This window comes from Klenkia sp. AC732, assembly GCF_979256525.1.
On sequence record NZ_CEEDOS010000018.1, the window covers coordinates 1 to 56,678 of the forward strand.

Sequence of the window (56,678 nt, forward strand, 5' to 3'; positions counted from 1 at the left end):
GGCCCCCGACACCGACGCCGTCACCCTGCTGCCCGGACGGGCCGCCCTGCTCGACGTCCTCGCACTCCGCCGACCCGACCGACCCCACGGAGCGACCTCATGACCAGCGCGACCCCCACCGCCCACCCGCTGGACCCGCTGTCCGCCGAGGAGTTCCGCGCGGCCGCCGCCGTGCTGCGCCGCGACAAGGGCGTCGCCGAGGGCTGGCGCTTCGCGAACATCGAGCTCCGCGAGCCCGCCAAGGACGTCGTCCGCAGCTGGCAGCCCGGTGACCCGAACCCGCGGGAGGCGCTGGTCACCTGCTTCGACCGGGCCGCGAACGCCGCCTACAAGGCGGTCGTGTCGCTCACCGACGACGCCGTCCTGGAGTGGACGCCGGTGCCCGGCGAGCAGCCCAACATGACCGTCGACGAGTGGCACGAGGCGCACGTCGCGCTGATCGCCGAGCCCCGCGTCGTCGAGTCGCTGGCCGCCCGCGGCATCACCGACCTGGACCTGGTGCTCATCGACACCTGGGCCTACGGGCACTCGCTGATCCCGCAGCAGTTCGCCGACCGCCGGGTCGGCTGGACCGACGTCTGGGTGCGCGCCACGAAGAACGGCAACCCCTACGCCCACCCGGTCAACGGCCTGCACCACGTGGTGGACCTCAACACCATGGAGCTCCTCGACGTCGAGGACACCTTCTCGGTGGCCGCCCCGACCGGAGCGATGGGCGAGTACGTGCCCGCCCTCGTCCCCGGCCTGGTGCAGCGTCAGGACGTCAAGGCCTTCGAGGTCACCCAGCCCGAGGGCGTCTCCTTCACCCTGGAGGGCAACGAGCTGACCTGGCTGGGCTGGTCGATGCGGATCGGGTTCAACCACCGCGAGGGCCTCGTGCTGCACCGCGTGGGCATCGACGGGCGCTCGGTCGCGCACCGGATGAGCTTCGCCGAGATGGTCGTGCCCTACCGCGACCCCGGTGAGGACCACTACCGCCGCACCGCCTTCGACATCGGCGAGTGGGGCCTGGGCTTCATGACGACGAGCCTGGAGCTGGGCTGCGACTGCCTGGGCGAGATCACCTACGTCGACGCCGTGCTGCACGACAGCCACGCCGAGCCGTACACGATCAAGAACGCGATCTGCATCCACGAGGAGGACGACGGCGTCCTGTGGAAGCACGTCGACGAGAACGCCGGCGCCGAGGTCCGCCGCTCCCGCCGGCTGGTGGTCAGCTTCCACGCGACCGTCGCCAACTACGAGTACCTCGTCTACTGGCGCTTCTACCAGGACGGCCAGATCGAGTGCGAGGTCCGGGCGACCGGGATCATGGTGACCTCGGCGTTCGAGGACGGCCCGCCGCCGCACGGCACCGTCGTCGACGACCACACCTACGCCCCGATCCACCAGCACTTCATCGTGGCGCGGCTGGACATGGAGGTCGACGGGCCGGCCAACACCGTCGTCCAGACGCACACCGAGGCGCTGCCGGTCGGCGAGCGGAACCCCTACGGCCTGGCGCTGACCCAGAAGTCGACGCCGATCACCACCGAGGGCGGCTTCGACCCCGACTGGGCCTCGCAGCGGGCCTGGAAGGTGACCAGTGCGGAGAAGACCAACGCCTGGGGCACGCCGACGGCCTACAAGCTGTCCCCCGGAGCGGCGATCCCCGCACTGGCGGGCCCGGAGTCACCGCTGGTGCAGCGCGCCGGCCTCGTCGAGCACACCGTCTGGGTGACGCCCTACGACCGCGAGGAGCGCTGGCCGGCCGGGGAGTTCTGCAACCAGAGCTCGCGGGACGCCGGACTGCCGGAGTGGACGAAGTCGCAGCGGTCCACCGAGGCCACCGACGTCGTCCTGTGGCACGTGTTCGGCATCCACCACGTGCCGCGGGTGGAGGACTGGCCGGTGATGCCGGTGGACATCGTCCGGTTCGAGCTCAAGCCCAGCGGCTTCTTCGACCGCAACCCCACCCTGGACGTGCCGCCGTCGAAGGGCTCGCACTGCCACTGAGCCGGCGGCTCAGGGGTAGCGGACGGCCCGTCCGGGGGCGCCGACGCGGGCGATGGCCAGGCCGAGCGCGGCCAGCCGGAGCACCTCGACGGCGTCCCGGCCGGGGACGACGGGGCTGACCCCGGCGGCCGCCGGGACCTCGAGGGCGCCCAGCAGCCGGGTGGCGGCGTCCTCGGGGACGTCGTCGGTGACGACGGCGAACTCGGCCGGCCCGCAGCGGGCCAGCCACTCGCCCTCGAGCAGGACGCCGGCGAGCGCGTCGGAGACGGCGACCAGGGTGCCGGCGCCCAGCGGTGCCGTGTCGCGGACCAGCCCGAGGACCACCAGCCCGGAGACGGCGGACCCGGCGACGGGTCGGCGGAGTGCGAGGACGTCGAGCAGGGCGGCCCGTCCGGGCAGCAGGGTGACGGCGTCGGTGTCGGGGGCCCCGGGCGGGGTCGACGTGCGCGGTCCGTCGAGCAGCGTGGTCACGCGCTCACTGTCGGACCGGTCGGTCCGGACCTGGAGTCGGCGCGCCGGGACCCACCCGCAGGGGTGACGGGTGGGGCGGGATCAGCTGCCGGCGGACCCCGCGGCGCCGGCGACCGGCCGGAAGGCGCCGGTCGAGGGGCCGGGCCAGAGCGCCTCGAGGGCCTCCAGGGTCTCGTCGCGCCCGCTGCCCGCGGCGCCGACGGTGCGGTGCCGGGCCGGCAGCACGGGCCCGGCGACCACGTCGGCGACCACGACGGTGACGTTGTCCGAGGCGGGGGCGGCCAGTGCCGCGCCCAGCAGGGTGGCGGCAGCCTGGTCGGGGTTCTCGGCCAGCGCGAGGTGCTCGGCGATGGTCTGCGGGGAGAGCGCGCCGGACAGGCCGTCGGAGCACACCAGCAGCCGGTCGCCGGGGACGACGTCCACCCAGTGCACCTCGAGGCCCTCGGTGTCGTCGGTGCCGCCGTGCAGGGCGGCGTAGACGGCGGAGCGCTGGGGGTGGACCAGCGCCTCCTCCTCGGTGATGCTGCCGGCGTCGATGAGCGCCTGGACCAGCGTGTGGTCGCGGGTGAGCTGCACCAGCTCGGGGGCGCGGTAGCGGTAGGCCCGGGAGTCGCCGATGTGGGCGAGCACGCCGTGGTCGCCCACGACGCCGATGGCCGACATGGTGGTGGCCATGCCCTCCAGGCGGGGGCGCTGGCCGACGGCGGCGCGGATGCGCTCGTTGGCCCCGGACACGACCTGGGCCAGGCCGCCGTCGGGCTCGTCGTCCAGGGTGCCGCGGCCCAGGGGGGCCAACCAGGACACCACCAGGGACGACGCGACGGCGCCGCCGACGTTGCCGCCGACCCCGTCGGCCACCGCGATCAGGGACGGCGCGGCGAGCCCGGAGTCCTGGTTGTCGGGGCGGGGACCGGTGTGCGAGCGCGCAGCGGCCACGAACGACAGCGCCACACCCACCTCGACCTCGTCATCTCCCTCGGGGAACCCGTGATCAGTAGAACAGCCCGGCCGCTCGTGTGCCCGCCCGAGACGCCGTGACGTGACCCGGGCGGGTGGGTGACGCCCACCTCCTGGACGAGGAGCAGCCGGCAGCCACCCGTGGGCACAGGTGTGCGGTGCAACCACCTCACCTGCACGGACGCGGTGCTCGGACCGTCACCGACTCGTGACCCACCGCGGCGATGCGCTGGTTAGATTCGTCGGGGCGATCCGAGACCGGTGGTCGCCAGAAACGATCACGGGGTGAGTGGCGGCGTGAGCGGTACGTCCTGGGTGGCGTGGGAGGTCGACTGCGTGCAGCGGTCGGGCCGGTGGTCGGCGACGGTCCGGGGGACGGGTCTGCCGGCGTCCACGGGGCACGCGGACCCGGCGGCACTGGTCTTCGCCGCCGTCGACCTGATGACCGCCCGGGCCGGTGTCCACCCGCACCGGATGCGCCTGCACCCGCCGGCCGGGACGACGTTCGGGGCCTGGTTCCCGCCCGGGCGCAGCGACCACCGCACCCGCACCGTCGACGGCCAGGACTGGTCGGACACCTGGACGGCGACGCCGGACCCCGACGCCCCGGCCGCGGTGCTGGTCAGCACCCGCAGCGCCGCGGTGCCCGTTCGCGCCGTCCCCACCCCGCGCCGTCCCGAGCAGGCGCGCAGCACCGACCCGACCCCCTGACCCCCGGCGGCGCTCGTCAGCCGAGCCAGTCGAGGGAGCCGCCGTGCGGGGCGGTCCAGGCGACCGGCGTCCCGTCGACGGCGAGCAGGAAGCGCTCGTCGGTGGCGGGGTGCGGCGGCACGGCGAGCTCGGTGAACACCTCGGGCCCCTCCTGGGACACCCAGTGCACCGGCAGCGACCGCACCAGCTCGACGAACGCCGACCGGCCGGCCGCGGGCAGGTAGGTCAGCACCGCGGTGTGGAAGACCACCGGCGTCACCCCGGCGGGCAGCGAGGCGACGGCGTCGGGCAGCACCTCGAGCAGGTCCCCAGTGACCATCCGGGCCGGCTCCCGACCGGCGACCGCCGCGGCGGCGGACAGCCGGGCGACCCGCTCGTCGTGGCCGGGACCCGGCCAGACCAGCGCGCGCAGCCAGGCGCCGTCCGCGACCGGGTCCAGCGGGTTCAGGTCGATCCCCACCCGGACGGCGACCTCGGGCAGCCGGGCGGGCAACGGCGGTGCCCCGGTCACCTCGCACCCGATGACCAGCTCGGACTCCCCCAGCCGGCCACCGGGGCGGTAGTCGTAGGCGTACCGGTCCGGGTACAGGCACAGCCCGGCGGAGGCGCCGACCTCGATCAGCGCGAGCGGTCCGGGCAGCCCCGCCAGCGCGGGCAGCAGGGCCGCGCAGCGGGCGGGCTCGTTGGTCTGGGTGGCGCGGGCGAGCACCTCGGTGCGCACCCGGTCGACGTCGTCCAGCACCCAGGCGCGGAGCTCGGCGTCGTCCGCCGGTGGCCGGTCGTGCAGCAGGGTCAGGACGCCGAGCAGCAGGTTGGGCTGGCGCTTGAGCGGAGGCAGGGCGGCCAGGAAGGCAAGCAGGTCCGGGTCGGCAGCGACCCCGGTGGCCAGGGCCGCGTAGTGCGGGGAGCGGACCGGGGCCTCGTGGTCGGCGAAGGCGCGCCAGCGCCGGGCGACGGCAGCAGGGTCACCCACGTCAGAGCCCGATCCCGCCGACCAGCGCCCCGATCGCGAAGGTCACCGCCATCGCCAGCGCCCCACCGGCGACCAGCCGGACGACGGCCGGCCGCACCGGGGCACCGCCCAGCCGGGCGCTGAGCACCCCGGTCAGCGCCAGCGCGAGCAGCACGACCACGAAGGTCACCGGCACCCGGGCGCCGGCCGGGGGCAGCAGGATCGCGGCCAGCGGCAGCAGGGAGCCGACGGTGAAGGCCACCGCGGAGGCGCCCGCGGCGTGCCAGGGGTTGGTCAGCTCGTCGGGGTCGATGCCCAGCTCGGCCTCGACGTGCGCGGCGAAGGCGTCCTCGGCGGTCAGCTCCTCGGCGACCGTGCGGGCGGTCTGCGGGGACAGGCCCTTGGACTCGTAGATGGCGGCCAGCTCGGCGAGCTCCTGCTCGGGCATCTCGGCGAGCTCGACCCGCTCCTTGTCCAGCAGCGCCTGCTCGCTGTCGCGCTGACTGCTCACCGACACGTACTCACCCAGCGCCATGGAGACCGCCCCGGCGACCAGGCCGGCGACCCCGGCGGTGAGCACCGGCGCGTGGGCAGTGGTCGCCCCCGCGACGCCGACGACCAGCCCGGCGGTCGACACGATCCCGTCGTTGGCGCCCAGGACGCCGGCGCGCAGCCAGTTCAGCCGGGTGCCCAGCGCCCCGGCGTGCGGTTCGGCGGGGTGGGTGCCGACCGGTGCGGCGGGTTCGTCGAGGCTCACGGGGGCGAATGTAGGTCGATCCCCGGGCCCCGACCAGCATGGTCAGGCTGCGCTCAGTCGCCGTCTGCCGTCCCGCCGGAGGACACGTCGGACCAGGTGGCCTCGGCCCCCGAGTGCCCGATCCGGACCACCTGCTGGGTGACACCGACGACCGCGATGACGGCCAGCACCGCGGCGACCAGACCAACGACCCGGCGCGCTCCGGCGGGACGGCGACCGAGCAGGTGGACGACCACGGCCATGACGAACAGCGCCACCATCCAGGGCAGCAGGCCGTCGGCGAGCTCGGAGTGCGCCTCGATGAGCGAACTGCGCCCGACCATCCGCTCCAGGTCCTCCCCGCTCGCCGTCGACAACGGGGTGAGCACCAGGCCGACGAGTGCGACGAGCGGGGTCACGATCCCCAGCCGGCGCCGGGCGGCAGGCCAGAGGGCGTGCAGCAGGACGAGCAGCGCGCCGAGCGGGACGAGCACGACCGTCGCGTGCACGATCAGCGGGTGGGCGGGCAGGCCGAACAGGGTCTCGGGCACGTCGTGTCTCCTCCGGTGAGGAGGTCAGTACGTCACGCCTGCGTGTGCCGGGACTGTGCGCCGCACACCGTCCTCACAGGACGGGCGGGTCCCCACCGTCGGCCCGCCGGGTGCCCCAGGCGTAGGTCTGCTTCCGCAGGCCCAGGTACAGGAAGGTCTCGGTGGACTCGACGCCGTCGACGGCGCGGATCCGGCTGACGGTGTCCAGCAGCTGCTCGTCGTCGGCGCAGACCACCTCGACCAGCAGGTCCAGCGAGCCGGCGGAGATGACCACGTAGTCGACCTCGTCGAAGGCGGCGAGCGCGTCGGCGACGACCCGGGTGTCGCCGTGGGTGCGGATGCCGACCATGGCTTGGCGGGGGAAGCCGACCTGCCGGGGGTCGGTGACGGCGACGATCTGCATGACCCCGGCGTCCAGGAGCCGCTGCACCCGCTGCCGGACGGCGGCCTCGCTCAGCCCCACGGCCTCGGCGATCCGCGCGTAGGGACGGCGACCGTCCTGCTGGAGCTGCTCGATGATGGCCCGCGAGGTGTCGTCCAGCGCCAGCGCAGGGCGTTCCCGAGACGTCATGCGGTCCTCCCCCACGGACACCGTCGCCGGACGGCTGCCGGACGACGAGAAGCGTAGTGCGACGGCGGCCCGCCGGGAACGCTCACTCGCTGAGGGCAGCCCGGCGGCGCACCCGCCGCTCGAACCGGTCCAGCCGCCCGCCCAGCGGTCGGCCCAGGTAGCGGCCGAGCACGACCCCGGCGGCCAGGGCGAGGCCGACGGCGGCGGCACCCACGAGTCCGGAGGCGCCGCCGGCCACGTCGCCGTCCACGACGACGGCGAACAGCCCGCGGTAGATGGCCAGGCCGGGCAGCAGGGGCACGATGCCGCAGACCGCGACCAGCAGGGCCGGGACGCGGAGCCGGTCGCCGAGGGCCTCTCCGCAGAAGCCGACGACCACGGCCGCGGCGGCGCTGGTCACGGCCGCCCCGCCACCGAGCCCGGCGGCGACCGACGACGTCGTCCAGGCCAGCGCACCGGAGAGCACGGCGACGGCGATGGCCCGCGGCCGGGCGTAGGAGGCCAGCGCCCAGGCGCCACCCATGACGGCCGCGGCGACCAGCGTGATCCCGAAGGGCACGGTCACCGTGGCGGGGTCGACCACCCGCAGCGGCACCTCCCAGCGCTGGGCCAGGTCCAGCACACCCGCGATGCCGACGACGATGCCGGTGGTCAGCGTGACCACCTCGAAGGCCCGGGCGGCCGCGGTGACCGGGAACCCGCTGATCGCGTCCTCCGCGGCGCCGACCAGCGACAGCCCGGCCAGCAGCACGACGATGCCGGCGGCGACCACCAGCGACGCCCGGACGTCGACCCCGGCGACCACGAGCAGCACCGCCGTCCCGGTGGCGATCGCGGCGCCCGCGGCCTGCTGGAAGAACACCGGCAGCCCGCGGCGGTTCAGCGCGCGGATGGTGCGCTCGACGACGGCGGTGGTGACCGCGGCGACCAGGGCGACCAGCCAGTCCCCGCCGAGCAGGAACGCGACGCAGCCGGCGACCCCAGACCAGCCGAGGGCGTGGATCTGCCGCCGGTAGGGGTGCGGGGCGGCCAGCACGTCGTCCAGGCTGCGGTGGGCCTCCTCGAGGTCCAGCCGGTCGCCCGTGACCCGGGCGGCGAGGTCGGTGATGCCCTGCAGCCGGGTGTAGTCGACGCCGCGCGGGCGGACGATGCGCATCAGCACGACCGGGGGCAGCCCGTCGGGGTCGTGCCCGATGGTCAGCGAGGTGAACGTCATGTCCACCTGGCAGTCGGTGAGCCCGTAGGCGGCGGCGACCCGCAGCACGGTGGCCGTGACGTCGGCGGCCGAGGCGCCGACGGCCATCATCGACTCCCCGATCCGCAACGCCAGCCCCAGCGCGGAGCGCGCGGTCTCGGCGTCGACACCGCTGGGCCGGGCCCGCAGCGCGAGCGGCTCGGTGGGCGGTCCGGTGCCGGAGACGGCGCGCCGGGCCTTCTCGGGCAGTCGCCCCCAGCCGTGCCGGGGGACGGCGGGCCGATCGGTCACTGACGCAGGCTACGGACCGCGGCGCCCAGGCCCTCGCTGCCCGTCGGCGCGGCGCCCTAGCCTGCGCGCGTGTCCGAGACCACCGTGGCCGGCCCCTCGCAGGTCGGTGCCGCGCCGGTGGCTGCCGTCGTGACGCTCGTGCTGGCTGGTGCGGCGGCGGCCGTGTTCGGTGGCCTGGCGGTCGCCCCGGAGTCGCTGGGAGCCCTGGTGTGGCTGCTGGGCTGGGTGCTGCTGACCTGGGCGGTGCTCGTGGGCAGCGTCTGCGCGGTCCAGCTGGGCCGCGGGTTGCTCGGCGGTCGCCCGGCCGCCTGGCCCACCTGGGTGCTGCTCGGCGTGGGCCTCGCGGTGGTCGCCGTGCTCGTCACGGAGCACCCGCTGTGGGGCAGCGGCTCGGGCGTCGGCTGACCGGTCAGGTCGCCAGCGCGAGGGCGCTGCGGGCCTGCCGGGCGACGGCCTCGTCCAGCAGCCTCCCGTCGGCGCCGACGGCCACCCCCGGGGACGCCGCGAGCCGGGCGAGCACGTCGCGGGCGGCGGCGACCTCGTCGGCGCTGGGCCGGCAGACCCGCTCGACGACGGCGACCTGCGCCGGGTGGATGCAGGCCCGGCCGCGGAACCCGAGCGCCAGCAGTGCCCTGGTCTGCGCCTCGAAGGCGTCGAGGTCGCGGAACTCGGTGGACACCGCGCCCGGTGGCGGCGCGATGCCGGCGGCGGCCGAGGCGAGGACGACGGTGCTGCGGGCCAGCAGCAGCTCGGTGCCGTCCCGGCCGGGGGTGACGCCGAGGTCGGCGGCCAGGTCGACCTCGCCCAGCTGCAGGCAGCGCACCCGTGGGCCGGCGGCCAGCGCGGGCGCGGCGAGCACGCCGGCGGCGCTCTCCACCAGCGGGCTGACGCCCAGGCTGCACGGGGCGCGGCCGGTGGCGGCCTCGGCGGCGGACAGCTGGTCGTGCACCCGGTCCAGCAGCGCCGGGGACCCGGCCTTGGGCAGCACCACGCCGGTCAGGCGCGGGGTCCGGGCGACGGCGTCGACGTCGTCCCGGCCGCGGCCGCCGGTGTTGACCCGCACCCAGACCTCGCCGTCCCCGGCCTCGCCGTGCAGCCACTCGACGACGGCGTCGCGGGCGGCGTCCTTGCCGGCGGGCGGGACGGCGTCCTCCAGGTCCAGGACGACGGCGGCCCCGGTGCGCACGGCCTTGTCGAACCGGTCGGGCCGGTCGCCGGGCACGTAGAGCCAGCTGCGGACGCTCACCCGACGACGGTGGTGCCGGCGACCAGGGACTTGGCGATGACGGTGCGCAGCACGTCGTTTGTGCCCTCGCCGATGGCCATCAGCGGGGCGTCGCGGTAGAGCCGCTCGACGACGAACTCGGTGGAGTAGCCGTAGCCGCCGTGGATCCGCATGGCCTCCAGCGAGAGCGCCAGGGCGGTCTCCGAGGCGAACACCTTGGCCATGCCGGACTCGGCGTCGACGCGCTGGCCGGCGTCGGCCTTGGAGGCGGCCCAGTAGGTGAGCAGCCGGGCGGCCTGCAGCTGGGTGGCCATCTCGGCGAGCTTGAGCGCGATGGCCTGGAACTCCGCGATCGGGTGGCCGAACGCCTCGCGCTCGCCCGCGTACTTCAGTGCCGCGTCGTAGGCGGCCTGGGCGACGCCGACGCTGCGGCCGGCGATGTTGAGCCGGCCGATCTCCAGGCCGGACAGGGCCTGCTTCATGCCCAGGCCCTCGACGCCGCCGAGCAGGTCGGTGGCCGGCACCCGGACGTCGACCAGCGAGATCTCGCAGGACTCGGTGCCCTTGTAGCCGAGCTTGCCCAGGTCCCGGCTGACCTCGAACCCTGGCGACGACGTGTCCACCAGCAGCAGGGACATGCCGCGGTGCCGGGGCTCGGCCGCCGGGTCGGTCTTCACCAGGACGGGCAGCACGTCCGCGTGCCGGGCGTTGGTGATCCAGGTCTTGGTGCCGTTGACGACGTAGTGGTCGCCGTCCAGGACCGCCGTCGTCGCGATGCCCTGCAGGTCGGTGCCGGCCCCGGGCTCGGTGAGGCCGACGCCGGTGCGCCACTCGCCGGTGGCCAGCTTGGGCAGGAAGCGCTGCTTCTGCTCGTCGGTGCCGTGCTCGGCGATCATCCAGGCCGACAACCCGTGGCTGCCGAGGATGCCGGCGATGCCCATCCAGCCGCGGCTGATCTCCTCGTAGACGAGGGTGAAGCTGACCATGTCCAGCGCCAGGCCACCGAACTCCTCGGGCGTGGTCAGGCCGAACAGGCCCATCGCCTTGAGGTGGTCGACGATCTCGGTCGGGTAGCGGCCGGTGCGCTCCCACTCCGAGGCCACCGGCACGATCTCGCGGTCGACGAAGCGGCGCAGCGCCTGCTGGAAGTCGCGCTGCTCCTCGTTGAGGGTGAAGTCCACGTCAGCTCCTGGTCTCGCCGAAGGCGCCCGCTGCTTCGAGCGCAGCCACCTTCTCGGGTGGGTAGCCGAGCAGGTCGGCGGTGATCTCGTGCTGGTGCTCGTTGCGGTGCGGGGCGCGGCGGTGCTCGGTGTGCTGCTCGCCGAAGCGGACCGGGCTGCCGACCTGCCGGACGGTGCCCCAGTGCGGGTGCTCGGTCTCCAGCAGCAGCCCGCGGGCGGCGGCCTGCGGGTCGGCCAGGGCCTGGTGGACGTCGTTGACCGGCGACGACGGCACCCCGGCGGCGGCCAGCAGCGCCAGCCAGTGGGCCACCGGGTGCTTCGCGATCTCCCCGCGCAGCTCGGGGAGCAGCTCGGCTCGGTGCACGTCGCGGGCGGTGAAGCTGGCGAACCTCTCGTCGTCCCCCAGGTCGGGGCGGCCGAGGACGGCGACCAGCCGCTGCCAGAACTTCTCCTTGGCACACCCCACGACCAGCCAGCCGTCGCTGGCCGCGAAGGCCTGGAACGGGACGAGCGAGGGGTGCGCGGAGTCGACGGTGCGGACCGGTTCGTACCCGGCGTTGAGCGCCCAGGTGGCCGGGTAGGTCAGCAGCGACATGGCGGTGTCGTAGAGGGAGACGTCGCAGTCGCCACCGACGCCGTCCCGCCTGGCGGCGTGCAGGCCGGCCATCAGCGAGAGCGCGGCGACGAAGCCGCTGGAGAAGTCGACGAGGCTCAGCCCGGTCTTGGTGGGCGGGCCGCCGGGGTCACCGGTGAGGCTCATCCAGCCGGCGATGCCCTGCAGCACGTAGTCGTAGCCGGGTTCGGCGGCGCGCGGGCCGGTCATCCCGAAGCCGGTGAGGCTGCAGCACACGACTGCGGGGTTGAGGTGGGCGAGGTCGGCGTACCGGATGCCGATCTTGGCCGGGACGTCGCCGCGCAGGTTGGACCAGACGGCGTCGCTGCTGCGGACCAGGTCCTCGAACACCTCGCGGCCGGCCGGGGTGGAGATGTCCAGGCTGAGACTCTGCTTGTTGCGGTTGAAGGTCTCGAAGAACAGCGACTCCTCGCCGGCCGCGTAGGGCGGGACGTAGCGGCCGATGTCGCCGCCGGTGCGCGGGTCCTCGATCTTGATGACCTGGGCGCCGAGGTCGGCCAGGTGCACGCTGCCGAACGGGCCGGCGCCGTACTGCTCCAGGGCGACGATCCGGACGTCCTCCAGCGGCCTCATCCCTGCTGCGCCGATGCTGCCGGGTCCTGCAGGGGCCCGGTCTTGGCCTGCGGGAAGTGCCCCTGCCCGATCCCGGACTCCCGCGTGGCCACCATGACCGACCGCTTGAACGAGATGCACTCGTCGCCCTCGGAGGTCAGCCCGCGGGTCACCATCGACACGATGCCCGCGTACGGCCGGGACCTGCTGGCCCGCAGCCCGGTGCACAGGCTCTCCGCGTAGAGGGTGTCGCCGACGTAGACCGGGTGGGTCAGCCGGACGTCGGTCATCTCCAGGTTCGCCACCGCGTTCTGGCTCATGTCCAGCACGCTCAGGCCCAGCGTCAGGGCGATCGTCAGCCCCGAGTTCACGATGACACGGCCGCCGGTAATGGGGTTCTGGGCGGCGAGGTGCGCGTTGACGTGCTGCTGGTTGGTGTTCATCGTCAGCATCGTCAGCCAGGTGTTGTCGGCCTCGGAGATCGTGCGGCCGAGCGGGTGCTGGTAGACGTCGCCCACGACGTAGTCCTCGAAGTACCGACCCAGGACGGCTGGGTGTGTGGCCATTGGAGACCTCCCTCGACAGCCGGACGGTAAACGTCTGATGATTAGCCGCGCAAGCCCCCGAACCCGCGGAGGACCCATGGACGACGCCGGAACCAACTCCGTGATCCGCCGGGTCGAGCGCCCCCCGGTCCCGGGCGGCGTCTTCTCCGGGATCCGGCTCGGGGTGAAGGACAACATCGACGTCGCCGGCGGGCCGACGACCTGCGGTTCCGCCTTCTTCGCCGACCGGGTGCCGGCTTCGGACGCCGAGGTCGTGCAGCGGCTGACCGCTGCCGGCGCCCAGCTGGTGGCGACGCTGAACCTCAGCGAGTTCGCCGTCGGGGTGACCAACCAGAACTCCGCCGCCGGCCCGTGCCGGAACCCGTGGGACCTCGACCGGGTGCCGGGTGGTTCGTCGGGCGGCTCGGGCGCCGCGGTCGCCGCCGGGGTGGTGGACCTGGCGCTGGGCACGGACACCGGCGGGTCGATCCGGCTGCCGGCGTCGGCGTGCGGCGTGGTCGGCCTCCGACCGACCATCGGCTCGATCCCGACGGACGGCGTCTTCCCGGTCTGCGACGACGTCGACACCGTGGGCCCGCTGGCCCGGGACGTCGCGCTGGTGGCCCGGGCGCAGCGGGTGCTCACCGGCTCCACGGCGGCGCTGCCCGCGTCCGCCGCCCCCCGCCGGATCGGGCTGCCGGTGCAGCTGCTGACCGACGTCGACCCCGGCGTCCGGGCGGTGGTGGACGCGGCGGTGGCGGTGTTCGGGGCCGAGGTCGTGCCGTTCGAGGTCGAGGGCCTGCTCGAGGCGCAGGACATCGTCTACACGCTGGTCTACGCCGACCTGGCCCGGATCCACGCCGACCGGCTGGCCACGGCACCGGAGCGGTTCCACCCCGACACGCTGGTCCGGGTCGGGCTGGGACGGTCGATCACCGCCGACGAGCGGGCGTCCGCCGTCCGCGCCCGGCAGGCGCTGCAGGACCGGATCTCCGCGGCGCTGGACGGCGTCGCCCTGCTGCTCACGCCCACGCTGCCGGTGGACGTGCCGCGGGCCGACCCGGACGACGTGCTGCGGGTGTCCCGGCGGCTGGGCCAGCTGACCTACCCGTGGTCGCTGCACGCCGGGCCGACGCTGGCGCTGCCGGTGGGCCGGCACCCGGACTCCGGGATGCCGGTGGGCGTGCAGCTGACCGCGCCGGTGGACGGCGAGGACGTGCTGCTGGCGGCCGGGCTGTGGTTCCAGGAGCAGACCTCCTGGCACACCGCCCGACCGCCGGTGGTCAGCCGCTGAGGCCGAGCACCAGGTCGCACACCTCGGCCGGTCGGGAGAGGAACGGGTGGTGCCCGGCGTCCATCTCCACGACCCGGCCAGCCCGCCGGGCGAACTCGCGCTGCCGCTCGGCCGGTGTCCCCCGGTCGTCGGCGCAGACCAGGTAGGTCGAGGGGACGTCGTGCCACGCGGCCGCCCCGACGGTCTGGCCGAGGACCTGCACGCCCTGCCGGGCCAGGTGCTCGGCGGCCTGCTGCTGCACCTAGCCGTCGCAGTCCTGCAGGAAGGTGTCCACCAGCAGCTCGGGCCGGACGGCGAAGGTCCCGGCGTCCGGGTCGACGACCAGGAAGGGGGCCGGACCGCCGTCCCCGCCGAAGTCGGCCAGGCACTGCCCGACCTCCGGCAGGTAGCTGGAGACGAGCAGCAGATGCCGCACGGTGTCCACCCCGGCGGCGGCCTCGGCGGTGACGATCCCGCCGTAGCTGTGCGCCACCACCACGGTCGGCTCGTCGCTGCTGGTCAGCACGGCGCGGACGGCGGCGGCGTCCTCGGGCAACCCGGGTCCGCCGGCGCCGGCGGTCTGGCCGGTCTCCCCGCAGCTGGGCAGGGCCGGCGCGACGCTGTCGACTCCCTGCTGGGCCAGCAGCTCCGCGGTGCGGTGCCACCACCAGGCGCCGTCCCGGACGCACGCCCCGTGCACGAACACGACCCTCATCGCTGCTCCCCGCCCTCGTCCACTCCGTCGCCGAGAACGCTAGACGTAGCGATCGTTACGCGAAAAGCTGTGGCCGTGGGACGACGACCGCAGCCGGAGATCCGGGAGCAGCTGCTCGATGCCTGCGCCGACCACGCGCTCGCCCACGGCCTGCCCGACCGGATCGGCCCGTTCGTCGCGGCCACCGGCACGTCGGCACGGATGCTGCTGTACCACTTCGGCACCCGCAACCTGCTGCTGCGGTCCGTCCTGGAGCGCGCCCGGCAGCGTCAGATCGCCGCGTACGAGGGGCTGCTGCGGGCCCGCGCCGACGAGCCGTACACCGACACCCTGGCCCGCGCCTGGGCCGGCATCTCGGGCCCGGACGGGGCGCCGTTCCTGCGGGTGTTCTCGCCCTTGCGCGAGGACGCCGACCAGCAGCTGTGGCCGGAGTTCCGGCGGCTGGCCACCACCGACTGGCTCAGCCCGCTCGAAGCGGGGCTGGCCACCCTCGGGCGCCCGGAGCTGGCCACGCTGGTGCTGGCCGTCATCCGCGGGCTGCTGATCGACCGGCAGACCACCGGCGACGCGGAGCGCACCGACGCCGCCTCCGCGGAGTTCCTGACCTCGCTCAGCCCGAGGTGACGACGAGTTCGTTGCCCTCGGGGTCGGCGACCCGGCCGTCGTCGAGCAGCCGGCCGCCCGCCGCTAGAGCGGTGTCGATCCGGTCCCCGACGGCGTCCTCGGGCACGGTCAGCACGAGGTGCAGGCGGTTGCGCTGGCGGCGGCGGTCCTCCTCGGTCGGGTCGAGGGGCTGGAAGACCATCACCGGTCCGAGCCGGCGCGGGTCGTGGATCTCGGTGAGCCCGGGCCGCTCGTCGGGGACGTAGCCGAGCACCGCCGTCCAGAACGCCTGCACGGCGGCGACGTCGGCGGCGTCGAGGAACAGCTGCAGGAAGCGGGGCAGCCGCGGGTCAGCGACGGCGCCGAGGTCGTGGGCGGCGGACTGCAGTCGGGTGGCCAGCGCGAGGACGTCGGCCGCCGACGCGCAGACGCCGTCCTCCCACTGGTCCTTGCCGCTGTCGAGCACGACCAGCCCGGGTCGGACGTCGACGAGCAGCGGCAGGCCGGTGCCGGCGACCAGGTCCGCCGCGGCGGCGGCGAGCTGCGCGGGTGAGTCGGTGCGGTAGCAGGCCATCGCGCTGAACACCGCCCACCAGTCGTCGGCGCCGTCGCCCAGCGGTCCGCCCGGGAGCAGGTCGACCTCGTTGCCCTCGGGGTCGACCTGTCGGACGCCGTACGGACCCGATCCCGCGCCCAGCCCCAGCTCCGCGACCGCCGGGGCGGGGCGGACGACGTCCAGGTGGATCCGGTTGCGCAGCGGTCGGTGCTCGTCGGACGGCCCGATCAGCAGGGCCGGGTCGCGGTCTGCGGGACCGGGCCCGAACACCGACCCCCAGAACCGGGCCGCGCCTGCCGGGTCCGCGGACTCCAGGACGACGTCCAGCCGCTGGAGCGGTCCGGGATCGGCGGTCAGCCCGAGGTCACGGGCCGCCGTCGACACCGCGGCGGCGTGCTCGGCGGAGGCCAGCCGCACCCGGGCGCCGCCGGCCCGGACGTCGACGGCGCTGCCGGGCGCAAGCTCCACGACACGGCTGGCCAGCGCCGCAACCTCCACCTGGGACGGCGCGTCGAACCACGCCGTCACCGAGCCGCCGATGCTGCGCCAACCAGTCTCCGGGTCCAACATCCCGGAACTGTAATCCCGTTGCGGCCCCGCCGCGCGATCGTTCCGGGAAGGTGCCATCTTGCGCCACCGGATGCATTCCAGGTGAACGAAACCAAGCGCATCACCCGGCCCGTCCGCCGGGCCCGGAGCGGCATAGAGCTCTGGCGACCCAAGCAATGATTGGCGGACGTAAGAACCGTACGCGCCGATGATCGGGCTGCTCGGGCGGATGTCTCGACGGCCTCCTTCTAACCGATCGATCAGCACGTAACGATGCGCACGCCGTTCCAATCAAACCCTGATTGCCGCCCCGGCTGGGCGTTAACGGTCATACCCAAACACTTTCCGCACAACCTTTAAGACGCTAATGTACCAATCATCACTATGATCAAAGTCCCTGACCAATTCCTGCCCGAACGGCCCCGCGTCACGCAATGCGCGTTGCATTTCCGAGCGACCCCAGTCGTTGGTGCGCGCAGTCGATAATAGGAACCGGCGAAGCCGGAGTGCTGGGTCATGGGCCTCCGGCAGAACTTTTCCTAGACGCTTCCAGGCACTCTGCGGCAGGGTATCTGAAGTCATCGCGTTGTGAAGCGGCCCAAAAACGACCTGCAACACAGCACCCGTGTCTGCCTTCGCATCTACCAAGCATGCGACAGAAGCCATCAACCAAGTGGCTGAGATACGAGACCGCTCCTCTTCGAGAGCAGCTAAAGCAGCCGCCATTTGAGCTTGACCCCGAAGCTGGCCAAGAGACGCTGCCATTAGGAGCAGGCTACTGCTGTATGCACTCCAGTGCGAGTCTGTGATGTCACTTCGGACGAGCGCGCGCATCAACTTTTCATCGCCATCGACAAGCGCGAATACCGGTTCCGGGCCTAACTTCTCTATGGCCACACCCGCATGCCCCGAGCGAATAGCCTTGCGGACAGTGGCAATATTCTTGTCACTCGTCAGTATGTGTCGAACTTGATCGCCGTCCAGCGCTTTCCACGTCTTGAGGGAGAGACGCGCGGCAACGCCATGGATGAACAACTCCGCTGCCCGCCCGTTTGGTTCAGCGAGAACTTCGCGCAACTCGTCGACGGGCGCATCGGTTGCAAGATAATCAGATACCGCACGTAGCGACGTTCCATTCAGGGAATGACCACTACTCACTCCTACCAGCTTGTCTAGGCGGGACTCCTTCGCCTCAGCAATGATCCGCGAATAGACATCGAGACCTACCAGGTCCCAAGACTTCTCGTCAGCAACCATCAACTCGCGCAACAACGCCCATTCTGGCGCCCAGTTCGCGGCGGCCCCAAACACCTCTCGCTCGATGAGTGACCGATTCAACGGGTACTCAGCGAATAGATCAACCAATCTACGCGCTAGCGGAACGTCCCGCCGCACCATTGATCCGGCGATCGCCAGAAGATACCCAACAAGCTCAGGCTCGCTAACATCACTGGCCATGCGGCCGAGCAGTGGTCCAGTGCCGTCCGGCGCCCATACCGCCGCCTCAATCTGTTTCTCCAACAACGTCATTGACCCGCTTGAAGCTACAGGCGCGCCCTGGATGCGCCTGGTGATTACGAAGTCCGCCTTCGGATCTCGACTACGAATGGACTCACGGACTCGAAACGAGAGCCGCTCACGAATGCGTGGCCAAGCGACATACCACACCGCGACTACACCCGCCTCTAGCTCCGAAATGTGGGCAAGAGGAAAACTGGCCACACGTTCACGTCTAGGAGCAAATGCGGCCAACACAGAGCGCGCCCCGAGATCGTTCATCTCCGGCACGGCTTTCCAATCGCGTGTTTCAACATTCAACTGAGATACACGCCCACCGCGCACGGGATCACCGGGGCGCGCGAACAATCTGAATAAATAATGCAGGTTGTCGATTCGGCTAAGCTCCTCTATTGGACAGATGAGAACGTGAGCAGTCACCGCTCCAGGCCGGGCGCTCGATGGGTCCTGCCATGTTGCTGCCAAGGCGTAGGCGCCGTCGTCGGGCAAAGAGAGCCCGGTGATCAGACGCTCAGATGCATCTTTGGGGTAAGTGTCCGTGGCCCCCAACAGGCGCGACACAGTCTTCGACGACAGGCCGACCGAGCCACCGATAAGCCGATGACCTTCGTCGTAACCGAAGTACAGCTGGTCAATGATCATTCTGTATAACCCAAGCGAGAGGGGCGGTGAAAGGAACGGGTCGCCCATCCCCACCGAGGGCATATGCCCTAGACGACACACTGTAATGCGTCTTTAGAATGTCGATATCCCTGCCCAAATCACCCCCCTGCGCCGATACGCCGAACGTCCGAGCCTGGAGGTCGACAGACGATTCCAAGAAATAGCGCAGCGCAGGCACGTGCGCATCCACCCAAGCGGACGGCGAATCGACAGACTCAACAAGGTCCCACGCGCTCACAACTACAGCGAGTCTCAGAGGCCCCCTGACACCCTCAGCGCGTCGCAGAGCGACAACGTTCTCCAGAGCGTCGACAATCTTTGCCGCGGTACATGCTTGTCGAAGGGTGAATGGGGGGGCACCGTTTGCCGGGTCATCCGAATCTACCTCTTCGGCCTTCGACTCGGCGGGCGACCCAGGAGTACCCGCAACTGCTTCACCGCCGCCCTCGGGCGCGGCAGGATCCCCAAGCGAAAGTGCCGCAAAAATCGGGACCGGCTGGTCGGTCTCAGTCGAGTGCAGAAATAAGAGGGCACCTTTTGCCTCGAGCAACGTTGACTCAAGATTGCTATGCCAAATCCGATCTTCGATCAGTAAGCGAAGCGTTTCTCCAGACAAGTCTGGAATCGACAGACTGAGCGTTGGCCCGTCGCCTAAGGCGACCTTTAGCGCCAAGCCCTCAAGGCTATCCACGTCGGTTCTCGCGGGCGCCTTGAAGCTGGTGACCGCCATCCCCAGTTCCTGCAGATACGCGCGATCCCCTGTCACGTCGATTTCGGATAATTCCGTATACTCGTCATCTTGGATCAATTGCCAAAGCGTTCCAAGGTAAGTCGATTTCGCAGTTTGCGGCAGGCCGAGAAAGGTGATCACAGCTTCATCACTCATGAGAAGTTGCCAATCGATCGACTCGCCGGAAACACCGACGAGCTGGCTTCCGGCGCCGGGGCATCTTGAAGCCACAGCAACAGCAACTCGAGTAAGCCCCGGGGCGCTTCCCCACGGGGCCGAGCCGCCGTCCTCACAATCTCACACGGTGTTGACTCGCCGCCCAGCTTCCGCGCGAGACGGTTGAGCAGGGTGCCGAACGCATCCTCATCAGCCGCGGGCAGCAGATCCGTTTTTGTAGCTACGATGGTGAACACGCACTCCTGGCTCAAACTTCTCGACATTCTAAGCGCAAGTATCTGACGAATCGATTGGTTCATTGAAATCTCTCGACGGGTGACATCCGCGAAAGACGCAGCATCGACGACGATGCTCACGTGGTCAACACGGTCAATCCACGGCAGCTCTTCGTCGATCGGACTGCCCTCTCGGATCCGACGGAAGTGTTCGCCTGAGATATCGGCGAGCAAGAGGTCCACTAGCCGCCCGTCCGGTTCTCGGACGCGCAAGTGAAGGAACCCGTCATCCTCCTCTCTAGTGCGGAGCGTTTCTGGGCGCGGAGACATCGACTTGACCCGAGCCATGTGGGTGCGTTGCTCGAACGCCAATGCATTGACCGAACCAGCGAACGTGAGGCCTTCCAGTCGACCCGATAGCATAAATTGATTCCACAACTCGGCGAGCAAGGTCGACTTTCCGACCCTGACTTCACCAGAGAGAAGAATCATCCGCGCTCCGTTCACGCTACGCACAGCACGGGACTGGTCGAGGTCTAGAGCTGAGGAACTCGTGCTCAACTCGCGATGATTCTCCACTATGGGTCCAGGTTGGACCCCTCCCAGAATGTCGTCGTCAGAAAGACCCGAGGCGGCCTCGTCGCTTAGCTCAGTCATTATCGGAGCCTAACTGGTCGAGCATCAGCAGTTCCCTCACAAGTTGCTCCGATAAGGACAACGCCGTTCTCTCTTCTTCTGCCCTGCGAGGGTGTTTCCCATTCCGCTCCGATTCAAGGACATCGGCGCGCCCATGCACGTGAGACAGAATTGGGAATAATGCTGAGCGCCCTGGCGGCGGGACGGGGAGCTTTTCTTTGAGCTCATTAGCATCCGCCGATTCCGCTAGCTGAGTAAGCGTTATTCCTACGGGGGCATGTTGTGCGAGCAATCTTCGCATGACGGCCCCCAGCGATCGAGGCTCTATCGCAAACTCGATAAGATCAAATGCTTCAACACCAAGCACCAGGGCCGCATCTGCGGGCTGCGCCTGTTCCCAGGGTTGCTCCAAAATCGTGCTTGCCCCACTGAATGCCCACCATAAAAGATTTGTTTCTTCATCCATAGCCTGCATCCGCCGCTCGATGCGCCGCTGGAGAGCTGTGAAGGCCCTGCTCGTAGCATTCGTTGCACTAGTCAAGGTAGTTGCTAAGAGCCTTACGTCTTTATCGAACTCCGGATCACTTGCGTCCGTCAGCCGCCCGGCCAGGCCCGCTGTTGCCTTGGTATCTGTCGAGAAGTGGAGAGGCTCTCGCTTTCGCAGCGTCTCTGAGAGCTCAAGGCGACGCGTACGCGCGAGGTTCGCAAGGTCGGCCTTCGCGAAGGTATGACCAGACCATTGTGCGCTACACACAGCCTGCGCCGCGCTGACCTCAGCTCCATCGTCGCTACTACGAAGGATCTCGTGCAGAACCCACCCGGCGACGAGGCGGCTTTCGAGGTCCGTCTCTGCGGCTGAAGAAAAGGAAGCATCATGCCGCTGAAGTTGCTCAGAAAGACCTGTAAACGCTTCATCATCACCGGCACCCACGAAGAGGGTCGTTAGACCCCAAACTGTTATCAGTCCTGGAGCGTCGCACAGCTCCCGAGCGGTGATTTCGATAGCGGCTAAGCGGTCAGACTTATCGTCAGTCTCGACGCGGCGGAACCACGCCGCTAGTTCAGGGCTAGCCATGAGATTGCTCCTGAAGTATCGCTGCAGCCAACTCGGGGAGTCGCTCACTCGCCTCCGCCAGGCGAATAAGAGCAAGATCCGCCTCAAGACTAGCTCCGAGACCGGGAACTTCAAGACCTATGCGCCTGGAAGCACGACCTCGCGCCTCCCGCGTCGAACTGAGGATTGAGTAGATATGCGCGTGGCGCGTCGTGTCGATCGGCTCGGGGTGTTCGGCCGGTGGAATGTCCGCCGACGTGGTTGACGTTTCATTCCCGGCCGAGTCCTTCGCGGCACCAGTTGTGCCAGCGAGAGGGTCAAGGGCTGCGCCAACCCTAGATGAGGGTGCTGATTGTTGTTTCGCGACTCGATAGCTCTGGACGCCCCCAATTTCTGGAGCATAGCCGAAGCCCGCGCGAGACGCGGTCCATTCCCGACCATGGATAGCAACGTCCACATAGTCGGGACTCCCGGCATCATCAATTTCGAGGTAGTTGTACGCCGGGAGCCAACCGTCCTCGGTGCGCGTTGGGTTCACGGAACCGGATGCAACATACAGCGGGCCGTCAGTCACCTTCTGCGTCAAGCCGCTCTCGTGTTCGTGACCAGTCAACACAAGGTGTGCCCTCGAAATCCAAGTGTCTAGAATCGGACCGTCGCGGAGCCAGCGCGGAGGGTGATGGCTCAAAGTCATCTTGATGCTATCGGGCCGCTCGATCAGGCTCGTAAACTGAAAGAGACCAGCAACGAGCAAGTCGGATGCTGCATCGGCATTCTCCTGGCCATCGCAAATCCATGACGAATTTATGCCGTGAATCTCTAGGGTCGAATTTGTTAGCGAGAAGGTCTTGGGCTGGAACTTAAATGTAGTGCTAGAGATATCACACTGGTACGCCGCCGCAAACTCGTTATATGCGTCAAATGGGGCCATCAGCGCGCGTCCAGTCGACGGGTCAGACAGAAATCTCGCGAGGTTATCGCTGACAGCCCGAGGATCGACTTGGCGAAGATAGTTTCTAATTAGCCCATGTACCGCATCCTGCGAACCGCGGTTCACGTCATGGTTGCCGGGCACGCATATAACTTGATCTTCTTTGCAGGAGATGAGGGCTGCCGCATGGGAAAGGAAGGTTGCTGCTTTCTCGTATTCGGAAGCCAGACCGCGGTTTGCTATGTCGCCGACAACTAGGATGCCGTCGGCGGGTCCGACTTGCTCGGCTACAGCGGCAATGTCGGACAGCATCAGATCCCGAACCCGTGCCTCAATATCAGCATCAGGAGGGTGCGTGTCCCACATGTTGGTGAAGTGGATGTCGGAGACGTGCAACAGGCGGACCACCCGAGTGAAAATAGCGCCTGTGGGGACTTATGGCGAGGCAGCGCGGCCCCCGGTCATCCTGAAGCAAGGTCGACGGAGTCCTGCGCCCATCACCGATCGGCGCTGAGCTATGGGCGCGTGAGGACGCAAGGACAAGGCGCGTTGAGCCTCCGTATTAGGCCATGCGGACTGGTGTTAGATCGGCGGAGCCTAGGAAGTGCCCGGCCTGGGGTCGACGAGCTCGGGCCGTTTGGATCACAGGATCGCGGCGAACCGTGGTGGCACCCGCGGCCAGTTGCAGCAAGACGACGACGGGCGAGACCGTGCTCGGCCCCATCACTCCCGCGTTCACCCCAAGCTGACCCATCAGATGCGGCTGAGCCGGTCCATTTGCTGGTACGCGCCGGTCAGGTGGTCCAGGTGCCGCCGCATCGCCGTGACCGCCCCGTCGGCATCCCGGGCCGCGACCAGGTCGTGCAGTTCCGCGTGGTCGTCGGCGACGCATGACCAAAACCCGTCCGGCGCGTGGTCACGGCCGAACCGCGTCGCCAGCACTCGGAACAGCGGCGCGGTGATGACCTCCAGCAGCGGGTTGCCGGTCGCCCGCAGCAGCACCAGGTGGAAGTCCTGGTTCGCCGAGTAGGTGGCCTCGCCGGTCGACACAGCCGGGTCGAACTCCGCCCGCCGGAGGTCCTCCAGCTGCTCGTCGGTCCGGTGCCGGGCAGCCTCGCCGGCCGCGGGCACTTCCAGCAGGTGACGCAACGACATCAGCTGCCCGACCGTCACCCGCTCGGCGGCCGCCATCAGGGTCACGCCGGTCTCCAGGTGCGCCGACAGGTGCCCGACCGTCGGCACGCTCACGAAGCTCCCGCCGGCCACCCCGCGGGTGGTCTGGATCAGGTCCTGCGACGCCAGTGACCGCAGCGCCTCGCGCACGGTCGAGCGCCCGACGCCGAAGTCGGCCGACAGCTCCTGCTCGGTGGGCAGCCGTTGCCCGGGCGCGAGCTCGCCCGAGATGATCCGGGCGCGGATGTTCCCGGCCAGCACGGCGTACGCGGGCCCGGTCACCCGCAGGAGTCTGCCAGCGGAACCGGTTCACACGGTGTTGACACCGCAAGCGTTGACGACACCAATCGTCAGACCGTTTGATGGGCCCGTGCCAGCCGCCCCCCGCATCGCCGTCGTCTTCTACTCCTCCACCGGCAACCTGGCCGCCATGGCCAAGGCCATCGGGCAGGGCGCGGAGTCCCACGGCGCCGAGGTCCGCGTGCGGATCGTCCCCGAGCTCGCGCCCGCGGGAGCCATCGCCGCCAACCCGAAGTGGCAGGCCTTCGTCGACGAGGCCCGTTACGAGACCGCCACCCTCGACGACCTCGAGTGGGCCACCGGCATCGCCCTGGGCAGCCCCACCCGCTTCGGCCTGCCCGCCGGCCAGCTCAAGGAGTTCCTCGACACCACCGGCGGCCTGTGGTTCCAGGGCAAGCTCGCCGACAAGGTCGGGACGGCGTTCACCAGCGCCTCCACCGGCCACGGCGGTCTGGAGTCCACGATCCTGGCGATGAACAACGTGCTCTACCACTGGGGCTCGCTGGTCCTCCCCCTCGGCTACGGCGAGCGGCACCTGATGAAGGAGTCCGGCAACCCCTACGGCGGCTCCTTCGTCTCCCGCTCCGGCGCCGCCCCCGACGACGTGGCCCTGGAGGCCTGCCGACTGCAGGGCGTGCGCCTCGCCAAGTTCGCCGGCATCGTCGCCGACGGGCTCGCGGGATGACCGCCGAGCCAGTCCGGGTCGGCATGGGCCGGCTAGCCTCCACCGAGCGACCCGGGCTGGTCCTGGTCGACTGCCAGAAGCTCTTCACGTTGGACCCTGCCGTCTCCGCGGCCGCCGAGGGCTGCGGCCGGGCCGCCGCGGCCGCCCGCCTGGCCGGCGTCCCGGTCGTCTGGCTCCGGGTGCTCTTCGAGGACGACGACGAGCTCGGCCCGGTCTGGACGGCGAAGGCCCCTGCGCTCAAGCAGCTGCGCCCCGGCGCCGAGCTGGCCGAGTTCGACGACCGCGTCGGGTACGTCGACGGCGACCCGGTGGTGACGAAGAAGCGGGCCTCGGGGTTCGTGCACACCGTGCTCGACGACCTGCTGCACGAGCTCGACGTCCACACCCTCGCCGTCGCCGGGTTCACCACCGCCGGCTGCGTGCGGGCCACCGTCGTCGACGCCGCCTCGCTGGACTACGCCCCCGTCGTCCTCGCCGACGCCGTCGCCGACCGGTCGACCGCCATCCACGACGCCGCGCTGGTCGACCTGGACGCCCGCTACGCCGACGTCGTGCCCGACGGCGTCGCCTGGTTCCGCGCGCTGGGCACTACCGTCGGCTAAACGTCTGACCTATGGTCGCCGTCACAGGAGGGAGTCACCCATGAGCCTCGCCCGCCAGGTCGCCACCGTCGTCGCCCGCACCACCTGGGACGACGTCCCCGCCCCCGTGCTCGACCGCGCCCGCCACCTCGTCCTGGACGCCGTCGGCCTCGCCTTCGCCGCGTCCGCCCACCCGTTCGCCGACACCGCCGCGCAGGCGTTGGGCTCCTTCGGCCACGGCGACGTCCCCGTGCTGGGGTCCAAGACCCGGCTGCCCGCCCGCGACGCCGCCGTCCTCAACGGCGTGCTGGTGCACGGCCTGGACTTCGACGACACCCACATCGGCGCCGTCACCCACGTGTCCGCCTCCGCGCTGCCGGCCGCGATCTCCGCCGCCGTGGCGGCCGACGCCACCACCCGCGACCTGCTGCTGGGCTACGTGCTGGGCGTCGAGGTCGCCGCCCGGGTCGGCCTGGCCGGCGCCGGTGCGTTCCACGACCTCGGCTTCCACCCCACCGCCCTGGCCGGCGCGTTCGGCTCGGCTGTCGCGGCGGGCTCGGTCACCGGTCTCGCAGAGGACCAGCTGGTCGCCGCGCAGGGCGTCGTCGGCTCCATGGCCGCCGGGCTGCTGGAGTTCCTCGAGGACGGCTCCTGGACCAAGCGGCTGCACCCCGGCTGGGCCGCCCAGTCCGGCATCACCGCCGCCGCGTTCGCCGGCGCCGGGTGGAGCGGCCCGGAGGCGGTCTACGAGGGCCGGTTCGGCCTGTTCGCCACCCACCTCGCCGGCCGGGAGACCCACCCCGAGCTGGTCGCGGCCGGCCTGGGCGAGCGGTGGGAGACCGCCGAGACCGCGGTCAAGCCGTACCCGATCTGCCACTTCGCGCACGCCTTCGCCGACGCCGTCCTGCTGCTGCGCGAGCAGCACGACCTGCGCACGGAGGACGTCGCCGCGATCCGCTGCGCCATCCACCCGGTGCCCGGCAAGGTCGTCTGCGAGCCCGCCGCGGCGAAGTGGGAGCCGCGCGACGAGTACGACGCCAAGTTCTCGCTGCCCTACGTCGTCTCCACCGCGCTCGTCCGCGGCCGGTTCACCCTCGCCGAGCTCGAGGACGACGCGCTGCGCGACCCCGAGGTGCTCGCCCTGGCCCGCAAGGTCGAGGTCGTCCCGGACCCGGAGAGCGCCTTCCCGGCCGCGTACTCCGGCTGGGTGCAGATCACCACCACCGACGGCCGGGTGCTGACCCACCGCGAGCAGGTCAACCGCGGCCACGCCGACCGACCGCTCACCGACGACGACGTCGTCACCAAGTTCCGCGGCTCGATGGCCCCGGTGGCCGACGAGGCCACCACCGAGCGGGTGCTGGCCGCCGTCCTGTCCCTGGGCCGCGAGGCCGCCGACACCTCCGCCCGCACGTTCGCCGAGGCCTGCGCCGCCGGCTGACCCCCACAGACCCCCGGCAACGACGCCGGAAACCCCCTTCTAGCCACAGGAGCAGGCATGGACTTCGGCGTCTTCATCCCGATCGGCAACAACGGCTGGTTGATCAGCGAGAACGCACCGCAGTACATGCCGAGCTTCGAGCTGAACAAGCGGATCGTGCAGGAGGCCGAGGCGCAGGACTTCGCCTTCGCGCTGTCGATGATCAAGCTGCGCGGGTTCGGTGGGAAGACCGAGTTCTGGGACCACAACCTGGAGTCCTTCACCCTGATGGCGGGCCTCGCCGCCGTCACCGAGAAGATCAAGCTGTACGCGTCGACCGCCGTCCTCACCCTGCCGCCGGCACTGGTCGCCCGGATGGCCACCACCATCGACTCGATCGCCCCGGGCCGGTTCGGCGTCAACATCGTGTCCGGCTGGGCGTCGGGCGAGTACTCGCAGATGGGCCTGTGGCCCGGCGACCAGTACTTCGGCGAGCGCTACGACTACTCCACCGAGTACGTGCAGGTGCTGCGGGCGCTGTGGGAGACCGGCACCTGCGACCTGGACGGGAAGTACTTCCAGATGACGGACTGCAAGCTGTCCCCACAGCCCAGTGCGCCCATCGACATCGTGTGCGCCGGACAGTCCGAGCGCGGGATGCGGTTCTGCGCCGAGCACGGCGACTACAACTTCATCCTCTCCCCGGGCGTGAACACCCCCGAGACCTACCGGGAGCCCACCGAGAAGCTGGCCGCCGCAGCCGCCGCCAGTGGTCGGGACGTCGGCTCGCTGCCGCTCTTCATGGCGATCATGGCCGACACCGACGAGGAGGCGCAGGCCAAGTGGAAGAGCTACCACGACGGTGCTGACCTGGGCGCCCTCGGCTACATGAGCGACGAGGGGTCCAAGGACACCTCCGCCGACTCCGGCGGCACCGCGCGGACGATCAACCTGCCCGAGGGGGCGGTCAACTTCAACATGGCCACCCTGGTCGGCAGCCCGGAGACCGTCGCCCGGCAGATCGACGAGGTCGCCAAGATGCCCGGGGTCAAGGGGATGATGTTCACCTTCGACGACTTCGAGAAGGGCGTGAAGACCTTCGGTGAGGAGGTCCGGCCCCTGCTCGGCTGACGCTCCGCTGGTGGAGTGGGAGGGGCGCGGTTCTCGCGCCCCTCCCACTCCACCGACACTCGAGAGGACCCCCGTGAGCTCGTTCGTCGCCCCCCGCCCGAACCCGCGTGCCCGGCTGCGTGAGCTGCTGGCAGCCCCCACGCCGCTCATCGCGCCGGGCGCCTACGACGCGTTGAGCGCCCGGCTGGTGCAGCAGGCCGGTTTCGACGTCGTCTACATGACCGGCTTTGGGACGTCGGCGTCCCTGCTCGGGCGCCCGGACGTCGGACTGCTCGGCGGGGCCGAGATGACCGACAACGCCCGCCGGATGGCCCAGGCGGTCGACGTCCCGCTCATCGCCGACGCCGACACCGGCTACGGCAACGCGCTCAACGTCGTCCGCACGGTGCGGGAGTACGAGCAGGCCGGCATCGCCGGGCTGCAGCTGGAGGACCAGGTCTCGCCCAAGCGCTGCGGGCACATGGCCGGCAAGGCCGTCATCGACGTCGAGGAGGCCGTAGCCAAGGTGCGGGCCGCCGTCGCCGCGCGCACCGACCCCGACCTGGTGGTCATCGCCCGCACCGACGTCGCCCAGGTCGAGGGCACCCGCGCCGCGATCGACCGGGCGCTGCGCTTCGCCGACGCCGGCGCCGACGTGCTCTTCGTCGAGGCCCCGCGCACCGCCGAGGACGTCGAGCTGGTGGCGACCGAGCTGGCCGGCCACCACCTGCTCTTCAACTGGGTCGAGGGCGGGCAGACCGAGGGCCTCACCATGGACCGGGTCGCCGAACTGGGATTCTCCCTGGTGCTCTTCCCGATCAGCACGCTGCTGGCCGCCACGCACGCCATGCAGGCGGCGCTGTCGACGCTGAAGCAGACGTCGTCCACCGCCGGGGCGCCGATGGGCGACTTCGACGGGTTCCTGCAGACCATCGGCCTGCCCGAGCTCCGCGCCGACGAGGCCCGCTTCGCGACCTGAGCGCCTGTGGAGTGGGAGGGCGCGGTTCCCGCGCCACTCTCACTCCGTCAGCGACGCGAGGCCAGGATCGCCGACACCGTCAGCACGTCCAACCGCAGCGCGTCCGGGCGGCCGCGCAGCCAGGCCGGCTCGGCCGTCGTCCGGAACCGGTGGACCACCGCCACGGCGGCGTCCTCGGCGGGGGCGCCGGTACCCAGCACGCGCTGGAGCCGGCCGAACACGTGCGTCAGGTGGTCCAGGGGGACTGCGGCTGACGTCATGGGGACACCGTCTCTCGTGTCGTGCCACTCAGTGTGACACGACACAGCGTGAGGCCTCCGGAACGGAAAAGAACGGATCGCCACGCCGTCCCACCCGGTCGGGCTACCGCAGCACCACCAACAGGTCACCGCCCTCGACCTGCTGCACCGCGCTGATCGCCACCCGGGACACCGTCCCGGCCTGCGGCGCGGTGATGCCGGCCTCCATCTTCATCGCCTCGATCGTGGCGATCGTGTCCCCGGCAGCGACCTGGTCGCCCTCGGCCACCTGCAGGGTCACGACGCCGGCGAACGGCGCGGGCACCTGGCCGGCGTCGGCACGGTCGGCCTTCTCCGCGGCCTTGACCGCCGAGTCCACCGACCGGTCCCGCACGCTCACCGGGCGCAGCTGGCCGTTGAGGGTGCACATGACGGTCCGCATGCCCCGCTCGTCGGCGTCGCTGACCGCCTCGACCCCGATCAGCAGCCGCACGCCGGGCTCCAGGTCGACCGCGTGCTCGGTGCCGCGGCGCAGGCCGTAGAGGAACTCCTTGGACGGCAGCACCGAGGTGTCGCCGTAGGTCTCCCGGTGGGCGTCGAACTCCTTGGTCGGCCCGGGGAAGAGCAGCCGGTTCAGCGTCGGCCGCGGCGTCTCCGCCAGGCCGGCCAGGTCCTCCTCGGACAGCTCTGCCGCGGGCTCGGCAGCGCGGCGGCCCTCCAGCGCGCGGGTGCGGAACGGCTCGGGCCAGCCGCCGGGCGGGTCGCCCAGCTCGCCGCGCAGGAAGCCGACCACCGAGTCCGGGACGTCGAACTTCCCCGGGTCCTCGGCGAACGCGGTGACGTCGACCCCGGCGCCGACCAGCTGCAGCGCCAGGTCGCCCACCACCTTGGACGACGGCGTCACCTTCACCAGGTGCCCGAGCAGCCGGTCGGCCGCGGCGTAGGCGTCCTCGACCTCCTCGAACCGCTGCCCCAGGCCCAGCGCGATCGCCTGCTGGCGCAGGTTGGACAGCTGGCCACCGGGGATCTCGTGGGTGTAGACCCGCCCGGTCGGACTGGGCAGCCCGGACTCGAAGGGCGCGTACACCCGCCGGACGGCCTCCCAGTACGGCTCCAGGTCGTTGACCGCGGTCAGGTCCAGCCCGGTCGCCCGCGGGGTGTGGTCCGTGGCGGCCACGATCGCCGACAGCGGCGGCTGGCTGGTGGTGCCCGCCATCGACGCCACGGCGCCGTCGACGGCGTCCACACCCGCCTGCCAGGCCGCCATCAGGGTGGCCAGCTGGCCGCCCGCGGTGTCGTGGGTGTGCAGGTGCACCGGCAGGTCGAACCGCTCCCGCAGCGCCGTCACCAGGGTGGCCGCGGCCGGCGGGCGCAGCAGACCGGCCATGTCCTTGATCGCCAGCACGTGCGCGCCGGCCTCGACGATCTGCTCGGCCAGCCGCAGGTAGTAGTCCAGCGTGTACAGCTGCTCGGCCGGGTCGGACAGGTCGCCGGTGTAGCAGAGCGCCACCTCCGCCAGCGCCGTCCCGGTCTCCCGGACCGCCTCGATCGCCGGACGCATCTGGGACACGTCGTTGAGGGCGTCGAACACCCGGAACACGTCGATGCCGGTGCGGGCGGCCTCGGCCACGAACGTCGTCGTCACCTGGGTCGGGTAGGGCGTGTAGCCCACCGTGTTCCGCCCGCGCAGCAGCATCTGCAGCGCCACGTTGGGCACCGCCTCGCGCAGCGCTGCCAGCCGCTCCCACGGGTCCTCGTGCAGGAAGCGCAGCGCCACGTCGTACGTCGCCCCGCCCCAGGCCTCCAGGCTCAGCAGCTGCGGCGTCGTCCGGGCCACGTGCGGGGCGACGGCCAGCAGGTCCTTGGTGCGCACCCGGGTGGCCAGCAGCGACTGGTGGGCGTCCCGGAACGTCGTGTCGGTGACGGCGAGGGCCTCCTGGGCGCGCAGCGCCGCCGCGAACCCCTCCGGGCCCAGCTCGGCCAGCCGCTGCCGGGACCCCGCCGGCGGCTCCCCGACCAGCTCGACCGCGGGCAGCTTGGACATCGGGTCCACCAGGTGCGGGCGCTCGCCGTGCGGCTGGTTCACCGTGACGTCGGCCAGGTAGGTCAACAGCCGGGTGCCGCGGTCGGCGGACTGCCGCGCCGTGAGCAGCTCCGGGCGCTCCTCGATGAACGACGTCGTCACCCGGCCGGCGCGGAAGTCCGGGTCGTCCAGCACGGCCTGCAGGAACGGGATGTTCGTGGAGACACCGCGGATGCGGAACTCGGCGACGGCGCGGCGGGCCCGGGCCACGGCGATGTCGAAGTCCCGGCCGCGGCAGGTCAGCTTCACCAGCATCGAGTCGAAGTGCGCCCCCACCTCGGCGCCCAGGGAGGACCCGCCGTCCAGCCGGACGCCGGCGCCGCCGGGTGAGCGGTAGGCGGTGATCCGGCCGGTGTCCGGGCGGAACCCGTTGGCCGGGTCCTCGGTGGTGATCCGGCACTGCAGGGCCGCCCCGCGCAGCTGCACCGTCTCCTGGCTCAGCCCCAGGTCGGCGAGGGACTCACCGGCGGCGATCCGCAGCTGGGACTGCACCAGGTCGACGTCGGTGACCTCCTCGGTGACCGTGTGCTCCACCTGGATCCGCGGGTTCATCTCGATGAAGACGTAGTGGCCGCTCGCGTCGAGCAGGAACTCCACGGTGCCGGCGCAGGTGTAGTCGATGGCCCGGGCGAAGGCGACGGCGTCCGCGCACATCCGCTCCCGCAGCTCCTGGGGCAGGTTCGGCGCGGGCGCCAGCTCGATGACCTTCTGGTGCCGGCGCTGGACGGAACAGTCCCGCTCGAACAGGTGCATGACGTTGCCCTGGGTGTCGGCCAGGATCTGCACCTCGATGTGCCGCGGGTCCACCACCGCCTGCTCGATGAACACCGTGGCGTCGCCGAACGCCGACTCGGCCTCCCGCATCGCGGCCTCGATGGACCCGCGCAGCGCACCCTCGTCGTCCACCTTGCGCATGCCGCGCCCGCCACCGCCGGCGACCGCTTTCACGAACAGCGGGTAAGCCATCTCCCGGGCCTGCTCCAGCAGGGTGTCGACGTCGTCGGTGGGGTCGGTGGAGCCCAGCACCGGCAGCCCGGCGGCCTTCGCCGCGGCGATCGCCCGGGCCTTGTTGCCGGTCAGCTCCAGCACGGCCGCGCTGGGCCCGACGAAGGTGATGCCGGCGTCCGCACAGGCCGCGGCCAGGTCCGGGTTCTCGGACAGGAAGCCGTAGCCGGGGTAGACGGCGTCCGCACCCGCCCGCTGCGCCGCCGCCACCACGGCCGCGACGTCGAGGTAGGCGCGCACCGGGTGCCCGGGCTCGCCGATCTCGTAGGACTCGTCGGCCTTCAGCCGGTGCACCGAGTTCCGGTCCTCGTGCGGGAAGACGGCGACCGTGCCCGCCCCGAGCTCGTAGGCGGCGCGGAACGCCCGGACGGCGATCTCCCCGCGGTTGGCGACCAGGACCTTGGAGAACACGCGTCGACCTCTCAGCAGAGCAACGGGGTGTGGGCACGGTATCGGTCGGGGTAGCTCCGGAGGTGTGGAGACCTCACGCACCGCCCTGATCACCGGCGCCTCCAGCGGCATCGGCCGGGCCACCGCCCTGCTGCTCGCCGAGGAGGGTGCCCGGCTCGTGCTGCTGGCCCGCGACCGCGGCACCCTCGAGGACGCCGCCGCCGAGTGCCGGGCCGCCGGGGCGACCGACGTCGTCGTCGAACCCTGCGACGTCAACGACCGGGCCGGGCTCGGGGACGTCGTCCGCCGCACCGTCGAGCGGTTCGGCAGCCTGGACCTCGTCGTCCACTCGGCGACCGTGATGGCCTACGGCGACGTCGAGGACCTGCGCGCCGAGGTGTTCGAGCAGGTCGTGGACACCGCCATCCACGGCACCGCCAACGTCGCCCGCCCGGTGCTCGCCCAGTTCCGCCGGCAGGGCCGCGGCGACCTCGTCGTCGTCAGCTCGCTGCTGGCCTCGATCACCGCCCCCACGATGGGCGCCTACGCCACCGCCAAGTGGGGTCAGCTCGGCCTGGTGCGCACCCTGCAGCAGGAGACCCGCGACGTCCGCGACATCCACGTCTCCGCCGTCTCGCCGGGTGGCGTCAACACCCCGATCTACTACCAGGCCGCGACAGTGCTGGGGAACACCGGACACCCGCCGCCCCCGGTCTACTCCCCCACCCGCGTGGGCCGGGCGATCCTCGCTGTCGCCGAGAACCCGCGCCGGCTCAAGCAGTCCGGCATCGCCAACCCGCTGATCATCGCCGGGTACCGGCTGCTGCCGCCGGTCTTCGACACCCTGGTCGGGCCGCTGCTCAAGGTGTTCGGGATGAGCCGGGACTCTGTGCCCGCCACCGACGGCAACGTCTTCGAGTCCCGCCCGGAGAAGAACGACAAGACCGGCCCCTGGCGCGACATCTGACCCCACGCCAGGCCCCCTCCCGCCGGTGATCATGGGGTCGTCGCCGGTCGACACGCCGTCCACCGCGTGTCGGATGACGACGACCCCGTGATCACCGCGGGCTGGGCGGGCCCGAGCGGGTGCGAACCCGCACGATGGGTGGGTGTGGAAGCCCAGTGACCTCGCCGACGCCGCGCGGGCGGCGTTCCGCGGCCGGGTGTCCGGCGACCCGACCGGCGCCCCGGACTGGGTGCGCGACATCGCCCGGGTCGGTGAGGGCGACGGCTGGTTCGACCCGGACGGCGTCGTCTGGCGGGTGCACGGGGACCTGTCCACGCTGGTCGGCGGCGTGGCGGCACTGCTCGGGCAGGGCGCGCACCCGCTCGCACTGGCCGGCGTCCAGCGGCACTCGGCCTACCGCGAGGACCCGTGGAAGCGGCTGGCCGGCACCGCCCGCTGGCTGGTGGTCAGCACCTTCGGCTCCGCACAGCTCGCCGAGCGGGAGTCCGCCCGGGTCCGCGGCATGCACCGCCGCGTGAAGGGCACCCTGGACGACGGCCGGGCCTACTCCGCCGGCGACCCGGACCTGCTGCGCTGGGTGCACCTGGCCTTCACCGACGCCTTCCTGGCCGCCCAGACCGCCGTCGGCCGGGACATGAGCCGCTTCGGCCCGCGCTGGGGCGACACCTACGTGCACGACTGGGCCCGCACCGCTGAGGCCCTGGGCGCCACCGACCTGCCGCACTCCCGGGACGAGCTGGCCCAGGCCCTCGAGCAGTACGCGCCCACCCTGGAGCCGGTGCCCGCGGACCTGCTGGCGTTCCTGTCCGCACCGCCCGGGCTGTCCGCCCCCGAGCGGGTCGTCTACTCCGGGTTCTCCGGCGGGGCGGCGCTGCTGGTCTCCCCCACCATCGCCCCGCTGGCCGGCGTCCCCGGTCGGGCCGTGCGCGGGCTCCGCGAGCGCGGCCAGCTCGCCGTCACCACGGCGCAGCTGCGCGGACTGAACCTGGCCCTGGGCTCGCACAGCCCGTCGGAGGAGGCCGCCCGCTGGCGCCTGGGCACCGGCCCCGCCCCCGCCTGGGCCGCCTGACCCCGTCGACCATCGTGCGGTGGTCGCCCCGACACGCCCTCCCGAGCGCGGTGCGCGACCACCTGACGATGATCAACAGGAAGCGGGCGAGGAGGATGGGCCGGTGACCTCCTCCTTCTCCGCCGAGGTCGGGGCTGCCGTCGGGCGGCTGGCCGGGGTCGCGGTGACCACGCCCGTGCAGCGCAACGACCGGCTGTCCGCCGTCACCGGCGCCGACGTCTGGTTCAAGCGCGAGGACCTGCAGGTCGGCCGCTCCTACAAGGTGCGCGGCGCCTACAACACCATCGCGCAGCTCCCGGCCGGCTCCACCGCGGTGACCGCCAGCGCCGGCAACCACGGCCAGGGCTTCGCGCACGCCTGCCGCACCCTCGGCGTCCGGGGGCACGTGTTCGTCCCCGGCACGACGCCCAGGCAGAAGCGGCAGCGCATCGCCGCCCTCGGTGGGGACGCCGTCACCCTGGTCGTCGAGGGCGACACCTACGACGACGCCGCCCGGGCCGCCGCCGCGCACGCCGCCGGCACCGGGGCGACGCTGGTGCCCGCGTTCGACGCGCTGTCCACCGTCGCCGGGCAGGCCACCGTCGCGGTCGAGGCGCTGTCCCAGCTGCCGTTCGTGCCCGACGTCGTCGTGCTGCCGGTGGGCGGGGGCGGGCTGCTGGCCGGCTGCGCGACCTGGCTGGCCGAGCACGCGCCCGGCACCCGCGTCGTCGGCGTCGAGCCGGTCGGCGCGGCCAACATGGCCGCCGCCCTCGCTGCGGGCGAGCCGGTGACGCTGGCCGACATCGACACCTTCGTCGACGGCGCCGCCGTCCGCCGGGCCGGCGACGTCACCTACCCGCTGGTCCGTGACGCCGGCGTCGAGCTGGTCACCGTGCCCGAGGGCGCCATCTGCACCGAGATGCTCGAGCTGTACCAGGTGGACGGCGTCATCGCCGAGCCCGCCGGGGCACTGGCCAGCGCGGCGCTGACCTCGGGTGCGGTCGTCGTGGAGCCGGGGCAGACCGTGCTGTGCCTGCTGTCCGGGGGCAACAACGACGTCAGCCGGTACGCCGAGGTCGTCGAGCGATCGCTGGTGCACCGCGGGCTCAAGCACTACTTCCTGGTCGAGTTCCCGCAGGAGCCCGGGGCGCTGCGCCGCTTCCTGGACGAGGTCCTCGGCCCGGACGACGACATCGTGCTCTTCGAGTACGTGAAGCGGGACAACCGGGAGACCGGCGCCGCGCTCACCGGCATCGAGCTGGGCAGCGTCGACGGGCTGGCCCCGCTGCTGGGCCGGATCGAGGCCGGGCCGCTCAAGATCGAGCACCTGGCCCCGGGGACGACGGCCTACCGCTTCCTGGTCTGAGGCCGCCGTCGCGGCGTCCTCAGTCCACCAGGTCCAGGGCGGCGCCGACGATGGCGTCGGTGTCGATGCCGTGGTGCCGGTAGACGCTGGCCAGGTCACCGGACTGCCCGAACCGGGTGACGCCCAGGTGCACCGCGGGCACCCGGTGGACGCCGGCCAGGAACGCCAGGGTGTGCGGGTGGCCGTCGAGCACGGTGACCATCGGGACGGCGCGGTCGGCGGGGAACACCTGGTCCAGCACGGCGGTGGCGGCGTCGTCCTGACCGCGGCGGGCCTGCAGCGCACGGAACAGCAGGCCCGGGCTGGTGACGACGACGACGTCGGCCGGGAACCCCAGCCCGCCGAGCCTGTCGGCGGCGGCCAGGCCCTCGGTGACCATCGCGCCCATCGTCACCACGGTGACGGCGGGGGCGGCGTCACGGCGCAGCGCGTAGGCCCCGGCCACCACCTGGCGACGGCGGCGCTCCCGGGCAGCCGGGTCCTCGGGCACCGCGGCCAGGGTCTGGTCGACCGGCCGGGTGGACAGCCGCAGGTAGGCCGAGGTGCCGTCGGGGCGGCCCAGCCGGCCCAGCGAGGCCAGCAGGCACCACTCGGTGTCCAGCGCGAACGCCGGCTCGTAGGTGACCACGCCGGGCTGCTCCAGGCCGATGGACGGCGTGGTGATCGACTGGTGCGCGCCGCCCTCGCCGGCCAGCGTCACCCCGGACGGCGTCCCCACCAGGATCGACTGCCCGCCGGCGTAGACGCCGAAGCTCCAGGGCTCCAGGGCCCGGGAGACGAACGGGTCGTACATGACGCCGATCGGCAGCAGCGGCTGCTGCCACCGGTTCCACGTGGAACCCAGCTCGCCCATCAGCGACACCAGGTTGACCTCGGCGATGCCCAGCTCGATGTGCTGCCCGGACGGGCGCTCCCGCCAGTGCAGGATCGTCTCGGGGTCGTCGGAGAACCAGTCGTGCCGGTCCTCGGCCGACCAGACGCCGACCTTGTTCACCCAGCCGCCCAGGTTGGTGGACGAGGACACGTCCGGGCTGACCGTGACCACCCGGGCGCCGGCCTCGGGGGCGGCCCGGTTGAGGTCCAGCAGGGTGCGGCCCAGCGCAGCCTGGGTGGTCGCCGTCCCCGACGGGGTGCGGCCCAGGTCGCCCGGCACCGACGGCGCCGGGGCACCCTCGTGGTCGGTGCGCCCCAGCCGGTCAGCCGCGGCGGCGAGCAGCCGGCCGCCGGGGGAGGTGGGCTCCAGCCGGGCCCACGGGTCGGCCGGGTCCACGCCCACCCGGGCGGCGAGCTCGTGCAGCTGGGCCTCGGTGAGCAGCGCCGAGTGGTTCTGCGGGTGCCCTTCGGTGGCCAGGCCGTAGCCCTTGAGCGTGTAGGCCAGCACGACGGTGGGGCGGGTGTCGTCGATCTGGGCGAACGCCGTCCGCAGCGCCGTCAGGTCGTGGCCACCCAGGTTGCGGACCGCGGCCAGCAGGTCGGCGTCGGGGACGTCGGCGATCAGCCGGGCGACGTCGTCGGCACCGTGGCCCTCACCGGGCAGGTGCTGGCGCAGCTCCTCGGGTGTGCGGCGCAGCATCCGCTGGTACTCGGGGTTGGTCATGGTGTCGATCCGGTCGCGCAGCGCCGGACCGCCGTCCCGGGTGAAGAGCTCCTCCAGCAGCGCGCCGTACTTCACCGTCAGCACCTGCCAGCCGGCCGCGGCGAACATGCCCTGCAGCCGGGCGGCGCCCATCGTGGGGACGACGCGGTCCAGCGACTGCCGGTTCAGGTCCACCACCCAGACGACCTCGCCCAGCTCGGCGACCATCGGGTCGACCACGGCCTCCCACACCGCACCCTCGTCCAGCTCGGCGTCCCCGACCAGGGACCACTGCCGACCGGCACCGCCGGTGCCGAACTGGGTGTTGACGTACCGGCGGGCGATCGCGCCCCAGATCGGGGCGGTGGCCCCGATGCCGACCGAGCCGGTCGAGTAGTCGGCGGGGACCGGGTCCTTGAGCCGCGAGGGGTAGGACTGCAGGCCACCGAACTCGCGCAGCGTCGTCAGCTTCTCCGCCGGCAGCTGGCCGAGCAGGTACTCCAGGGCGTGCAGCACCGGCGAGGCGTGCGGCTTCACCGACACCCGGTCCTCCGGGCCCAGGGCCTCCAGCCACAGCGCCGTCATGATCGTGGTGATCGAGGCGCTCGACGCCTGGTGGCCGCCCACCTTGAGCCCCGACGGGTTCGGCCGCACCCGGTTCGCGTGGTCGACGATCGCGCTGGCCAGCCACAGCACGCGCTCCTCGACCTCACGCAGGGCGGCGTCGGGACGGGTGTCGGCAGCGGCGCCGAGGGTGGCGGTCATGGGCCCAGCATCCCAGTGCGACCGGCTCTACGCTGCGCCCAGGTGGCCTGCGCCACACCCCCAGACCCGGAGGGCCCGATGGACTACGCCGAGCTCCAGACCGCCTTCCTCGGGGAGCCCGCGCCCGGACGCCCCGCCCCCCGGGTGCCCGACACCCCGGCCCGGCGGCTGCGCGACGCCGCCGAGCCGCTGGCCACCGTCGGCTTCTGGGGCCGCCCCGCCTACGCCGCCCTGGAGGCGCTGGGCCTGGAGTTCCTCACCGGCTACGTCTGGGCGCGGACCGCGCCGATGGGCGAGCCGACGGCGCCGGTCGTCGTCGCCGCGTTCGGGGTGTTCGAGCCGGGCCTGGTGACGTCGCTGTACGACCAGGCGCGGGCCCAGGCCGGCCGGGACGACGTCCTCGCCGCCCGGGAGCGGGGTGCGGTGGAGTCGCTGCGGGAGCTGCTGGCCGACGTCCCCACCCGGGAGGTGGAGACGGCGGTGGCACAGCTGCGTCGAGCCACCGACCTCGTCGTCGCCGACGTCGCGGGCCGGCCGCTGACCGCGGGCCTGGCCTCGCTGGAGTGGCCGGCGGACCCGCTCGGTGCGCTGTGGCACGCGACCTCGCTGTTGCGCGAGCACCGCGGCGACGTGCACCAGGCGGCGAACGTGGCCGCGGGGCTCAGCGGCGTCCAGATGAACCTGGTGACCGAGCACTGGGTGGGCTGGGAGCCCGGCGCCTACGCCGGCACCCGCGGCTGGTCCCCGGAGGTGATGGCCGCCGCCGGCGCCGACCTGACCGCCCGCGGCTGGGTCGCCGACGGCGCACTCACCCCGCTCGGCCAGACCGAGCGCGACCGGATCGAGGCGCAGACCGACGCCGCGATGGACCGGGTGCTGGCCCCCGTCGGGGAGGACCTGCCCGCGCTCACCGAGCAGCTGGACGCCTGGTCGGCGCTGGTGCTCGCCGGCGGTGCCGCACCCCTGGACCCGTACAAGCGCGTCTCGGGCTGACCCCGCGGGCGGCGAGCGTTGATCAGGGTCCCTGATCAGAGTCCGTCCACCCTCACGACACGTCCCGAGGGAGGACGGACTCCGGTGAACGCCCCTGATCCACGCTCGCCCCCCGCCGGAGACGACGAACGCCCCGGGGCGGCGGGCACCCGGGGCGTTCGTCCGTCCTGCGTCAGGGCTCGACGGTCACCTTGATGGCGGTGCCGGCCTTGACGATGTCGAAGGCCTCCATCGCGCGCTCCAGCGGGAGGCGCGCGGTGATCAGGTCCTTGACCGGGACCTGACCGGTGGAGATGTACTCCAGGGCGCGCTTGTTGTGCTCGGGGGCCGAGCCGTTGGCGCCGTGGATGTGCAGCTGGCGGTAGTGCACGACGTTGGAGTCGCAGGTGATCGTCGGGTTGGTCTTGGGCAGACCGCCGAAGAAGGAGATCCGGCCGTTGCGGGCGGCCATCGCGATGGCCTGCTCCTGGGTGACGTTGGCCGCGGTCGCGGTGATGACGACGTCGGCACCGCGGCCGCCGGTCAGCTCCATGACCCGCTCGACGACGTTGACCTCGGCGCCGTTGATCGTCTCGTCGGGCTGGACGGCGTCGGCCGACATCTGCAGCCGCTCGGCGTTGACGTCGACCAGGAACACCTTGCCGACCTTGTGCACGCCGCGGGCGATGCGGATGTGCATGCAGCCGATGGGGCCGGCGCCGAAGACGACGAGGGTGTCGCCCTCCTCGATGCCCAGCAGCTCCTGGGCGTTGATGGCGCAGGCGAAGGGCTCGGCGGCGGAGGCCTCGTCGTAGCCGACGTTGTCCGGGATCCGGTTGAGGCCGTCGACCTTGAGGACCTGCTGCGGGACGATCATGAACTCGGCGAAGCCACCGTCGTACTGGTAGCCCACCGAGGTCTGGTTCTGGCAGACGGCCATCCAGCCCTTGCGGCACTCGTGGCACTCCCCGCAGGGCACCGCGGCGATGACCTGGACGCGGTCACCGGGGGCCCAGCTGCTGCCGTGCGTGCTGTTGACGTCGGCGCCGACCTCGACGACCTCGCCGGCGATCTCGTGGCCGATCGTCCGCGGCGGGGTCAGGTTCTGGTGCCCGTTGTGGAAGATCTTGACGTCGGTGCCGCAGGTGGAGCAGTTCTTCACCGCGATCTTGACCTCACCGGGCCCGCACTCGGGCTCCGGCACGTCCTCGAGGCGGACGTCTTCGGGGGCGTAGAACCGCAGGGCCTTCATGGGTGTCCTCCACAGGGGTGGGTCGAGAGCCGGTCGCCGCTCCACGCATCGCTCGTCGAGCATGTGTCGGCGATCACTGTAGTGGCGCGTTCCCGAGCCACTTCTCCGGAACCGCAACAGAGCCTATTTCCGACTACGTTTGCTTCGATCCGGAACGGCTTGACTCTAGGCCCTTGACCGCGGCCGTGCGCCCGTATACAAACGCATACGCAGATCCGTGACTGTGGTCACAGGACTGCACCACACTCAAGACCCGGGCCCGGGACACCGCCGATCGAGGCGCCCGCGGCCCCCACGGAGGAAGGCTCACCATGGCCAGCACCACAGAGGCAGCGCCCCGAGGAGGAGCCCGGCTGCACGTGCAGCGGTTCGGCACCTTCTTGTCGAACATGGTGCTGCCCAACATCGGGGCGTTCATCGCCTGGGGCCTGATCACCGCGCTCTTCATCGAGACCGGCTGGATCACCCTCATCGGCGACGCCCTGGGCCACCAGGGCGGCTACGGCTTCGTCGAGAAGCTCGGCGCCTGGGGCTCCGGCGCCGAGGGCACCGGCATCGTCGGCCCGATGATCACCTACCTGTTGCCGCTGCTCATCGGCTACACGGGTGGCCGGATGATGTACAACGACAACCTCCGCGGCGGCGTCGTCGGCGCCATCGCGACCATGGGCGCCATCACCGGCGCCAGCGTCCCGATGTTCCTGGGCGCCATGGTCATGGGGCCGCTCGGCGGCTGGTCGATGAAGAAGCTCGACGGCCTGTGGGCGCACAAGATCCGCCCCGGCTTCGAGATGCTGGTCAACAACTTCTCCGCCGGCATCTGGGGCGGCTTCCTCGCCGTCGTGGGCTTCGTGATCGCCGGCCCGTTCGTGCAGGCCTTCTCCAACCTGGCGTCCAACGTCGTGGACACCCTGGTCAGCAACAACCTCCTGCCGCTGACCTCGATCTTCATCGAGCCCGCGAAGATCCTGTTCCTCAACAACGCCATCAACCAGGGCATCCTGACCCCGCTGGGCACCAACGAGGCCGCCAGCGCCGGCCAGTCGATCCTCTTCCTGCTCGAGGCCAACCCCGGCCCGGGCCTGGGCCTGCTGCTGGCCTTCGCGCTCTTCGGCCGCGGCGCCGCCAAGTCCTCGGCCCCCGGCGCGATCCTGATCCAGTTCGTCGGCGGCATCCACGAGATCTACTTCCCCTACGTGCTGGCCAAGCCGAAGCTGGTCGCGGCCGTGATCCTCGGCGGCATGGCCGGCGTCGCCACCAACGTCGCCTTCGGCTCGGGCCTGCGGTCCCCCGCCTCGCCCGGCTCGATCATCGCCGTCTGGGCCGCCTCGCCCCCGAGCAGCCTGCTAGGCGTCACCGCCTCGGTGATCGTCGCCGCCGGCGTCTCGTTCGTCGTCGCCGCGTTCCTGCTCAAGATCGACAAGACCCCGGACGACGGTGACCTGTCCGCCGCCACCGCACAGATGGAGGCCGCGAAGGGCAAGAAGTCCTCGGTCGCCGGCATGCTCGGCGGCTCGTCCACCGGGACCACCGGGCCGATCCACTCGATCGTCTTCGCCTGCGACGCCGGCATGGGCTCCTCGGCCATGGGCGCCTCGGTGCTGCGCAAGAAGGTGCACGGCGCCGGGTTCGGCGACGTCACCGTCGTCAACAAGGCCATCAGCAACCTGACCGACGACGCCGACCTCGTCGTCACCCACCAGGACCTCACCGCCCGCGCCCAGCAGAAGACCCCCTCCGCCGCGCACGTCTCGGTGGAGAACTTCATGGCCAGCCCGCGGTACGACGAGATCGTCGACCTGCTCCGCCAGCGCAACGGCGGTGGCAGCGCCCAGACCGCGGCCGCCACCACCAGCGGCGGCGTGGACAGCTCCCTGCTGTCCCGCGAGTCGATCGTGCTGGACGCCGCCGGCGACAAGGCCGCCGCGATCAGCCAGGCCGGTGAGCTGCTCGTCGCCGCCGGCGCCGTGGACGCCTCCTACGTGCGGGCCATGCACGAGCGGGAGACCTCGGTGTCGACCTACATGGGCAACCTGCTGGCCATCCCGCACGGCACCAACGAGGCCAAGCCCTCCATCAAGCGGTCGGCGATCTCCTTCGTCCGTTTCCCGCAGGGCGTGGACTGGAACGGCAAGCAGGTCAAGTTCGTCATCGGCATCGCCGGCGCCGGCGACGACCACCTGAAGCTGCTCGGCCGGATCGGTGAGGTCTTCACCGACGACGCCCAGGTCGCCCGCCTCGAGGCCGCCCGCACCCCGGACGACGTGCTCGCCGTCCTCGGGAGCATGCAGCCGGCGTAGTCGGCACCGCACGCGAACGGCCCCGGTCCCCTGCGGACCGGGGCCGTTCTGCGTCCCCACCCCGCGACGCCCCGGCATGGGATCCCCCGCATACAGCTGGAGCCGCCACCGGTATGCGAGGGATCCCATGCCGAGGCCGCGGGAGCATGGGGGCATGACCCGACCCCTCACCGTCGTCACCGGCGGCAGCCGCGGCATCGGCGCCGCCACCGTCGCCGCGCTCGCCCGGGTCGGACACGACGTGGTCGTCGGCTACCGGGCCGACGGGGACGCCGCCGCCCGGGTGGTCGCCGACGCCGAGGCGGCCGGGGCGCGGGCCGTGGCGGTGCGGGCCGACGTCACCGACCCCGACGACGTCGACCGGCTCTTCGACACCCCATTGGGCACGGTCACCGGCCTGGTCGCGAACGCGGGCCTCACCGCGCACCTGGGCGACCTCGCCGACACCCCCGTCGACGTCGTCCGCACCGTGCTGGACACCAACCTGCTGGGCGCGGTGCTGTGCTGCCGCCGAGCCGCCCAGCTGCTGTCCACCGACCGCGGCGGACCCGGCGGCGCCATCGTCTGCATCTCCTCCTCGGCGGCGACCCTGGGCTCCCCGCACGAGTACGTGCACTACGCCGCGGCCAAGGCCGGCGTCGACGCACTCGTCGTCGGGCTGGCCAAGGAGCTGGCCACCGCGGGCGTGCGGGTCAACGGGGTCGCCCCCGGCCTGGTGCTCACCGACATCCACGCCGGCGCCGGGGACGCCGACCGCCCCACCCGGGTCGTCGCCCGGGTCCCGATGGGCCGGGCCGGGGAACCGGCCGAGATCGCCCCCGCCGTGGTCTGGCTGATGGGCCCCGACGCCGGCTACACGACCGGCACGGTGGTCCGGGTGGCGGGCGGTCTCTGACCCTCCTGCGTTGCTCGACGTTGCAGTCCCGGAGATGCCCAGGTGACCGGGGTCACCACGACTCAACGGATGCGTTTATGGTCACACCTGCACGTGGCACCAGGTGCCACCCAGTTCGAGCGAAGCACAGGAGCAACGATGCCCACCACCACTCGCGCCTCGATCATCCGTTCGTCCCCCGGGTCCTACGAGACCGTCACCCTCGAGCTCGACGACCCGCGTCGCGGCGAGGTCCAGGTCAAGCTGGCCGCCTCCGGGCTGTGCCACTCCGACGACCACCTCCAGACCGGCGACCTGCAGGTCATGACCTACCCGTTCTGCGGCGGCCACGAGGGCTCCGGCGTCATCACCAAGGTCGGCCCCGACACCCCCGGCTTCGAGGAGGGCGACCACGTCGTCTTCTCCTTCGTCCCCTCCTGCGGCCAGTGCATGGCCTGTCGCCGCGGCGACTTCAACCTCTGCGACAAGGGCGCCCTGCTGCTCGTCGGCTCCCGCGCCGACGACGCCGAGGACTTCCGGATGAAGCTCGACGGCGAGAACGTCGGGCAGATGTGCGGCATCAGCACGTTCTCCGAGTACACGACCGCCGACGTCGCCTCGGTCATCAAGATCGACAAGGACATCCCGCTCAAGTCCGCCGCCCTCGTCGGCTGCGGCGTGCCCACCGGCTGGGGCACCGCGGTCGAGGCCGGCGGGGTCAAGCCCGGCGACGTCGTCATCGTCATGGGCATCGGCGGCATCGGCATCAACGCCGTCCAGGGCGCCAAGCACGCCGGCGCGACCAGCATCATCGCCGTCGACCCGACCCCCTTCAAGCGCGAGATGGCGCAGGAGTTCGGCGCCACCGACGTGTTCGAGGACATGGACCAGGCCACCGCATACGCCCAGTCGATCACCCAGGGCCAGGGCGCCGACGTCACCCTGATCACCGTGGGCGTGCTCAAGCCCGAGCACCCCGCCCAGGGCCTGGCCTCCATCCGCAAGGGCGGCACCGTCGTCGCCACGGGCCTGGGCGCCATGACCGACATGTCCCCGATCTCGATGTTCGACCTGACCCTCATGCAGAAGCGCCTGCAGGGCGCGATCATCGGCGCCCAGTCGCCACACTCGGACATCCCGAAGCTCCTGCGCATGTACCAGGCCGGCCAGCTCAAGCTCGACGAGCTGATCACCAAGGAGTACACGCTGGACCAGGTCACCGAGGCCTACGAGGACATGCACGCCGGCAAGAACATCCGCGGCGTCATCGTCTTCGACTGAGGAAGGACCTCGTCGCCCCCCGCACCACGCTCCGCGCGGTACGGGACCCTGCGACGAGGCCGTTCCAGCACGTCACCTGAGGGCCCGGGACCACGTCCCGGGCCCTCAGCGTGCGTAGCGGGCTGCGGCCTTCTCGCGGGCGCGGGCGGCGAGGACCTCGCGGTCGCGCGGGGGTGCCGACGTCGTCAGGTCGTCCAGCAGGTGCCGGGTGGCGTGCGCGATCTCGGCCACCGCCCGGTCGAAGGCCTCCTGGTTGACCTGGGAGGGCTTCACCGACCCGGACACCTTGCGGACGAACTGCAGCGCGGCGGCGTCCACCTCGTCGGGCGTGGTCTCCGGTTCCAGGTTGTGCAGGACCCTGATGTTGCGGCACATGCCCCCGGACCCTAGGTGGAGTGCCCCGGCGCAGGGAACCTCCACCAGGGCACTCCACCGGGGGACTCCAGCAGGGCACTCCAGCGGCGGCTCAGGCGAGGGCGAACTCGGCGGGTGCGACCGCCGTGGTCACCGCACCGCCCTTGGCCAGCGCACGGCTGATCACCAGCCGCTGGATCTGGTTGGTGCCCTCGAAGATCTGCATCACCTTGGCCTCGCGCATGTACCGCTCGACCGGGAAGTCCCGGGTGTAGCCGGCCCCGCCCAGCACCTGGACGGCGTCGGTGGTCACCTTCATCGCGTTGTCGGTGGCCACAAGCTTGGCGATCGAGGCCTGCTGGGAGTAGGGCAGGCCGGCGTCCTTGAGCCGGGCGGCGTGCAGCGTCACCGCCCGCGCGGTCTCGACCGCGGCGGCCATGTCGGCGAGCAGGAAGCCCAGGCCCTGGTGCTCGATGATCGGGACGCCGAAGGTCTCGCGCTCCTTCGCGTAGGCCAGCGCGTCGTCCAGCGCGCCCTGCGCCAGCCCGACGGCGACGGCGGCGATGCCCAGCCGGCCGGCGTCGAGCCCGGCCAGCGCGATCGGCAGGCCCATGCCCTCCTCGCCCAACCGGCGGTCGGCCGGCACCCGGACGCCCTCGAAGCGCATCGTGGCGGTGGCCTGGGCGGTGAGGCCCATCTTGCGCTCGGGCGGCGCGGCGCTGAGGCCCTCGCTGTCGGCGGGGACCAGGAAGCAGGAGATGCCGCGCGAGCGGTGGTCGCTGGTGCGGGCCATCACCTTGTAGAAGTCGGCGTGCCCGCCGTGGGTCACCCAGGCCTTCTCCCCGGTCAGCACGTAGTCCCCGCCGTCCCGGACGGCGGTGGTGCGCATCGCGGCCGGGTCCGAGCCGGCGTGCGACTCCGACAGGCAGTAGGCGCCCAGCTGCTCCCCGCCCAGCATCCCCGGCAACAGGCGCTGCTTCTGCTCGTCGGTGCCCTGGGTGACCAGGCCGAAGCAGGACAGCCCGTGCACGCTCACGCCCACCCCGACGCCGGCCCAGACGCGGCTGATCTCCTCCAGCACCTGCAGGTACACCTCGTAGGGCTGAGCGCCGCCACCGAACTCCTCGGCGTAGGGGAGGCCCAGCAGCCCGGCGCGGCCCAGGGTGGCGAACACCTCGCGCGGGAACACCTCGTCGGCCTCGGCGGCGACCACCCGGGGGGCGAGCTCGGCGCGGGCGATGTCGCGGGTCAGCTCGAGGAGGTCGGCGGCCTCCTGGGTGGGGACCAGACGCTGGACCGGCATTGCGGGCACCTCTCATCAGTACTGCAGGATGGCGTGCAGTACAGAAGATAGCCTGGACGACGTGACCACGGCCAGGCTCGCGACCCGCGGCCCCGCGCGCCGCGAGGCACTGCTGGACGAGCTGGTCGACGTCTTCCTCACCGAGGGATTCGCCACCTTCACCCTCGACGAGCTGGCTCGGCGACTGCACTGCTCCAAGTCCACGCTCTACGCCGTCGCCGGGAGCAAGGAGCAGCTGGTGGTGGCCGCGGTCCGCCGCTTCTTCGCCCGGGCCACCCTCGCGGTCGAGTCCCGCGCCGCCGAGCCCACCGACGCCGGTGAGCGGCTGCACGCCTACCTGCTCGCGGTCAGCGACCAGCTCCGCCCGGCCGGTCCCGCCTTCTTCGCCGACCTCGCCGCGTTCCCGCCGGCCGCGGAGGTCTACGCCCGCAACACCCGCACCGCCGCCCGACGCGTCCAGCAGCTGGTCAGCAACGGCGTCGACGCCGGCACGGTCCGCCCGGTGCACGCCTCCTTCGTCGGGGCCGCCGTCGCCCAGGTCATGGCCGCCATCCACTCCGGTGAGATCACCGCCGCCACCGGCCTGGACGACGCCGCCGCCTACGCCGAGCTGGCCGACCTCGTCGTCGCCGGCCTGCGCCGCCCCTGACCCCCCGACCGCCCCCTGGGGCAACGTCCGGTTCCCTGGCTCGACCTGGGCCACCGGACGTGGAGCCGCGCCGTGTCCCGGCTCAACGTCCGGCGAAGCGGGTGGACACAGCCCACCGGACGTTGACCGGGCTGGCGGGGAGTGGCGGTGCGCACACTCGGCTTGACCTCGGCCGCGGCCCCAGAGGTAAGGTGAGGCTTACCGATCATGGTCCTGAGGGCCGTGCCCCGCCGCCCCCAGGAGACCGTCCGTGGCCCAGCGCTCCACCGCGCCGTCCTCGGCCGAGCCCTCGGCAGGCGGGACCCGGGCGCCCGCGCCGGAGGACCTGGCCCGCGAGCAGAACACCGAGCAGCGACGCCGCGGACTGCTGCACGGCCCGGCCACCCGACTGGGCGGCCTCTGGCTCCTGCTCGTCCTCACCGTGGTGGTCTGCGCGCTGAGCATCGCCGTCGGCACCCGCTCGATCGGGCTGGGCACCGTCTGGCAGGCCCTCACCGACAGCTCGCTGCCCGGCGACGAGGGCGTCGTCATCCGCGAGCTGCGGGTCCCCCGCACCCTGCTCGGCATCCTGGTCGGGCTCTCGCTCGGCGTCGCCGGCGCGCTCATGCAGGGCCACACCCGCAACCCACTCGGCGACCCGGGCCTGCTCGGTGTCGCCGCCGGCGCCTCGGCCGCGGTCGTGCTGGCCATCTTCGTGCTGGGCGTCTCCACCCCGTCGGGCTACGTCTGGTTCGCCTTCGCCGGCGCCCTGCTCGGCAGCGTCGCGGTCTTCGCGATCGGCTCCAGCGGACGCGGCGGGGCCACCCCGGTGAGCCTGGCGCTCGCGGGGGCCGCCATCTCCGCCCTGCTGTACGCCCTGGTCCGCGCCGTGCTGGTCAGCGACCAGCAGACGCTGGACAGCTTCCGCTTCTGGGTCGTCGGCTCGCTCGCCGGCCGGGACAGCTCGATCGCCTGGCAGGTGCTGCCCTTCATCGCCGTCGGGCTGCTGCTGGCCGTGGTCAACGCCCCCGCCCTGAACCTGCTCGGCCTCGGCGAGGACGTCGCCCGCGGGCTCGGTCAGAACGTGTTGCTGGCCCGCACCACCGGCATCCTGGCCATCACCCTGCTCACCGGCGCCGCCACCGCCGCCTGCGGGCCCATCGGCTTCGTGGGCCTCGTCGTCCCGCACGTCGCCCGGGCCATCACCGGCCCCGACCACCGGTGGCTGATCCCGTACTCGGGGCTGCTGGGCGTGGTCCTGCTGCTGGTCGCCGACGTCGTCGGCCGGGTCGTCGTCCGCCCCGGGGAGCTGCAGGTCGGCATCGTGCTGGCCCTGGTCGGCGCACCGTTCTTCATCGCCCTGGTCCGTCGCAAGAAGATGAGCGCGCTGTGACCGCCACGATCAGCACCCGCGCGCCCGAGCGCCGCCCCGACAAGCGCCGCACGCTCCGGATCGGCCCGCTGTCCGGCGTCGTCCGCAGCCGCCAGCTGCTGCTGCCGGTGGTCACCGCCGTCGTCCTGGTGCTGATCAGCGCGCTCAGCATGGGACGCGGGGACTACCCGATCGGCCTGGTCGACGTGCTGCGCACGGTGGTCGGGGCCGGAGACCCCACCCAGCAGTTCATCGTCACCGAGCTGCGTGCCCCGCGGATCGTCGTCGGCGTGCTCGTCGGGCTCGCACTCGGCGTCTCCGGCGCCCTCATCCAGACCTTCGCCCGCAACCCGCTGGCCTCCCCGGACACGCTGGGCATCAACGCCGGCGCCTCGGCCGCCGCGGTCGCCGTCATCGTCATCGGCGGTGGCTCCTCAGCCGCCGGCGGGCTGCTGGGCGGACTCGGGCTGCCGGTCGCCGCCCTGGCCGGCGGCCTGCTCACCGCGCTGCTGATCTTCGTGCTGGCCTGGCGCGGCGGCGTGGACGGCTACCGGCTGGTGCTGGTGGGCATCGGGCTGGGTTCCGTCGGCTACGCCCTCGTCGACTGGCTGCTCACCCGCTCCGACATCCAGGACGCCGCCGCGGCCACCGTCTGGCTCACCGGCTCGCTCAACGGCCGCAGCTGGGACCAGGCCTGGCCGCTGGCCACCGCGCTGCTGCTGCTGGTGCCCGTCGCGCTGGCGCTGTCCCGGGTGCTCGGCGTCCTCCAGTTCGGCGAGGACACCGCCCGCGCGCTCGGCGTCCGGGTCGGGCTGGCACAGGCCGTCGTGGTCCTGGTCGCCGTCGCGCTGGCCGCGGTGTCCGTGGCGGCTGCCGGGCCGGTCCAGTTCGTCGCCCTCGTCGTCCCCCAGGTCGCCGTCCGGCTGGCCGGGGGTTCCCGCCCGCCGCTGCTGGCCTCCGGCCTGCTCGGGGCCCTGCTCGTCGTCGGCGCGGACCTGCTGGCCCGCACCGTGCTGCCCATCGCGCTGCCCGTCGGGATCGTCACCGCGGTCATCGGCGCCCCCTACCTGCTCTGGCTGCTCGTCCGCGGCCGCCGCTCGATCACCTGAGAGAGAAGGAGCCGACATGACAGCGACCCTGGCCCACCCGGCCACCGGCACGACGTCCCGACCGCAGGTGCGGTTGGCCGCCGAGCAGGTGCGGCTGGCCTACGGCGAGCACGTCGTCGTCGACTCCCTGGACCTCGAGCTCACCGACGGCTCGTTCACCGCCATCGTGGGCCCCAACGGCTGCGGCAAGTCCACCCTGCTGCGCGCGCTGGGCCGGCTGCTGCGGCCCAGCTCCGGGCAGGTCGTGCTGGACGGCCGGCCGATCGCCAAGACCCCCACCCGGGAGGTCGCCCGGGTGCTGGGCCTGCTGCCGCAGACCCCGATCGCCCCCGAGGGCCTCACCGTGGCCGACCTGGTCGCCCGCGGCCGGCACCCGCACCAGTCCTGGCTGCGCCAGTGGTCCCGGGACGACGAGGCCGTCGTCGCCGAGGCGCTGAGCTGGACCGACATGACCGACCTGGCCGACCGCCCGGTCGACGCACTGTCCGGCGGCCAGCGCCAGCGGGCCTGGATCTCGATGGCCCTGGCGCAGGGCACCGATCTGCTGCTGCTCGACGAGCCGACCACCTACCTGGACCTCTCGCACCAGATCGACGTCCTGGAGCTGGTGGCCCGGCTGCACGCCGAGCGCGGCCGCACCGTGGCCGTGGTGCTGCACGACCTGAACCTGGCCGCCCGGTACGCCCAGCGCCTCATCGCCATGAAGGACGGCGTCATGGTCGCCTCCGGCACCCCGGCCGAGGTGCTCACCGAGCAGCTGCTGGACGAGGTGTTCGACCTCGAGGCGCGGGTCATCCCGGACCCGGTCTCCGACACGCCGATGGTCGTCCCGGTCCGTCGCATCCGCTGAGGCGGAAGCCCAGCTCAGCGGCCTGTCGACTCCTCCGACCGGGTGGTGAGGCGAGGCTCAGTTGGCTGGCGGGCGCCCGCGCGGGCTGTCACCGTGACCCCATGACCACCACCCAGGAGATGCCCCAGGTCCAGGACTGCTCGGTGAGCAGCTGCTCCTACAACGCCGACGCCGGCTGCCACGCGGGCGCCATCACCATCGGCGGCGACCACGCCCACTGCGGCACGTTCGTGGAGATCTCGTTCCGCTCCGGGATCGAGCGCACCGGCGTCGTCGGGGCCTGCCACCGCACCGAGTGCGTGCACAACGAGAAGCTCGAGTGCGGCGCGGCGTCCGTGCAGGTCGGTTCGGCCGCCGACAAGGCCGACTGCCTCACCTACTCCGCCCGCTGACCCCCGCCGTCCCCTCGCGGGGCGGTCAGGAGAGCAGGGGCTGCAGGGCGTCCGCGTCCGGCAGCCGCTCGAGCTCCACGGCGCCGTCCGCGCCCACGCGCAGGACGGCGTCCGCGACGGCGAGCACGGCCACCGGGTCGACGTCGTCCACGACGACGGTCGCCCCCCGGCCGGCCAGGGAACGGAGCCCGGACAACGCGGTCCGGCGCTCCGATGCCCCCAGGCCGTCGGTGAACCGCGAGACCAGCACGACCGGTGCCCGGACCGCCTCGGCGGCCTCGAGCCGTGCCGCGAGCGTGTCCTGCGCGTGCGCCTCCAGGCGCACCACGGACAGGCTGGCGTGACCGCCGGCGCAGCGGGCCGAGTCCTCGTCCAGCGCGGCGCACACGGCAGCGCGGACCGGGGCCGGGCCCAGCAGGGCGACGACGGACGAGACGGGCAACCTGAGCGACACGGACGACCTCCAGAGCGAGTGAGGTCAGGCTAACCTGACCCCACCGCCCTGTCGAGGAGTCCGGCTCACTCCCGGGGCGAGACCTCGCCCATGGCGCCCCAGGTGTCCTGCCCGACCTCGACGTTGATGATCTTCGGGGTGTCGGTGACCAGGTACGACATCTCGTCGATCGCCTTCTGGAAGTGCGGCTCGGCCACGTGCGCCTCGCCGGCGGCGCCGTCGGCGAAGGCCTCCAGCAGCACGAACGTGTTCGGCTCCTCCAGGCTGCGGGACCACTCGAAGAACACGTTGCCCGGCTCCGCCCGCACGGCGGCGGTGAACTCGGCGGTGACGCGCTCCCACTCCTCCAGCCTGTCGGGACGGACCGGGAACTTCACGGCGATGAAGATCATGGCCCCATCGTCACCGACGCCTCGGCGTCCCGCAGGCCGGCCGGGGTGACCGGGAGGGGGTGCCCGGGCCGGCGAGCGTGGATCAGGGGCGTACAGCAGAGTCCGTCCTCCCCCACGACATCTCGTGGGGGAGGACGGACTCTGATCAGGGACCCTGATCCACGCTCCGGTGCGGGTCGCGGGCAGGGCCACCCGCCGTGCGGAGGGTGTCGCGGGGGCGGTCGGTCAGTCGCGCGGCTCCTGCGGCCGGCCCGCGCCGACCCGGTCGCTGCCGGTCACCGGCACATCGGTCGGCGCCGGGACCGGGGACCCCACCGAGGCGGCCGTGTTGGCCTGCCCGGTGCGCGCCTGCACCGTGCGCGAGGGGGTCGGGCCGTCGGCGACGCCGTCGCCGTCCTCGTCCGGGGCGTGCTGCACGCTGAGGACGAAGTCGTCCCCGTGCGTGGTGAGCCCGTGGACGACGGCCTGCTCGACCGCCTCGGTGGCCACCACGCCGCGCAGCACCATCGGGTCGGTCCGCAGGTCCTTGGCGAGGGAGAACGCCAGCCCGACCATGACGATGGCGAAGGGCAGTGCCGCGATGATCGTCAGGTTCTGCAGGCCGGTGAGGGCCTCGTCCCCGCCGACCAGCAGCATGATCGCGGCCACCGAGCCCATGACGACGCCCCAGAAGACGACGACCCAGCGGGAGGGCTCGAGGGTCCCGCGCTGGGACAGCGAGCCCATCACGATCGAGGCGGCGTCGGCGCCGGAGACGAAGAAGATCGCCACCAGCACCATGACCAGCACGGTCGCGACGCTGGCCAGCGGGTACTGCTGCAGGACGCCGAAGAGCTGCCCCTCGCTGGTCGACTGCCCGGCGACGTCGGTGCCGCTCTGCTGGGCGGCGATGCCGGCCCCGCCGAAGACGGCGAACCAGACCAGGCTGACGACGCTGGGGACCAGCAGCACACCGGTGACGAACTGGCGGATGGTGCGGCCGCGGGAGATGCGGGCGATGAAGAGCCCGACGAACGGGGTCCAGCTGATCCACCAGGCCCAGTAGAAGACGGTCCAGCCCTGCAGCCAGGTGGCCATGGCGTCGCCGCCGGAGGCCTCGGTGCGGGCGGCCATCTCCCCCAGGTCGGAGAAGTAGCTGCCGATCGCGCCCGGGATGAGGTTGAGGATCAGCACGGTCGGGCCGACGACGAAGACGAAGACGGCCAGGATGAGCGCCAGCACCATGTTGGTGTTGGACAGCCACTGGATGCCGCGGGACACCCCGGAGACCGCGGAGGCGACGAACGCCATGGTCAGCACGGCGATGATGACGACCAGGACGCCGTTGCCGACGTCACCGGCCCAGCCCAGGATCTCCACGCCCGACCCGATCTGCAGGGCGCCGAGGCCCAGCGAGGCGGCGGAGCCGAAGAGGGTGGCGAAGATGGCCAGGACGTCGATGACCTTGCCGGCGGGGCCGCTGGTGCGCTTCTCGCCGAAGAGCGGGGCGAAGGCGGCGCTGATCAGCTGCTTGCGGCCGCGGCGGAAGGTGCCGTAGGCGATGGCGAGCCCGACGACGGCGTAGATGGCCCACGGGTGCAGGGTCCAGTGGAAGAGCGTGGTGGCCATGGCGGTGGACACGGCGTCGGGCGTCTCGGCCTCGACGGTGCCCGGCGGCGGGGACACGTAGTGCGACAACGGCTCGCTGACACCGAAGAACATCAGGCCGATGCCCATGCCGGCGCTGAACATCATCGCGATCCAGGACACGGTCCGGAACTCGGGGCCCTCGTCGTCGCGGCCCAGTGGGATGCGGCCGTAGCGCGAGGCGGCCAGCCAGATCACGTAGACGACGAAGCCCGACGCGATGAGCACGAAGAACCAGCCCAGGTTGGACTCGATCCAGCCCAGGGCGGTGCCGCTGGCGTTGCCCAGGCCCTGGGGGGCGGCGAAGCCCCAGGCCACGAAGGCCAGTGCGATGACGGCGGCGACCCCGAACACGACGGTGTCCAGGTGGCCCTTCTCGTCGGCCCGGGCGGGCGGCGGTTCGGCGATCGCGGGGTGGCCCCCGGTGTCGGTCGGCTCTCGGTCGGTGGTCGTCACAGGCAGGCGTGGCGCACGGTCTCGGCGCCCCTCCGTTCAGTCTCGGGGACAGGGGACGGCCCGCGCCGGGGTGGTGCCTCGGCGGGGCCGACCACCCACCGTCCGCCCCACCTGCCCCAGAAAGCAAACCGAGAACCGCCGGTGCAACCCGATCGAGACACGGCGACGCCCCGCCCGGCGGGTGCCGGACGGGGCGTCGGGGAACCCGCCGGGGGGGGGTCAGGCGGGGACGATCTCCTGCAGCTGCGGCAGCAGGGCCTCCAGCGCGAACGGCACGCTGAGCACGTCGTTGTAGCTGATGGCACCGCCCTCGGCGGAGGGGTCCAGGTACAGCACCCGGCCCGCGGCGACGGCCGGGACCGCGGAGAACACCGGGTCGGCCTCCAGCTGGCTGCGGGTCTCCGCCAGGTCGAACAGCGCCGGGACGACGACGAGGTCGGCGTCGAGCAGGTCGGCCTGCTCCGCGGAGACGGTGGTGAAGAAGGAGTCGGTCTCCAGGGCCGAGACCGCGTCGGTGAGCTCGAAACCCAGGCTGCGCAGGAACTCCACCCGGGTGTCACCGGCGACGTAGACGCCGTAGCCACCGGCGCCGGTGGTGTCGGGCACGACGACGGTGACGGTCGAGCCGGTGAACTGCGGGTTGGCCTCGGCGGCGTCGGCGAGCTGGGTGTCGACGTCGTCCAGGAGCGCCTGCGCCTCGTCCTCCAGGCCCAGGGCCTGCCCGATGGCCAGGGTGGCCTCCTCGCGGCCGACCAGGAAGGGCGCCGAGCCCTCGGGTCGGGCCAGGACCGGGACGACGCTGGAGAGCTGGTCGTACTCCTCCTGCTCCAGCCCGCTGCCCACGGCGATCACCAGGTCCGGCTCGAGGGCCAACACCTCCTCCAGCGAGGGGGCGGCGGCGACCGGGAAGACCTGGATGTCCTCGGCGGTGGCGGCCGGCTCCTCCTGGGCCCAGGGACCCAGGGCCGGGACGGCGGCGTCGGGGAAGGTGGCGAACTCCTGGAAGGCGACCGGGGTGACGCCCAGGGCGAGCACGGTGTCGACGTCGGTGTAGCCGGTGACGACGACGCGCTGGGGCTGCTCGTCGATCGTGGTCTCGCCGAACGCGTTCGGGATGGTCACCGGGAAGGCGCCGTCCGAGGACGACCCGCTGTCGGGGGCGGCGACGTCGGAGCTGTCCGAGCTGCCACCACAGGCGGTGAGCGTCAGGGCAGCAGCCGCGGTGAGCGCGGCCAGGGTGGTGCGGCGGGACATGCGGTTCCTCACGGTCGTCGACAGGTGAGGACAGCCTCACCTGACCGGGCCATCGCGAGAAGGGCCTCCGGCCCGTCGAGACCCGATCGTGACGCGCTCAACCACCCAGCCGGTGCAGCAGCGCCGTCCGGATCGCGGGCCGGGACCCGAAGACCAGCAGGAACAGCGCCTCCCGGGCCAGCCGCTCGACCGGGTGCCCCCGGGACACCGACCGGCTGCCCGTGGCGACGGCGAGCAGCCCGGTGGCCCGGTGCGCCAAGGCGGCGGCCGCGGCCCGGGCGTCGGGCAACCCGTCCGGGCCGGCGGCGTCCAGCTGGGCGCGCACGTCGGCCAGGTCGGCGTCCAGGCTGGGCAGCTCGGCCAGCCGGGCGCACCGCGCGGTGAGCCCCAGCGCCAGCGAGCCGTTGAGCCGCAGGCCCGCGGGGTCCCCGGCCTGCCAGCGGTCCAGCGGCACCGAACGGACCAGCCGCGACACGGGCACCGCGTGCCCGGTCAGCCGCAGTCCCACCGTGGAGCTGGCCTGCACCGCGACCAGCTGCTGGGGGACGACGTCCAGCCCGTCGCCGGCCACCGCGTCGACGAGCAGGAAGTGCACGACGTCCGCGGCGTCCCGGGCGGCGACCAGCACGACGTCCACGTGCGCCCAGCCGGTGACCCAGGGGACGCCGCCGTCGAGCACGAACACGTCGCCCTCGCGCCGGGCGGTGATCGCCGGCGGCCCCGGCCGGGTCGCGGCCAGCAGTGCGATGCCCGAGCGGACCCGGCCGGCGCACAGGTCGGCCAGGAACCCACCGCGCAGCGGCTCCGGCGCCTCGGCGATCATCCCGGGGGCGAGCAGGTGCTGCAGCCAGACGAACGTGGTGGACAGGTCCCCGCCGGCCAGCGCCTCGACGACGCCGTGCACCGTCGCGCGGTCCGCGGCCAGCCCGCCGGCGGAGACCGGGCCGGTCAGGCCGTAGAGGCCGGCGTCGGCCAGGGCGTCCAGGTGGGCCCCGGGCACCTCGCCCGCAGCGTCCACGGCGCCCGCGGCGGGGAACAGGAGGTCGTCGGCCAGGGCCCGCGCGCGGGCGACGATGTCGGACACCCGCACATGCTCCCCCGGGGTCCCGACCTGCACACTGGGCAGCGATGGACCTCCTCGCGATCGCGCCGCTCACCGACCTGACGAACTGGGTCCGCGGCCGGGGCCTGGCGGTGCTCCTGATCGTGCTGGGCTCGGTGCTGCTGGCCCGGTTCGCCACCTGGGTCGGCGGGCGGATCACCGCCCGGATCGACGCCAGCGCCGGTGGTTCCGACGCCCTGGTCCGGTCCGAGGCCGCCAAGCACCGGCACTCGCTGACCCAGGTGCTGCAGTGGGTCGCCGTCGTCGTGATCTACACCGTCGCGACCGTCACCGTGCTGTCCACCCTGGGCCTGCCGGTCACCAGCCTGGTCGCACCGGCCACCGTGCTCGGTGTCGGGCTGGGCTTCGGCGCGCAGCGGATCGTGCAGGACGTGCTGGCCGGGTTCTTCCTGATCACCGAGCGGCAGTACGGCTTCGGCGACGTCGTCTCCATCGCCGTCGTCGGTGGCGGGGACCCGGCCGAGGGCACCATCGAGGACGTCACGCTGCGGATCACCCGGATGCGGTCGGTCGACGGCGAGGTCGTCATCGTCCCGAACGGGCAGATCGTGAAGGTCGTGAACCTGTCCCGCGACTGGGCCCGCGCCGTCATCGACGTGCCGGTGCCGGCGACGACCGACGTCACCCACGTGCAGGACGTGCTGCGCGAGGTCGGCGAGCAGGCCTTCGCCGACGAGCGGCTCAAGCGCCTGCTGCTGGACACCCCCAGCGTCATGGGCGTCACCAGCCTGGGCCTGGACGAGGTCAACGTGCGGATCGTCGCGCGCACCCTGCCCGGCAAGCAGTTCGACGTCGGCCGGGACCTGCGGTCC

At 72.1% G+C, this 56,678-nt stretch carries 52 protein-coding genes and 1 pseudogene (1 of these 53 running past the window's edge); 23 read left to right on the top strand and 30 right to left on the bottom strand.

What is annotated here, in order from left to right; translation table 11 throughout:
- Positions 1-99: 99 nt before the first annotated feature.
- Entirely contained in the window at positions 100-1,995 is a 1,896-nt protein-coding gene (locus AC0IVP_RS10400) for a primary-amine oxidase (protein WP_471756421.1), read from the top strand.
- A 9-nt stretch (positions 1,996-2,004) separates the two neighbouring features.
- Here the strand turns inward: AC0IVP_RS10400 and AC0IVP_RS10405 are convergent, their stop codons facing one another.
- Both AC0IVP_RS10405 and AC0IVP_RS10410 read right to left on the bottom strand, forming a co-directional pair.
- Complete coding sequence (locus AC0IVP_RS10405; protein ID WP_471756423.1) at positions 2,005-2,466, bottom strand: hypothetical protein; 462 nt, start codon at positions 2,464-2,466, stop codon at positions 2,005-2,007.
- 81 nt (positions 2,467-2,547) lie between these two features.
- Entirely contained in the window at positions 2,548-3,417 is an 870-nt protein-coding gene (locus tag AC0IVP_RS10410) for a PP2C family protein-serine/threonine phosphatase (protein ID WP_162245562.1), read from the bottom strand.
- A 303-nt stretch (positions 3,418-3,720) separates the two neighbouring features.
- Between AC0IVP_RS10410 and AC0IVP_RS10415 the strand changes: the two genes are divergently transcribed.
- Positions 3,721-4,134 (top strand): hypothetical protein, encoded by a 414-nt coding sequence (locus AC0IVP_RS10415; protein WP_471756425.1) that lies wholly within the window; start codon positions 3,721-3,723, stop codon positions 4,132-4,134.
- 16 nt (positions 4,135-4,150) lie between these two features.
- Here AC0IVP_RS10415 and AC0IVP_RS10420 read toward each other — a convergent pair whose 3' ends face one another.
- The 5 genes from AC0IVP_RS10420 to AC0IVP_RS10440 all read right to left on the bottom strand — a co-directional run bounded on the left by AC0IVP_RS10420 (position 4,151) and on the right by AC0IVP_RS10440 (position 8,430).
- A complete protein-coding gene (locus tag AC0IVP_RS10420) occupies positions 4,151-5,107 on the bottom strand; it encodes a DUF2332 family protein (RefSeq protein WP_471756427.1) in 957 nt (318 codons plus the stop codon).
- Position 5,108: 1 nt separating this feature from the next.
- Positions 5,109-5,843, bottom strand: coding sequence for a VIT1/CCC1 transporter family protein (locus tag AC0IVP_RS10425; RefSeq protein WP_471756429.1), 735 nt, complete (start codon positions 5,841-5,843; stop codon positions 5,109-5,111).
- 53 nt (positions 5,844-5,896) lie between these two features.
- A complete protein-coding gene (locus AC0IVP_RS10430; RefSeq protein ID WP_056295165.1) occupies positions 5,897-6,373 on the bottom strand; it encodes a DUF2231 domain-containing protein in 477 nt (158 codons plus the stop codon).
- Between the two features lie 73 nt (positions 6,374-6,446).
- The gene (locus AC0IVP_RS10435; RefSeq protein WP_471756431.1) at positions 6,447-6,944 is read right to left on the bottom strand and encodes an Lrp/AsnC family transcriptional regulator; all 498 of its coding nucleotides are present in this window, start codon (positions 6,942-6,944) and stop codon (positions 6,447-6,449) included.
- A gap of 82 nt (positions 6,945-7,026) precedes the next feature.
- Positions 7,027-8,430 carry a threonine/serine exporter family protein gene (locus tag AC0IVP_RS10440; protein WP_056295170.1) on the bottom strand — a complete coding sequence of 468 codons (1,404 nt, stop codon included), beginning with the start codon at positions 8,428-8,430 and terminating at the stop codon, positions 7,027-7,029.
- A 69-nt stretch (positions 8,431-8,499) separates the two neighbouring features.
- Between AC0IVP_RS10440 and AC0IVP_RS10445 the strand changes: the two genes are divergently transcribed.
- Positions 8,500-8,835 (top strand): hypothetical protein, encoded by a 336-nt coding sequence (locus AC0IVP_RS10445; protein WP_471756433.1) that lies wholly within the window; start codon positions 8,500-8,502, stop codon positions 8,833-8,835.
- Positions 8,836-8,839: 4 nt separating this feature from the next.
- Here the strand turns inward: AC0IVP_RS10445 and AC0IVP_RS10450 are convergent, their stop codons facing one another.
- The 4 genes from AC0IVP_RS10450 to AC0IVP_RS10465 are packed head-to-tail and all read right to left on the bottom strand — an operon-like array spanning position 8,840 to position 12,588.
- Positions 8,840-9,676 (bottom strand): HpcH/HpaI aldolase/citrate lyase family protein, encoded by an 837-nt coding sequence (locus AC0IVP_RS10450; protein ID WP_471756435.1) that lies wholly within the window; start codon positions 9,674-9,676, stop codon positions 8,840-8,842.
- Entirely contained in the window at positions 9,673-10,836 is a 1,164-nt protein-coding gene (locus AC0IVP_RS10455; protein ID WP_471756437.1) for an acyl-CoA dehydrogenase family protein, read from the bottom strand. Before AC0IVP_RS10455 ends, AC0IVP_RS10450 begins: the two co-directional genes overlap by 4 nt.
- Before the next feature lies 1 nt (position 10,837).
- Positions 10,838-12,043, bottom strand: coding sequence for a CaiB/BaiF CoA transferase family protein (locus AC0IVP_RS10460; RefSeq protein ID WP_471756439.1), 1,206 nt, complete (start codon positions 12,041-12,043; stop codon positions 10,838-10,840).
- Positions 12,040-12,588, bottom strand: coding sequence for a MaoC family dehydratase (locus AC0IVP_RS10465; RefSeq protein WP_471756441.1), 549 nt, complete (start codon positions 12,586-12,588; stop codon positions 12,040-12,042). Before AC0IVP_RS10465 ends, AC0IVP_RS10460 begins: the two co-directional genes overlap by 4 nt.
- A 76-nt stretch (positions 12,589-12,664) precedes the next feature.
- Between AC0IVP_RS10465 and AC0IVP_RS10470 the strand changes: the two genes are divergently transcribed.
- Positions 12,665-13,861, top strand: coding sequence for an amidase (locus AC0IVP_RS10470; protein ID WP_471756443.1), 1,197 nt, complete (start codon positions 12,665-12,667; stop codon positions 13,859-13,861).
- Here AC0IVP_RS10470 and AC0IVP_RS10475 read toward each other — a convergent pair.
- Positions 13,851-14,555 (bottom strand): annotated as a pseudogene (locus AC0IVP_RS10475) (alpha/beta fold hydrolase). The gene AC0IVP_RS10470 and the pseudogene AC0IVP_RS10475 sit on opposite strands and share 11 nt — an antisense overlap.
- Positions 14,556-14,630: 75 nt before the next feature.
- Between AC0IVP_RS10475 and AC0IVP_RS10480 the strand changes: the two are divergent.
- Positions 14,631-15,179 carry a TetR/AcrR family transcriptional regulator gene (locus tag AC0IVP_RS10480; RefSeq protein ID WP_471756445.1) on the top strand — a complete coding sequence of 183 codons (549 nt, stop codon included), beginning with the start codon at positions 14,631-14,633 and terminating at the stop codon, positions 15,177-15,179.
- On the opposite strand, the gene AC0IVP_RS10485 is transcribed toward AC0IVP_RS10480, so the two are convergent.
- From AC0IVP_RS10485 to AC0IVP_RS10515, 7 genes are all read right to left on the bottom strand, one after another.
- Positions 15,166-16,284 carry a VOC family protein gene (locus AC0IVP_RS10485; protein ID WP_471756447.1) on the bottom strand — a complete coding sequence of 373 codons (1,119 nt, stop codon included), beginning with the start codon at positions 16,282-16,284 and terminating at the stop codon, positions 15,166-15,168. The genes AC0IVP_RS10480 and AC0IVP_RS10485 overlap by 14 nt on opposite strands.
- Before the next feature lie 300 nt (positions 16,285-16,584).
- On the bottom strand, positions 16,585-18,423 hold the full coding sequence (locus AC0IVP_RS10490) for a GAP1-N1 domain-containing protein (RefSeq protein WP_471756449.1): 1,839 nt from the start codon (positions 18,421-18,423) through the stop codon (positions 16,585-16,587).
- Positions 18,413-19,315 (bottom strand): TRAFAC clade GTPase domain-containing protein, encoded by a 903-nt coding sequence (locus AC0IVP_RS10495; RefSeq protein WP_471756451.1) that lies wholly within the window; start codon positions 19,313-19,315, stop codon positions 18,413-18,415. Before AC0IVP_RS10495 ends, AC0IVP_RS10490 begins: the two co-directional genes overlap by 11 nt.
- 11 nt (positions 19,316-19,326) lie before the next feature.
- Positions 19,327-20,223 carry a TRAFAC clade GTPase domain-containing protein gene (locus AC0IVP_RS10500; RefSeq protein WP_471756453.1) on the bottom strand — a complete coding sequence of 299 codons (897 nt, stop codon included), beginning with the start codon at positions 20,221-20,223 and terminating at the stop codon, positions 19,327-19,329.
- Complete coding sequence (locus AC0IVP_RS10505; RefSeq protein WP_471756455.1) at positions 20,216-21,277, bottom strand: GTPase-associated system all-helical protein GASH; 1,062 nt, start codon at positions 21,275-21,277, stop codon at positions 20,216-20,218. Before AC0IVP_RS10505 ends, AC0IVP_RS10500 begins: the two co-directional genes overlap by 8 nt.
- The gene (locus AC0IVP_RS10510) at positions 21,270-22,595 is read right to left on the bottom strand and encodes a metallophosphoesterase family protein (protein WP_471756457.1); all 1,326 of its coding nucleotides are present in this window, start codon (positions 22,593-22,595) and stop codon (positions 21,270-21,272) included. The genes AC0IVP_RS10505 and AC0IVP_RS10510 overlap by 8 nt, the downstream gene beginning before the upstream one ends.
- Before the next feature lie 345 nt (positions 22,596-22,940).
- Positions 22,941-23,642, bottom strand: a complete 702-nt coding sequence (locus AC0IVP_RS10515; protein ID WP_471756459.1) for a FadR/GntR family transcriptional regulator — start codon at positions 23,640-23,642, stop codon at positions 22,941-22,943.
- 88 nt (positions 23,643-23,730) lie between these two features.
- On the opposite strand from AC0IVP_RS10515, the gene wrbA reads away from it, so the two are divergent.
- The 5 genes from wrbA to AC0IVP_RS10540 all read left to right on the top strand — a co-directional run bounded on the left by wrbA (position 23,731) and on the right by AC0IVP_RS10540 (position 28,435).
- Complete coding sequence (gene wrbA, locus AC0IVP_RS10520) at positions 23,731-24,345, top strand: NAD(P)H:quinone oxidoreductase (protein ID WP_471756461.1); 615 nt, start codon at positions 23,731-23,733, stop codon at positions 24,343-24,345.
- A complete protein-coding gene (locus AC0IVP_RS10525; protein WP_471756463.1) occupies positions 24,342-24,947 on the top strand; it encodes an isochorismatase family protein in 606 nt (201 codons plus the stop codon). The genes wrbA and AC0IVP_RS10525 overlap by 4 nt, the downstream gene beginning before the upstream one ends.
- A 40-nt stretch (positions 24,948-24,987) precedes the next feature.
- Positions 24,988-26,367, top strand: a complete 1,380-nt coding sequence (locus AC0IVP_RS10530; protein ID WP_471756465.1) for an MmgE/PrpD family protein — start codon at positions 24,988-24,990, stop codon at positions 26,365-26,367.
- 57 nt (positions 26,368-26,424) lie between these two features.
- Positions 26,425-27,477: a pyrimidine utilization protein A gene (gene rutA, locus AC0IVP_RS10535; protein WP_471756467.1), complete on the top strand. Its 1,053-nt coding sequence runs from the start codon at positions 26,425-26,427 to the stop codon at positions 27,475-27,477.
- Positions 27,478-27,550: 73 nt separating this feature from the next.
- On the top strand, positions 27,551-28,435 hold the full coding sequence (locus tag AC0IVP_RS10540; RefSeq protein ID WP_056295210.1) for an isocitrate lyase/PEP mutase family protein: 885 nt from the start codon (positions 27,551-27,553) through the stop codon (positions 28,433-28,435).
- A 47-nt stretch (positions 28,436-28,482) separates the two neighbouring features.
- Here AC0IVP_RS10540 and AC0IVP_RS10545 read toward each other — a convergent pair whose 3' ends face one another.
- Together AC0IVP_RS10545 and AC0IVP_RS10550 are read right to left on the bottom strand one after the other, a co-directional pair.
- A complete protein-coding gene (locus AC0IVP_RS10545; RefSeq protein WP_056295214.1) occupies positions 28,483-28,695 on the bottom strand; it encodes a hypothetical protein in 213 nt (70 codons plus the stop codon).
- Positions 28,696-28,798: 103 nt separating this feature from the next.
- Positions 28,799-32,173, bottom strand: coding sequence for a pyruvate carboxylase (locus AC0IVP_RS10550; RefSeq protein WP_471756469.1), 3,375 nt, complete (start codon positions 32,171-32,173; stop codon positions 28,799-28,801).
- Between the two features lie 64 nt (positions 32,174-32,237).
- Here AC0IVP_RS10550 and AC0IVP_RS10555 point away from each other — a divergent pair, with 64 nt between their 5' ends.
- From AC0IVP_RS10555 to ilvA, 3 genes are all read left to right on the top strand, one after another.
- Complete coding sequence (locus tag AC0IVP_RS10555) at positions 32,238-33,119, top strand: SDR family NAD(P)-dependent oxidoreductase (protein ID WP_200938857.1); 882 nt, start codon at positions 32,238-32,240, stop codon at positions 33,117-33,119.
- 142 nt (positions 33,120-33,261) lie between these two features.
- Positions 33,262-34,188: an oxygenase MpaB family protein gene (locus AC0IVP_RS10560; protein ID WP_471756471.1), complete on the top strand. Its 927-nt coding sequence runs from the start codon at positions 33,262-33,264 to the stop codon at positions 34,186-34,188.
- Between the two features lie 103 nt (positions 34,189-34,291).
- Positions 34,292-35,533: a threonine ammonia-lyase IlvA gene (gene ilvA, locus AC0IVP_RS10565; protein WP_056295223.1), complete on the top strand. Its 1,242-nt coding sequence runs from the start codon at positions 34,292-34,294 to the stop codon at positions 35,531-35,533.
- Positions 35,534-35,552: 19 nt separating this feature from the next.
- Here the strand turns inward: ilvA and AC0IVP_RS10570 are convergent, their stop codons facing one another.
- On the bottom strand, positions 35,553-37,874 hold the full coding sequence (locus AC0IVP_RS10570; RefSeq protein ID WP_471756473.1) for a transketolase-like TK C-terminal-containing protein: 2,322 nt from the start codon (positions 37,872-37,874) through the stop codon (positions 35,553-35,555).
- Positions 37,875-37,952: 78 nt separating this feature from the next.
- Between AC0IVP_RS10570 and AC0IVP_RS10575 the strand changes: the two genes are divergently transcribed.
- Positions 37,953-38,867 carry an SCO6745 family protein gene (locus AC0IVP_RS10575; protein WP_471756475.1) on the top strand — a complete coding sequence of 305 codons (915 nt, stop codon included), beginning with the start codon at positions 37,953-37,955 and terminating at the stop codon, positions 38,865-38,867.
- A gap of 172 nt (positions 38,868-39,039) precedes the next feature.
- Here the strand turns inward: AC0IVP_RS10575 and AC0IVP_RS10580 are convergent, their stop codons facing one another.
- Entirely contained in the window at positions 39,040-40,098 is a 1,059-nt protein-coding gene (locus AC0IVP_RS10580) for a zinc-dependent dehydrogenase (RefSeq protein ID WP_471756477.1), read from the bottom strand.
- A gap of 311 nt (positions 40,099-40,409) precedes the next feature.
- On the opposite strand from AC0IVP_RS10580, the gene AC0IVP_RS10585 reads away from it, so the two are divergent.
- From AC0IVP_RS10585 to AC0IVP_RS10595, 3 genes are all read left to right on the top strand, one after another.
- The gene (locus tag AC0IVP_RS10585) at positions 40,410-42,398 is read left to right on the top strand and encodes a PTS mannitol transporter subunit IICBA (protein WP_471756479.1); all 1,989 of its coding nucleotides are present in this window, start codon (positions 40,410-40,412) and stop codon (positions 42,396-42,398) included.
- A gap of 154 nt (positions 42,399-42,552) precedes the next feature.
- On the top strand, positions 42,553-43,293 hold the full coding sequence (locus AC0IVP_RS10590; protein WP_471756481.1) for an SDR family oxidoreductase: 741 nt from the start codon (positions 42,553-42,555) through the stop codon (positions 43,291-43,293).
- Between the two features lie 138 nt (positions 43,294-43,431).
- On the top strand, positions 43,432-44,553 hold the full coding sequence (locus AC0IVP_RS10595; protein ID WP_056295244.1) for an NDMA-dependent alcohol dehydrogenase: 1,122 nt from the start codon (positions 43,432-43,434) through the stop codon (positions 44,551-44,553).
- A gap of 105 nt (positions 44,554-44,658) precedes the next feature.
- Here AC0IVP_RS10595 and AC0IVP_RS10600 read toward each other — a convergent pair whose 3' ends face one another.
- Both AC0IVP_RS10600 and AC0IVP_RS10605 read right to left on the bottom strand, forming a co-directional pair.
- Positions 44,659-44,928 carry a DUF2277 domain-containing protein gene (locus AC0IVP_RS10600; RefSeq protein WP_471756483.1) on the bottom strand — a complete coding sequence of 90 codons (270 nt, stop codon included), beginning with the start codon at positions 44,926-44,928 and terminating at the stop codon, positions 44,659-44,661.
- A 91-nt stretch (positions 44,929-45,019) separates the two neighbouring features.
- Positions 45,020-46,210, bottom strand: a complete 1,191-nt coding sequence (locus AC0IVP_RS10605) for an acyl-CoA dehydrogenase family protein (protein ID WP_471756485.1) — start codon at positions 46,208-46,210, stop codon at positions 45,020-45,022.
- A gap of 61 nt (positions 46,211-46,271) precedes the next feature.
- Between AC0IVP_RS10605 and AC0IVP_RS10610 the strand changes: the two genes are divergently transcribed.
- From AC0IVP_RS10610 to AC0IVP_RS10630, 5 genes are all read left to right on the top strand, one after another.
- A complete protein-coding gene (locus tag AC0IVP_RS10610) occupies positions 46,272-46,859 on the top strand; it encodes a TetR/AcrR family transcriptional regulator (RefSeq protein ID WP_471756487.1) in 588 nt (195 codons plus the stop codon).
- A 250-nt stretch (positions 46,860-47,109) separates the two neighbouring features.
- Entirely contained in the window at positions 47,110-48,231 is a 1,122-nt protein-coding gene (locus AC0IVP_RS10615) for a FecCD family ABC transporter permease (RefSeq protein ID WP_471756489.1), read from the top strand.
- Positions 48,228-49,319 (top strand): FecCD family ABC transporter permease, encoded by a 1,092-nt coding sequence (locus AC0IVP_RS10620; RefSeq protein ID WP_471756491.1) that lies wholly within the window; start codon positions 48,228-48,230, stop codon positions 49,317-49,319. The genes AC0IVP_RS10615 and AC0IVP_RS10620 overlap by 4 nt, the downstream gene beginning before the upstream one ends.
- Positions 49,320-49,335: 16 nt before the next feature.
- On the top strand, positions 49,336-50,169 hold the full coding sequence (locus tag AC0IVP_RS10625; protein WP_056295255.1) for an ABC transporter ATP-binding protein: 834 nt from the start codon (positions 49,336-49,338) through the stop codon (positions 50,167-50,169).
- 101 nt (positions 50,170-50,270) lie between these two features.
- Positions 50,271-50,561 (top strand): DUF1540 domain-containing protein, encoded by a 291-nt coding sequence (locus AC0IVP_RS10630; RefSeq protein ID WP_056295258.1) that lies wholly within the window; start codon positions 50,271-50,273, stop codon positions 50,559-50,561.
- 25 nt (positions 50,562-50,586) lie between these two features.
- Here AC0IVP_RS10630 and AC0IVP_RS10635 read toward each other — a convergent pair whose 3' ends face one another.
- From AC0IVP_RS10635 to AC0IVP_RS10655, 5 genes are all read right to left on the bottom strand, one after another.
- Positions 50,587-51,015, bottom strand: a complete 429-nt coding sequence (locus AC0IVP_RS10635; RefSeq protein ID WP_056295261.1) for a hypothetical protein — start codon at positions 51,013-51,015, stop codon at positions 50,587-50,589.
- A gap of 65 nt (positions 51,016-51,080) precedes the next feature.
- Entirely contained in the window at positions 51,081-51,407 is a 327-nt protein-coding gene (locus AC0IVP_RS10640; protein ID WP_056295263.1) for a putative quinol monooxygenase, read from the bottom strand.
- A 225-nt stretch (positions 51,408-51,632) separates the two neighbouring features.
- Complete coding sequence (locus AC0IVP_RS10645) at positions 51,633-53,489, bottom strand: BCCT family transporter (protein WP_235564771.1); 1,857 nt, start codon at positions 53,487-53,489, stop codon at positions 51,633-51,635.
- A 219-nt stretch (positions 53,490-53,708) separates the two neighbouring features.
- Positions 53,709-54,743 carry an iron-siderophore ABC transporter substrate-binding protein gene (locus AC0IVP_RS10650; protein WP_056295267.1) on the bottom strand — a complete coding sequence of 345 codons (1,035 nt, stop codon included), beginning with the start codon at positions 54,741-54,743 and terminating at the stop codon, positions 53,709-53,711.
- A 97-nt stretch (positions 54,744-54,840) separates the two neighbouring features.
- Positions 54,841-55,827: an acyl-CoA dehydrogenase family protein gene (locus AC0IVP_RS10655; RefSeq protein ID WP_200938858.1), complete on the bottom strand. Its 987-nt coding sequence runs from the start codon at positions 55,825-55,827 to the stop codon at positions 54,841-54,843.
- Positions 55,828-55,871: 44 nt separating this feature from the next.
- On the opposite strand from AC0IVP_RS10655, the gene AC0IVP_RS10660 reads away from it, so the two are divergent.
- Positions 55,872-56,678, top strand: the 5' portion of a protein-coding gene (locus AC0IVP_RS10660) for a mechanosensitive ion channel family protein (RefSeq protein ID WP_056295273.1). It continues 99 nt past the right edge of the window; the window shows 807 of its 906 coding nt (coding positions 1-807); it begins with the start codon at positions 55,872-55,874; the stop codon falls past the right edge of the window.

What these genes read in the sequence shown, in the direction of transcription:
- AC0IVP_RS10625 (WP_056295255.1), top strand. Translation starts at nt 49,336, where the DNA reads ATGACAGCGACCCTGGCCCACCCGGCCACCGGCACGACGTCCCGACCG.
- AC0IVP_RS10595 (WP_056295244.1), top strand. Translation starts at nt 43,432, where the DNA reads ATGCCCACCACCACTCGCGCCTCGATCATCCGTTCGTCCCCCGGGTCC.
- AC0IVP_RS10435 (WP_471756431.1), bottom strand. Translation starts at nt 6,944, where the DNA reads ATGACGTCTCGGGAACGCCCTGCGCTGGCGCTGGACGACACCTCGCGG.
- AC0IVP_RS10630 (WP_056295258.1), top strand. Translation starts at nt 50,271, where the DNA reads ATGACCACCACCCAGGAGATGCCCCAGGTCCAGGACTGCTCGGTGAGC.
- AC0IVP_RS10485 (WP_471756447.1), bottom strand. Translation starts at nt 16,284, where the DNA reads ATGTTGGACCCGGAGACTGGTTGGCGCAGCATCGGCGGCTCGGTGACG.
- AC0IVP_RS10530 (WP_471756465.1), top strand. Translation starts at nt 24,988, where the DNA reads ATGAGCCTCGCCCGCCAGGTCGCCACCGTCGTCGCCCGCACCACCTGG.
- AC0IVP_RS10570 (WP_471756473.1), bottom strand. Translation starts at nt 37,874, where the DNA reads ATGACCGCCACCCTCGGCGCCGCTGCCGACACCCGTCCCGACGCCGCC.
- AC0IVP_RS10580 (WP_471756477.1), bottom strand. Translation starts at nt 40,098, where the DNA reads ATGAAGGCCCTGCGGTTCTACGCCCCCGAAGACGTCCGCCTCGAGGAC.
- AC0IVP_RS10545 (WP_056295214.1), bottom strand. Translation starts at nt 28,695, where the DNA reads ATGACGTCAGCCGCAGTCCCCCTGGACCACCTGACGCACGTGTTCGGC.
- AC0IVP_RS10575 (WP_471756475.1), top strand. Translation starts at nt 37,953, where the DNA reads ATGGACTACGCCGAGCTCCAGACCGCCTTCCTCGGGGAGCCCGCGCCC.
- AC0IVP_RS10525 (WP_471756463.1), top strand. Translation starts at nt 24,342, where the DNA reads ATGACCGCCGAGCCAGTCCGGGTCGGCATGGGCCGGCTAGCCTCCACC.
- AC0IVP_RS10640 (WP_056295263.1), bottom strand. Translation starts at nt 51,407, where the DNA reads ATGATCTTCATCGCCGTGAAGTTCCCGGTCCGTCCCGACAGGCTGGAG.
- AC0IVP_RS10465 (WP_471756441.1), bottom strand. Translation starts at nt 12,588, where the DNA reads ATGGCCACACACCCAGCCGTCCTGGGTCGGTACTTCGAGGACTACGTC.
- AC0IVP_RS10490 (WP_471756449.1), bottom strand. Translation starts at nt 18,423, where the DNA reads ATGATCATTGACCAGCTGTACTTCGGTTACGACGAAGGTCATCGGCTT.
- AC0IVP_RS10605 (WP_471756485.1), bottom strand. Translation starts at nt 46,210, where the DNA reads ATGCCGGTCCAGCGTCTGGTCCCCACCCAGGAGGCCGCCGACCTCCTC.
- AC0IVP_RS10470 (WP_471756443.1), top strand. Translation starts at nt 12,665, where the DNA reads ATGGACGACGCCGGAACCAACTCCGTGATCCGCCGGGTCGAGCGCCCC.
- AC0IVP_RS10650 (WP_056295267.1), bottom strand. Translation starts at nt 54,743, where the DNA reads ATGTCCCGCCGCACCACCCTGGCCGCGCTCACCGCGGCTGCTGCCCTG.
- rutA (WP_471756467.1), top strand. Translation starts at nt 26,425, where the DNA reads ATGGACTTCGGCGTCTTCATCCCGATCGGCAACAACGGCTGGTTGATC.
- AC0IVP_RS10585 (WP_471756479.1), top strand. Translation starts at nt 40,410, where the DNA reads ATGGCCAGCACCACAGAGGCAGCGCCCCGAGGAGGAGCCCGGCTGCAC.
- AC0IVP_RS10460 (WP_471756439.1), bottom strand. Translation starts at nt 12,043, where the DNA reads ATGAGGCCGCTGGAGGACGTCCGGATCGTCGCCCTGGAGCAGTACGGC.
- AC0IVP_RS10600 (WP_471756483.1), bottom strand. Translation starts at nt 44,928, where the DNA reads ATGTGCCGCAACATCAGGGTCCTGCACAACCTGGAACCGGAGACCACG.
- AC0IVP_RS10500 (WP_471756453.1), bottom strand. Translation starts at nt 20,223, where the DNA reads ATGACTGAGCTAAGCGACGAGGCCGCCTCGGGTCTTTCTGACGACGAC.
- AC0IVP_RS10400 (WP_471756421.1), top strand. Translation starts at nt 100, where the DNA reads ATGACCAGCGCGACCCCCACCGCCCACCCGCTGGACCCGCTGTCCGCC.
- AC0IVP_RS10505 (WP_471756455.1), bottom strand. Translation starts at nt 21,277, where the DNA reads ATGGCTAGCCCTGAACTAGCGGCGTGGTTCCGCCGCGTCGAGACTGAC.
- AC0IVP_RS10590 (WP_471756481.1), top strand. Translation starts at nt 42,553, where the DNA reads ATGACCCGACCCCTCACCGTCGTCACCGGCGGCAGCCGCGGCATCGGC.